The 57671-nt window shown below is 47.0% G+C and carries 51 protein-coding genes, 2 tRNA genes and 1 pseudogene (1 of these 54 running past the window's edge); 26 read left to right on the top strand and 28 right to left on the bottom strand.

Annotated features, from left to right (window positions below; translation table 11 throughout):
• Nucleotides 1-94 carry the end of an NAD(P)H-dependent glycerol-3-phosphate dehydrogenase gene (locus IKG78_RS01680; protein ID WP_290938489.1) on the top strand. Its footprint begins 938 nt before the window's first position, so 94 of the gene's 1032 nt are visible here — the last part of the coding sequence; its start codon lies off the left edge, out of view; its stop codon occupies nucleotides 92-94.
• 285 nt (nucleotides 95-379) lie between these two features.
• On the opposite strand, the gene IKG78_RS01675 is transcribed toward IKG78_RS01680, so the two are convergent.
• From IKG78_RS01675 to IKG78_RS01645, 7 genes are all read right to left on the bottom strand, one after another.
• Nucleotides 380-1780 carry a TldD/PmbA family protein gene (locus tag IKG78_RS01675; RefSeq protein WP_290938487.1) on the bottom strand — a complete coding sequence of 467 codons (1401 nt, stop codon included), beginning with the start codon at nucleotides 1778-1780 and terminating at the stop codon, nucleotides 380-382.
• 1 nt (nucleotide 1781) lies between these two features.
• Nucleotides 1782-2573 carry an imidazole glycerol phosphate synthase subunit HisF gene (hisF, locus tag IKG78_RS01670; protein ID WP_290938485.1) on the bottom strand — a complete coding sequence of 264 codons (792 nt, stop codon included), beginning with the start codon at nucleotides 2571-2573 and terminating at the stop codon, nucleotides 1782-1784.
• 45 nt (nucleotides 2574-2618) lie between these two features.
• Nucleotides 2619-2942, bottom strand: a complete 324-nt coding sequence (gene trxA, locus IKG78_RS01665) for a thioredoxin (protein ID WP_290938483.1) — start codon at nucleotides 2940-2942, stop codon at nucleotides 2619-2621.
• Between the two features lie 205 nt (nucleotides 2943-3147).
• Nucleotides 3148-3915 (bottom strand): RsmB/NOP family class I SAM-dependent RNA methyltransferase, encoded by a 768-nt coding sequence (locus IKG78_RS01660; protein ID WP_290938481.1) that lies wholly within the window; start codon nucleotides 3913-3915, stop codon nucleotides 3148-3150.
• A 176-nt stretch (nucleotides 3916-4091) separates the two neighbouring features.
• A tRNA-Gln gene (locus IKG78_RS01655) sits at nucleotides 4092-4162 on the bottom strand.
• A 57-nt stretch (nucleotides 4163-4219) separates the two neighbouring features.
• Nucleotides 4220-5623 (bottom strand): carboxypeptidase-like regulatory domain-containing protein, encoded by a 1404-nt coding sequence (locus IKG78_RS01650; RefSeq protein WP_290938479.1) that lies wholly within the window; start codon nucleotides 5621-5623, stop codon nucleotides 4220-4222.
• A complete protein-coding gene (locus IKG78_RS01645; RefSeq protein ID WP_290938477.1) occupies nucleotides 5610-6479 on the bottom strand; it encodes a TIGR02147 family protein in 870 nt (289 codons plus the stop codon). Before IKG78_RS01645 ends, IKG78_RS01650 begins: the two co-directional genes overlap by 14 nt.
• A 329-nt stretch (nucleotides 6480-6808) precedes the next feature.
• On the opposite strand from IKG78_RS01645, the gene IKG78_RS01640 reads away from it, so the two are divergent.
• The 5 genes from IKG78_RS01640 to rph all read left to right on the top strand — a co-directional run bounded on the left by IKG78_RS01640 (nucleotide 6809) and on the right by rph (nucleotide 11545).
• Nucleotides 6809-7504: a fibrobacter succinogenes major paralogous domain-containing protein gene (locus tag IKG78_RS01640; RefSeq protein WP_290938475.1), complete on the top strand. Its 696-nt coding sequence runs from the start codon at nucleotides 6809-6811 to the stop codon at nucleotides 7502-7504.
• Nucleotides 7505-7624: 120 nt separating this feature from the next.
• A complete protein-coding gene (gene bioB, locus IKG78_RS01635) occupies nucleotides 7625-8599 on the top strand; it encodes a biotin synthase BioB (RefSeq protein WP_290938473.1) in 975 nt (324 codons plus the stop codon).
• A 40-nt stretch (nucleotides 8600-8639) separates the two neighbouring features.
• Complete coding sequence (locus IKG78_RS01630) at nucleotides 8640-9506, top strand: C40 family peptidase (RefSeq protein WP_290938471.1); 867 nt, start codon at nucleotides 8640-8642, stop codon at nucleotides 9504-9506.
• Between the two features lie 270 nt (nucleotides 9507-9776).
• A complete protein-coding gene (locus IKG78_RS01625) occupies nucleotides 9777-10646 on the top strand; it encodes a prephenate dehydratase (RefSeq protein ID WP_290938469.1) in 870 nt (289 codons plus the stop codon).
• A 173-nt stretch (nucleotides 10647-10819) separates the two neighbouring features.
• Nucleotides 10820-11545: a ribonuclease PH gene (gene rph, locus IKG78_RS01620; RefSeq protein ID WP_290938468.1), complete on the top strand. Its 726-nt coding sequence runs from the start codon at nucleotides 10820-10822 to the stop codon at nucleotides 11543-11545.
• Nucleotides 11546-11592: 47 nt separating this feature from the next.
• Here the strand turns inward: rph and IKG78_RS01615 are convergent, their stop codons facing one another.
• From IKG78_RS01615 to IKG78_RS01605, 3 genes are all read right to left on the bottom strand, one after another.
• Nucleotides 11593-13812 carry a M6 family metalloprotease domain-containing protein gene (locus IKG78_RS01615; RefSeq protein WP_290938466.1) on the bottom strand — a complete coding sequence of 740 codons (2220 nt, stop codon included), beginning with the start codon at nucleotides 13810-13812 and terminating at the stop codon, nucleotides 11593-11595.
• 115 nt (nucleotides 13813-13927) lie between these two features.
• The gene (locus tag IKG78_RS01610; protein ID WP_290938464.1) at nucleotides 13928-14782 is read right to left on the bottom strand and encodes a GRP family sugar transporter; all 855 of its coding nucleotides are present in this window, start codon (nucleotides 14780-14782) and stop codon (nucleotides 13928-13930) included.
• Entirely contained in the window at nucleotides 14772-16292 is a 1521-nt protein-coding gene (locus IKG78_RS01605) for a tRNA modification GTPase (protein WP_290938462.1), read from the bottom strand. The genes IKG78_RS01610 and IKG78_RS01605 overlap by 11 nt, the downstream gene beginning before the upstream one ends.
• Before the next feature lie 214 nt (nucleotides 16293-16506).
• Between IKG78_RS01605 and IKG78_RS01600 the strand changes: the two genes are divergently transcribed.
• A complete protein-coding gene (locus IKG78_RS01600; RefSeq protein WP_290938460.1) occupies nucleotides 16507-17511 on the top strand; it encodes an aldose 1-epimerase in 1005 nt (334 codons plus the stop codon).
• Between the two features lie 108 nt (nucleotides 17512-17619).
• The gene (locus IKG78_RS01595) at nucleotides 17620-19932 is read left to right on the top strand and encodes a glycosyl hydrolase (RefSeq protein ID WP_290938458.1); all 2313 of its coding nucleotides are present in this window, start codon (nucleotides 17620-17622) and stop codon (nucleotides 19930-19932) included.
• Nucleotides 19933-19995: 63 nt separating this feature from the next.
• On the opposite strand, the gene IKG78_RS01590 is transcribed toward IKG78_RS01595, so the two are convergent.
• The 7 genes from IKG78_RS01590 to IKG78_RS01560 form a co-directional block, all read right to left on the bottom strand.
• Nucleotides 19996-21141 (bottom strand): hypothetical protein, encoded by a 1146-nt coding sequence (locus IKG78_RS01590; RefSeq protein WP_290938457.1) that lies wholly within the window; start codon nucleotides 21139-21141, stop codon nucleotides 19996-19998.
• Between the two features lie 15 nt (nucleotides 21142-21156).
• Entirely contained in the window at nucleotides 21157-21711 is a 555-nt protein-coding gene (locus IKG78_RS01585) for a hypothetical protein (protein ID WP_290938455.1), read from the bottom strand.
• 44 nt (nucleotides 21712-21755) lie between these two features.
• Nucleotides 21756-23210: a sigma-54 dependent transcriptional regulator gene (locus IKG78_RS01580; protein WP_290938453.1), complete on the bottom strand. Its 1455-nt coding sequence runs from the start codon at nucleotides 23208-23210 to the stop codon at nucleotides 21756-21758.
• Nucleotides 23211-23234: 24 nt separating this feature from the next.
• Nucleotides 23235-24452 (bottom strand): serine/threonine protein kinase, encoded by a 1218-nt coding sequence (locus IKG78_RS01575; protein WP_290938451.1) that lies wholly within the window; start codon nucleotides 24450-24452, stop codon nucleotides 23235-23237.
• 175 nt (nucleotides 24453-24627) lie between these two features.
• A complete protein-coding gene (locus IKG78_RS01570; protein WP_290938449.1) occupies nucleotides 24628-25350 on the bottom strand; it encodes a tetratricopeptide repeat protein in 723 nt (240 codons plus the stop codon).
• 766 nt (nucleotides 25351-26116) lie between these two features.
• A complete protein-coding gene (locus IKG78_RS01565; RefSeq protein ID WP_290938447.1) occupies nucleotides 26117-26554 on the bottom strand; it encodes a DUF3332 family protein in 438 nt (145 codons plus the stop codon).
• A gap of 109 nt (nucleotides 26555-26663) precedes the next feature.
• Nucleotides 26664-27050 carry an NUDIX domain-containing protein gene (locus tag IKG78_RS01560; protein ID WP_290938446.1) on the bottom strand — a complete coding sequence of 129 codons (387 nt, stop codon included), beginning with the start codon at nucleotides 27048-27050 and terminating at the stop codon, nucleotides 26664-26666.
• 122 nt (nucleotides 27051-27172) lie between these two features.
• Here IKG78_RS01560 and IKG78_RS01555 point away from each other — a divergent pair, with 122 nt between their 5' ends.
• The 7 genes from IKG78_RS01555 to IKG78_RS01525 all read left to right on the top strand — a co-directional run bounded on the left by IKG78_RS01555 (nucleotide 27173) and on the right by IKG78_RS01525 (nucleotide 35974).
• The gene (locus tag IKG78_RS01555) at nucleotides 27173-28732 is read left to right on the top strand and encodes a sugar ABC transporter substrate-binding protein (protein WP_290938444.1); all 1560 of its coding nucleotides are present in this window, start codon (nucleotides 27173-27175) and stop codon (nucleotides 28730-28732) included.
• A gap of 32 nt (nucleotides 28733-28764) precedes the next feature.
• Entirely contained in the window at nucleotides 28765-30468 is a 1704-nt protein-coding gene (locus IKG78_RS01550) for a diguanylate cyclase (protein ID WP_290938442.1), read from the top strand.
• A gap of 18 nt (nucleotides 30469-30486) precedes the next feature.
• Nucleotides 30487-31515: a tRNA dihydrouridine(20/20a) synthase DusA gene (dusA, locus tag IKG78_RS01545; protein WP_290938440.1), complete on the top strand. Its 1029-nt coding sequence runs from the start codon at nucleotides 30487-30489 to the stop codon at nucleotides 31513-31515.
• Nucleotides 31516-32708: 1193 nt separating this feature from the next.
• Entirely contained in the window at nucleotides 32709-33668 is a 960-nt protein-coding gene (gene argF / locus IKG78_RS01540; protein ID WP_290938438.1) for an ornithine carbamoyltransferase, read from the top strand.
• A 219-nt stretch (nucleotides 33669-33887) separates the two neighbouring features.
• Nucleotides 33888-34583 (top strand): alpha/beta hydrolase, encoded by a 696-nt coding sequence (locus IKG78_RS01535; protein WP_290938436.1) that lies wholly within the window; start codon nucleotides 33888-33890, stop codon nucleotides 34581-34583.
• Nucleotides 34584-34764: 181 nt separating this feature from the next.
• Nucleotides 34765-35502, top strand: coding sequence for a hypothetical protein (locus tag IKG78_RS01530; protein ID WP_290938434.1), 738 nt, complete (start codon nucleotides 34765-34767; stop codon nucleotides 35500-35502).
• Nucleotides 35503-35665: 163 nt separating this feature from the next.
• Nucleotides 35666-35974, top strand: coding sequence for a hypothetical protein (locus IKG78_RS01525; RefSeq protein WP_290938432.1), 309 nt, complete (start codon nucleotides 35666-35668; stop codon nucleotides 35972-35974).
• Between the two features lie 17 nt (nucleotides 35975-35991).
• Here IKG78_RS01525 and IKG78_RS01520 read toward each other — a convergent pair whose 3' ends face one another.
• Nucleotides 35992-36711: a UDP-2,3-diacylglucosamine diphosphatase gene (locus IKG78_RS01520; protein WP_290938430.1), complete on the bottom strand. Its 720-nt coding sequence runs from the start codon at nucleotides 36709-36711 to the stop codon at nucleotides 35992-35994.
• 118 nt (nucleotides 36712-36829) lie between these two features.
• Here IKG78_RS01520 and IKG78_RS01515 point away from each other — a divergent pair, with 118 nt between their 5' ends.
• From IKG78_RS01515 to lnt, 3 genes are all read left to right on the top strand, one after another.
• Nucleotides 36830-37330, top strand: a complete 501-nt coding sequence (locus IKG78_RS01515; RefSeq protein WP_290938428.1) for a hypothetical protein — start codon at nucleotides 36830-36832, stop codon at nucleotides 37328-37330.
• A gap of 128 nt (nucleotides 37331-37458) precedes the next feature.
• Nucleotides 37459-38145, top strand: a complete 687-nt coding sequence (gene rsmI / locus IKG78_RS01510) for a 16S rRNA (cytidine(1402)-2'-O)-methyltransferase (protein WP_290938426.1) — start codon at nucleotides 37459-37461, stop codon at nucleotides 38143-38145.
• A gap of 150 nt (nucleotides 38146-38295) precedes the next feature.
• Entirely contained in the window at nucleotides 38296-40260 is a 1965-nt protein-coding gene (gene lnt, locus IKG78_RS01505) for an apolipoprotein N-acyltransferase (protein ID WP_290938424.1), read from the top strand.
• Nucleotides 40261-40381: 121 nt separating this feature from the next.
• Here the strand turns inward: lnt and IKG78_RS01500 are convergent, their stop codons facing one another.
• Nucleotides 40382-41020: an alpha/beta hydrolase gene (locus IKG78_RS01500; RefSeq protein ID WP_290938422.1), complete on the bottom strand. Its 639-nt coding sequence runs from the start codon at nucleotides 41018-41020 to the stop codon at nucleotides 40382-40384.
• Nucleotides 41021-41262: 242 nt separating this feature from the next.
• Here IKG78_RS01500 and IKG78_RS01495 point away from each other — a divergent pair, with 242 nt between their 5' ends.
• The 4 genes from IKG78_RS01495 to IKG78_RS01480 all read left to right on the top strand — a co-directional run bounded on the left by IKG78_RS01495 (nucleotide 41263) and on the right by IKG78_RS01480 (nucleotide 45121).
• Complete coding sequence (locus IKG78_RS01495) at nucleotides 41263-42315, top strand: DUF6175 family protein (RefSeq protein ID WP_290938420.1); 1053 nt, start codon at nucleotides 41263-41265, stop codon at nucleotides 42313-42315.
• A 2-nt stretch (nucleotides 42316-42317) separates the two neighbouring features.
• A complete protein-coding gene (locus IKG78_RS01490) occupies nucleotides 42318-43538 on the top strand; it encodes a hypothetical protein (protein ID WP_290938418.1) in 1221 nt (406 codons plus the stop codon).
• A 95-nt stretch (nucleotides 43539-43633) separates the two neighbouring features.
• Nucleotides 43634-44419, top strand: coding sequence for a TPM domain-containing protein (locus tag IKG78_RS01485; protein ID WP_290938416.1), 786 nt, complete (start codon nucleotides 43634-43636; stop codon nucleotides 44417-44419).
• A gap of 15 nt (nucleotides 44420-44434) precedes the next feature.
• Entirely contained in the window at nucleotides 44435-45121 is a 687-nt protein-coding gene (locus IKG78_RS01480; RefSeq protein ID WP_290938414.1) for a hypothetical protein, read from the top strand.
• Between the two features lies 1 nt (nucleotide 45122).
• On the opposite strand, the gene IKG78_RS01475 is transcribed toward IKG78_RS01480, so the two are convergent.
• The 6 genes from IKG78_RS01475 to IKG78_RS01450 form a co-directional block, all read right to left on the bottom strand.
• Nucleotides 45123-46688, bottom strand: coding sequence for a hypothetical protein (locus tag IKG78_RS01475; RefSeq protein ID WP_290938412.1), 1566 nt, complete (start codon nucleotides 46686-46688; stop codon nucleotides 45123-45125).
• A 239-nt stretch (nucleotides 46689-46927) separates the two neighbouring features.
• A complete protein-coding gene (locus tag IKG78_RS01470; RefSeq protein WP_290938411.1) occupies nucleotides 46928-48781 on the bottom strand; it encodes a toxin-antitoxin system YwqK family antitoxin in 1854 nt (617 codons plus the stop codon).
• A gap of 113 nt (nucleotides 48782-48894) precedes the next feature.
• A complete protein-coding gene (locus IKG78_RS01465; protein ID WP_290938409.1) occupies nucleotides 48895-49908 on the bottom strand; it encodes a toxin-antitoxin system YwqK family antitoxin in 1014 nt (337 codons plus the stop codon).
• Nucleotides 49909-49918: 10 nt separating this feature from the next.
• Complete coding sequence (locus tag IKG78_RS01460) at nucleotides 49919-51097, bottom strand: toxin-antitoxin system YwqK family antitoxin (protein WP_290938407.1); 1179 nt, start codon at nucleotides 51095-51097, stop codon at nucleotides 49919-49921.
• Nucleotides 51098-51339: 242 nt separating this feature from the next.
• Entirely contained in the window at nucleotides 51340-51681 is a 342-nt protein-coding gene (locus IKG78_RS01455) for a hypothetical protein (protein ID WP_290938405.1), read from the bottom strand.
• Nucleotides 51682-52048: 367 nt separating this feature from the next.
• A tRNA-Thr gene (locus IKG78_RS01450) sits at nucleotides 52049-52121 on the bottom strand.
• Between the two features lie 110 nt (nucleotides 52122-52231).
• Between IKG78_RS01450 and IKG78_RS01445 the strand changes: the two genes are divergently transcribed.
• The 4 genes from IKG78_RS01445 (at nucleotide 52232) to IKG78_RS01430 (ending at nucleotide 54204) form a co-directional block, all read left to right on the top strand.
• Nucleotides 52232-52918: a tetratricopeptide repeat protein gene (locus IKG78_RS01445; protein ID WP_290938403.1), complete on the top strand. Its 687-nt coding sequence runs from the start codon at nucleotides 52232-52234 to the stop codon at nucleotides 52916-52918.
• Nucleotides 52919-53082: 164 nt separating this feature from the next.
• Nucleotides 53083-53388 carry a hypothetical protein gene (locus IKG78_RS01440; protein ID WP_290938400.1) on the top strand — a complete coding sequence of 102 codons (306 nt, stop codon included), beginning with the start codon at nucleotides 53083-53085 and terminating at the stop codon, nucleotides 53386-53388.
• The gene (locus tag IKG78_RS01435) at nucleotides 53312-53620 is read left to right on the top strand and encodes a hypothetical protein (RefSeq protein WP_290938398.1); all 309 of its coding nucleotides are present in this window, start codon (nucleotides 53312-53314) and stop codon (nucleotides 53618-53620) included. Before IKG78_RS01440 ends, IKG78_RS01435 begins: the two co-directional genes overlap by 77 nt.
• Before the next feature lie 65 nt (nucleotides 53621-53685).
• Nucleotides 53686-54204 (top strand): hypothetical protein, encoded by a 519-nt coding sequence (locus tag IKG78_RS01430; protein ID WP_290938396.1) that lies wholly within the window; start codon nucleotides 53686-53688, stop codon nucleotides 54202-54204.
• Between the two features lie 10 nt (nucleotides 54205-54214).
• Here the strand turns inward: IKG78_RS01430 and IKG78_RS01425 are convergent, their stop codons facing one another.
• From IKG78_RS01425 to IKG78_RS01415, 3 genes and pseudogenes are all read right to left on the bottom strand, one after another.
• The gene (locus IKG78_RS01425; RefSeq protein ID WP_290938394.1) at nucleotides 54215-55174 is read right to left on the bottom strand and encodes a rhomboid family intramembrane serine protease; all 960 of its coding nucleotides are present in this window, start codon (nucleotides 55172-55174) and stop codon (nucleotides 54215-54217) included.
• 240 nt (nucleotides 55175-55414) lie between these two features.
• Nucleotides 55415-57229 (bottom strand): hypothetical protein, encoded by a 1815-nt coding sequence (locus tag IKG78_RS01420; protein ID WP_290938392.1) that lies wholly within the window; start codon nucleotides 57227-57229, stop codon nucleotides 55415-55417.
• Nucleotides 57229-57671: pseudogene (locus tag IKG78_RS01415) on the bottom strand (hypothetical protein); the annotation flags it as partial. The pseudogene IKG78_RS01415 and the gene IKG78_RS01420, both read right to left, overlap by 1 nt.

The following is a 57671-nucleotide window of genomic DNA, read 5'->3' as shown; positions in this document are numbered from 1 at the left end:
AGCCGTCTATCAGATGCTCTTTGAGAACCGCAAGGTCGAAGACGTGGTCAAGGAAATCTGGGGCCGCGAACTCAAGGCCGAAAACTGGGCATAAAACCTATTTTAAAGTTGTAAATCTCGGCTAATTAGCCGAGCTATTTTTTTTGAGTGCAAAAACTTGTTTTATTCGAAATAGTTTTGTACTTTATTTAAACGACAACCCATAATACACCAAAGCCCTCCTCTTAGAAGGGCTTTTCCATTTTTTTCATTATGAGCACTGTCATTCCGAACGAAGTGAGGACAACTCAGAAGGCGAGTGTTGCAAAAATGAGCTGGCTCATTTTTATAACCGAGCCAAAGAGTTGGGGGCTTTAGCCCAACCCAGTTAAGTCTTGTATTATCGTCCTCCGACGAGAATTTGATCGACCTTAATGGATGGTTGTCCGACGGTTACCGGTACGTGTCCAGACGAGGCTCCGCAAACGCCTGCGGCCTGTTCAAAATCCGTCCCGACCATGCTGATGCGCGGCATGATTTCATGACCTTTACCGATAAGCGTTGCGCCGCGAACGGGTTCGCAAATCTTGCCGTTGCGGATAACATAACCTTCATCGACCGCAAAGTTGAACTCGCCCGTCGCCGGGTTCACAGAACCGCCGGCCATGCGCGCAGCATAAAGTCCGTTATCGACGCTTGCAATCATGGAATCGAGCGAATCCTTGCCCGGAGCGATAAACGTATTGCGCATGCGGCTCACAGGTGCATACTTGTAGCTTTCGCGGCGAGCGCTTCCCGTGCGGGCAATACCGACTTCAGCAGCCCCCACGCGATCGCTCATGTACGTTTTCAAAATGCCGTTTTCAATCAGCGTCGTACGCTGCGTCAGTGTTCCCTCGTCATCGTACTTGAGACTCCCCCACACGCCGTCCATCGTGCCGTCGTCAATAGCGGTAAGGCACGGCTGCCCGATAGCTTCGCCAATCTTTCCGCAGAACGGACTTGCATGGCGACGAACCGATTCCGTCTCCAGCGGATGGCCGCAAGCTTCGTGGAAAATCACGCCGCCAAAGCCGTTGCCCATCACCACCGGCATCTGGCCGCCAGCGATGTAGCCTGCATCTAGCATGCGCAAAACGCGGTCGCCACAAACTGTCGCTAAAGCTTCTGGAGAGTAATTTGCCAAAAGTTCATAACCGCCTAAAGCGCCCGGCGCTTCGTGCGTCGTCAGGCGTTCCGTTCCGTCAGTCGCTGTCACGTTCACGTTCACACGCAAGCGACCGCGAGTCATTTCAAGATGCAAACCTTCGCTGTTCAAAAGCGAAATGGAAGTGCAACTGTCCGTAACGCTAGCCCCCACCTGCGCAATTTTCGGAGAAAGTTCACGAGCCGCCTTATCCGCACGGAACAAGAAATCCTGTTTCATCGACTGACCCAGCACACGCGGGTCTTGGTAAGCGGCTTGATTGAAATCGCAAACGCGTTTTTCGGGAGCAAATTCAAAAGGTTTCGAAGCAGACCCCACGCCACCGGCAGCAGATGCAATTCGCCCGAACGCAAGCGTTTTAACGAGCTTCAACAAAGCTTCTTCGCTATCGTCACTCGTAAAGCCGTACAGCACTTCCGTTCCGTACAAAAGACGAACGCCAATGCCGTATTCCGTGCCCGCTGTTGCCGTTTCTATCTGACGGTCTTTCAAGCCAAGACTTGAACTGCGAGTTTCTTCTTCAAAAATTTCAACAAAGTCAGCGCCGGCATTTTTGCCAGCTTCAAAAATCTTTACGGCAACTTCTGGATTCACTCTAAACCTCGCCGTTCATTTTCTTGCGAACAGGAATCCCCGCCGCAAGCATTTCGCCTTTAATTCCTGGCACCGTGTAATCACCAAAGTGCACCATAGAAGCAACCAGAGCCGCATCGGCACTCGTCTTGCGGAACAAATCGACTATGTGAGCCGGAGTTCCCGCACCGCCACTAGCAATCACGGGCACCTGCACCGCTTTTGCAATCATATCCGTAATCGTGAGTTCGTAACCATTTTTCACGCCATCGGTATCAATGGAGTTCAAACAAATTTCGCCCACACCAAGCTCTTCGGCCCGCTTAGCCCATTCAAGAGCGTCAATGCCCATCGCCTGACGGCCACCGCGAATGAACACTTCGTAACCGCTCGGAATCTTGTCCGAAACGCCCACAAATTTCGCATCCATGCCGAGCACAATGCATTGGCGTCCAAAAGCCTTCGCACCTTCGGCAATAATTTCCGGGTGCAACACAGCAAGGCTGTTCACGCTCACCTTCTCGGCGCCAGCGAGGAGAGCCTCATGCATGTCGTCCAAGTTGCGGATACCGCCGCCAACGGCAAACGGAATAAACACACGCTTCGCAATCTGGCGAATCATTTCCATATCACACGGACGATTCTCGGCACTCGCCGTAATATCGTAAAAGACAAGTTCATCGACACCGTCATCGCTGTAACGGGCTCCCATTTCAACCGGATCGCCAATGTCGATATTTCCCTTAAACTTTACACCCTTCGTGACCTTGCGGTTACGGACATCCAAACAGACAATTAAACGTTTCGTGAGCATATTACAGAGGTTAGAGGTTAGACGTGACTCACTACTCAAAACCTATTACAGATTTTTTTCAATCAAGTTCTTCAATGTAGCCTTCGGCACGGCGCCGACAACGTTACCCACTTCGACACCGTTCTTGAACAGTTTCATATTCGGGATATTCGTGATGCCAAAACGTGCACAGATATTCGAAACCCCTTCGTCATCGACATTGATTTTCGCGACAACAGCACGACCGTCAAATTCCTGCGCAAGATCTTCAACGACCGGTCCCATCATCATGCACGGACGGCACCAAGTCGCCCAAAAGTCAACAAATACAAGCTGACCACAAGAAATAACTTCATCAAAAGATTTAGCTGTAAGATTCAAGGCTGCCATAAAACATTCTCCTATTTACAATGGGAAATATAGCATTTTAAGTGGTTAGTGATTAGTGGGTGGTGATTAGGGAGGTAAATTAAAAGTGGTTGGTGGTTAGAGGTTAAGATTTATAATCGCGGCAAAGCCGCCCTGTTTACGGCCTAATGGCCTAACCACTGCATACTAATCACTAAATTCATTCCTGCCTACTAACCACTGTTTACTAACCACTTACTTTTTTTCTCATCTTCGCGCAGTAAATGGGGCCGCAACCATGAGCTTTGTCCGGCAGAATATGAACGCCGAGCTCCGTACGGTCAGCACCCTCCGGCAATTCTTCGATACGAACAAATTCCATCATCTTGCGTTTTTTCAAAATTTTCGCCACCACGGCATCATTTTCAAGCGGCGAAAGCGCGCAAGTCCCGTAAATCAACTCGCCCCCTGGGCGCAGAGCATCTACCGCCGACGCCAAAAGCGACCCCTGTTCCACAGAAAGCCGCTTCACGCGCTTGACCGACCATACTTCAAGATGCGACGGAGAATTGAGCACATGCCTATCCGACGAGCATGGAGCATCGAGCAAAATGCGATCGTAACATTCTTTCTTGTGCATCCCGAACTTCACGCCGTCGTAACCCGTCACGTTGATAATCGAACGCCAGGACTCCGGCAAGGAATTTTCGAGCACATGCTGCAAACGGAGTCTTCTATCCGGGGAACGGTCATTGCACTGGAGCGTCCCCTCCCCTTTGAGCATCGAAGCTATCACAAGCGACTTTCCGCCCGGAGCAGCGCACATGTCGAGCACATCCATCCCAGACTCCACGCCAAGAGCTTTTGCAGCAAATACAGACGCTTCATCCAAAAAATATGGCTCGAGCGATTCCGCAAACTGGAGCTTTGTCGCACAGCCTTCACCCTTCAACGATTCCAAAAGCGACGGCCAGCGCTCCGCGTAAATCTCTTCAAAATAATCGAAAAATTCCATGATGTAAATATAGGTATTAGGTTGTAGGTTACAGGATATAGGAATATTATCTCGTGCTCCGCACGACTATAACAAACGGCGTAGCCGCAAATTCCAACCTAACACCTAATCCCTAACGCCTATTGACCTAAAAATAAAAAACTCTCTGCTCAGGAGTAAGAGCAAAGAGTCTTTAGTTGAGCTACCAGGATTCGAACCTAGACAAACAGAGTCAGAATCTGTTGTGCTACCGTTACACCATAGCTCATCAGTGCGCACCAATTTTAGAAAATAATTTCAATTCCTGCAAGGGGTATTTTGAAAATTATTTTATGGATTGCAAAGTTGGCGGTTCATAAGTTAGCCATTGTTGGGCAAGCGTATCGTTTTTGGGCAATTGCACATGCGTAATGGTCACATAATCATCCATGTCAACACCAGCATCCTGAATCGATTTCACCACCTTCGGGTCGCCAGAATAGAGAACAATGTCGTGCCCACCCGCCGGAAGGTTTTCAATTTTCAGCAAGTTGCAAACCATTTCTCTTACGAAATGGCTAGTGCCCTTCAAGCCAACAACCACGCTGTTCGCCATACAGTTACTGGATTGCGTTGAATCTCGTCCGTCAATGACTACCAGAACTCCGCTCACCAGAACAGACGGTTTGGCAAGCTCGGTCATGCCCACCGAAAGCGTATCCTTGACTTTTTTGAGTTCTGTCGCAAGCACATAGCGGCTGACTCCCGCCAACGTCACCTTTCCGTTCTTGTCCAACATCCGGTATTCCATGCGAAGACTATCATACGGAATCGAATCCGGCACCGGCAAGAACCAACGACCATCACTATCCGTCACCGTCTGTACCACAAACCTGATGGAATCACCATCGATAAAGTTAAAGCCGTACAAGTCCGTAATCATTTCCACCTGTACATTCGAACAAAGTTTTTCATTGCACTTCACAGTGCCAGACAAATACGCAGGCTTTTTCTCTTTCTTTTTGCGTTCCTCTTCCTTAATCAAGGAATCGACTTCCATCGTCGTACTCCAGATAAACGGCCCCTTCGAAAGCGTATCGCCCGATTTTACCTTGCCGTCCATATTCCATGTACGATAAATTAACGAATCCGCAATGCCGGAATCCGTAAGACGAGCCACAATCTGCGGATCGCCCGGACAGAACCCGAACCACCAAGAACCGGCAGGAATCAGCATCGAGAAAGAATCCCCGGCAAACACGCTCTGCGAGAACGGAGTGCCCGGCATAAACACCTCGAAATGAGACCCGACCGCCACAGAAGGTTCGGTCACGTTCTCATAGTAAAGGACACTGCTGAACACCGCAGCCTTCTCCAGCTTGATGCTATCCATCGCACCGGAATTCCTTATAGCACGCGGCTTGTACGATACTTCCTTATGTTCGGCATCAATCACCGCCAGCTGGAACGTATCCACCAGCACAGAATCGAACGAATACACGCCCTGCGAGTCCGTCTTCGTCTGGATATAATCAATCTTCGCGAGAGAATCCCCGGCAACAGGCTCACGAGCAATGCGAACCAAAGCAGAAACAGCAGGCGAACCATCGCTACGAGTTACAATACCCGTAGCAATCGTATTGCCCGTATCCGTAACAGTACCCGCCACGCCTCCATTCTCGCCAGTACAAGCGAGCATGCAAGCACACAGCGCTGAAAACAGCCCTATATAAATCTTATCCAATCTCATCAACACCCTCCTCTGCATCCGTTTCCGGAGGAAGAGCAAGCTTCTCCTTACTCAGCGGGAAGAATTGGATATTCAATTCGCAAACCATGGATTCACCCTCATCAGAACGGACAATATCCACGATTTCCTTGCGGAAGAGGTCAATCTTGCTGATGATGCGTTCCAATCCCTGCGCCGAGACACTCATCGTCATACAAGATACATTTCTGCGTTCGGTGCTGTAGTGATCTAACGCATCTTTGCCCAAGTCAATCATCTGTTTTTGGAACTGATGAACGAAAAGCGGGGCGATTTCACTGCCATTCGTAATTGCCTTGTTTACGGAATGGTAGAATCCATCTTCGCCGAGCTCTATAAGTCCCAAATCGAGGAGGAGCTGGATCGTCTGCTTTGCCTGCGGAAGAGATATTTTCGGATTCAAGAAGAGCGCAAGTTCCTGAATGTTCTTGTCGTTAATCTTCAAGACGGCAAGAGCTTCGCGGGCGACAACGTAATACCACTTGCTGTAATATTCCTGCTGGTTCTTGGTCAAGTTCTTGATAGTACGCGGGAGCAGCGCCGACATCTGGTCGAAAATCTGCTGTTTGGAAGAAGCCGTCGTCGCATGCGTAAAATCGACCATCAAAGCGAAATAGCGGCCTTCCCTTTCGTTAAGACCTAGGGCGGCAATAAACTTCGGGATCATCTGCTGCGTGAGCGACTTGCGACCACGAATCAGGTCCAAATAAAGACCAGACGAGGAATACCCAGCCTTCTTTGCAAAAGACCGGTACGAGAAATACCTCTGCACGGACTTACGATACTCGTAGTAGTCCTGAAGGTACTTTCGATAATTGTAGTAGGCATATACGTTCATCAACAGTAAATCTAATTTTTTTTGAGTTTTTTGGGAACACTTATTTTTTGAAAAATACAGTGTAACGCGGCCTGTTCCTTTTAGAATGTGTGAAAAAGAACACCTTGGGAACACTTTTTATTTTTCAAGTGATACGCTTTCAAAAAAATTTGCTTAATTTAAAGGAACACCCAATCCCATCCCTCGGACTCTCGGTCATGTCCAAGCAAGCTTGGCCGCGACTCTCAACCTACGCATTTGTGCTATTATAGGCCCATCGGGCCATAACGCCAAACACATTTCTGCAACAATGTCCCCCCGGACTTGTTCCGAGGTCGGCTTACACATTTGTGTATTCTCGCAAAAGTTCAAAAGCATCCAGCAGCAGTGTTTATTCAGGCCCTATAAATCTTTCATCTGTGACATTCCGTATAGACCCATCGACTGTGGTTACGGACTCCATGACGGATTCACGCGATGGACAAACTTACAGAACCGTCACCATCGGCACGCAGACCTGGATGGCCCAAAATCTGAACTATGAATCCACTAATAGTTATTGTTATAACGATTCCTCTAAATATTGCGATCAGTACGGTCGTCTTTACACATGGGCAGCAGCAATGGATAGTGCAGGCTCAAGGGACGTGAACGGAAAAGGATGCGGTTTCGAATCGGCTTGTTCACCCAAACACCCTGTACGCGGAGTGTGCCCTGAGGGCTGGCACCTACCAGACTCAACCGAATGGATGACGTTTATCAACTCAGTCGGAAGTGTTGCTTTTGCAGGGAAGTTCATTAAAGCTGGAAATTGGTACATGCAAGGTAGCGACAAGAACTCTTATCACTTTACAGCCCTTCCAAGCGGCAATAGAACCTGTGAAGAAAGAAGCATAAACGAAGGCACTAATGCGTTTATCTGGAGTTCCACCGAGAAAGACAGCAAAATAGATTACAACTTATCATTGTTCTACAGAAGCGATCGGGCGGACTTATCCTCAAGCTACAAGTGTATAGGCATCTCAGTTCGTTGCCTTAAAGACTAGTTTTTCAGCATCATCCTAAGCACGAAGCCCTATGGATCCAGCCACTCAACGTTTCTCAAAATAGGCTTCGCCTTTGGGAATTTTTTATATTTGCACCAAAAATCCAACATGGAGCTAAAAATGTCTTTCGTTCGAGAATTGAAAAACAAGATTTTAAATGAAAGTTACGAAACGACACGAGAGGATGCTATTCAACTTTTGAGCGAAGACCTCGACGAACTCACGCAAGCCGCCGACGAAATCCGCGAAAAGTTCCACGGCGACGACTTTGACTTCTGTTCCATCGTGAACGCCCGCAGCGGTCGCTGTTCCGAAAACTGCAAGTACTGCGCCCAAAGCAGCTACTACCACACCGGCGCTCCCGAATACAAGTTGCTCAGCGCCGACGAAATCGTCGAAGACGCCAAGAAGAAAGAAGCGGCAGGCATTCCGCGTTACTCCATCGTGACCTCGGGCCGCACGCTTTCGAACCGCGATGTAGAACAAATTAGCGAAGCCATCCGCCGTCTGAAAAAAGAAACGAAGCTTTCGGTTTGCCTTTCGGCAGGGCTTTTGAATCGCGAACAGTTCGACAAGCTCAAAGAAGCTGGCCTCACCCGCTTCCACAACAACTTGGAAACCTACCGCCGCCATTTTCCGGACGTTTGCACGACACACACTTACGACGATAAGATTGGCGCACTCCAGAACGCTCTTGCGGCTGGTCTCGAAATCTGCAGCGGCGGCATCATGGGCCTTGGCGAAACAATGGAAGACCGCATCGACATGTGCCTCGACCTTCGCAAGCTTGGCGTCAAATCGACCCCGGTGAACGTGCTGAACGCGATTCCCGGAACGCCCTACGAAAACTTGCCGAAGCTTACGAACGACGAATTCTGCCGCATCGTGGCGATTTACCGATTCATCAACCCGAAGGCGTTCATCCGTCTTGCGGGCGGTCGCGGTGTACTCGGCGACGACGGCAAGCGGGCATTCAAGAGTGGCGCGAATGCCGCCATCACAGACGACATGCTCACCACCGCAGGAGTCAACAGCTGCAAGGATTTCGAACTCGTGAAAGGTCTCGGATTCAAGCCGCACGGATTTTTAGGCTAAAAATTATTCTCCAAAGCCATAATTAATTAAATTATGTCTGATGGCTTTTGGTAATCGCCTTATTATGGGAATTGTTATTGCATGCAGCTTGGGAATGCTCTCAAGCTGTGCTTTTCCTGTACGCCCCGGCTACGACAGAAAGAGCGGCACTTACAAACGATACAGAGTCGCCAAAAAGGCCCCCGCAAAAGTCGATACCACCGCAGTCAATCCGCAAGAAGAATTAGTGATAGAAGAAAAACTTGCAGCCGCCTCGAAGACAGTAAGTTCGAAGGCTACAGATGCAGACTCCATCAATGTCGCAAGCACTAAAAAGACGAACGCCAAAGACACCACATCGCAAGTTTCAAAAAAGCAAACAGCCGTAGCGGCAAGCGATTCGACCGGAAACAAGGAACAGAAAACTTCTGTTGAACAAATCCAAAAGCAAGACAGCACAAAATCCGCGGCCAAAATTGCCGACAGCACAATCACAAAACAACCTGCAAAGAAAGTTGAAGTTGCAACCAAAGTCAAAAAAGAAACGAAGCCCGCAGCAAGGCCTACGAATCTTGAGAAATACGCCAAGGAATGGCTTGGGGCAAAATACGTCTATGGAGCCGCCAGCAAAAAGAAAACAGACTGTTCTGGATACGTGATGCAAGTCTATAAGGGCTTTTACGGAATTTCGCTGGACCATAACGCACAACGTATTTACGATGACGGACGCGGTTATTCCATCAGGCGCACAAAATTGCAAGAAGGCGACCTTGTCTTTTTCGGGAACTTCTGGAAAATCAGCCACGTCGGAATTTACCTGAAAGGCAACCGGTTCATCCATGCAAGTACAAGCGATGGAGTTGTCATCACTTCCATGGACGATAAATACTGGTCTTCCAAATACAAGGGCGCAAGGCGGTTTAAGTAGAAGTTAGGTGTTAGGTTTTAGGGATTAGGGATTAGGTGTTAGGAAAATGTCATGGGTATCGTATCTGCGATAATTACCGTGTATGAAGACTAACAACCAATAACTAATGACTAATGACCATTGACTAATAACCAATGACTATCGACTAATGACCAACCACTAAATTTCATATTCATTTTCCTTCCTACTTCCAAACCATTCCATTCAAATCCACCATCATTCTCTTTCGTCTTTCGACTTTCGTCTCTCATCTTATTTATATTTCTTCTCATGAAAAAGATTGCATTTCAAGGGCGTCGCGGAGCCTACAGTGAAAGTGCCGCATACCATCTCTTCGGGAACAACATCGAAGTGATTCCGATGGATACTTTCGAACAAATTTTTCAGGGCATCGAGACGGGAGCCATTGACGGTGGCGCCATCCCTATCGAAAATTCTACGGCAGGTTCCATTTACGACAACTACGACCTGCTTTTCAAGTGGCGGCACCCGATTGTCGCCGAAGTCAAGTTGCAGATTGAGCATACGCTCTGCGCTTTGCCGGGCGCAAAGCTCGAAGACCTCCGCGAAGTGCTGAGCCACCCGCAGGGGCTTGCGCAGTGCAGCCGCTTTTTCGGGCAGCACCCGGACATCAAAAGCGTCGCGTTCTACGATACCGCAGGAAGTGCCGAAGAAGTCGCAAAACGCGGCGACAAGAAAGTCGGTGCAATAGCAAGCGCTTACGCCGCAAAATTCTACGGTCTCGACATTTTGAAGCAAGGGCTGGAAAACTTTCCAGGCGTGAACTTCACTCGCTTTTACGCCATCCAGAAAACGGCTATCGAGCTGCCGGACTTTACAGACAAAGAGCAAGCATCGGATATCAAGACCACGCTGCTCTTTATGCTGAACGATTCTTCGAGAGCGGGGGCTTTGTACGCAGCACTCGGATGTTTCGCCAAACGCAACTTGAACCTCACGCGAATTGAAAGCCGTCCGCATCCCGACCGTCCGTGGGAATACATTTTCCACCTTTCGTTCGAAGGAAACCCGAAAGACCCGAACGTTGTGGAAGCACTCATGGAACTGCAAGAATATACGGACTTTATTTATAGACTAGGAAGTTTCCACAAAGGCAAAACGGAGAAGCTATCTTATTAGACGAAAGAACGGCTCTGCGAGCCTATAGACGAAAGACAGATTCTGTTCAATAGTTTCTTATTAGGTGGCGAAGCCACGATTTTTCCACTCTCGTCTTTCGTCTATCAGCAAAGCGTTCTTTCGTCTTAACCACCAACCACTAACCACTGTTTACTAACCACTATTTTATCACTATGACCTACACACGTACTGACAGAAAACCTGAAGAATATCGCAACCTCAAGATGACCACGGGCTTTATCTCTAGCGCCGACGGTTCCGTCCTTATTGAAATGGGACGCACCCGCGTCATCTGCAATGCAACGCTCCTCCCGAAAGTCCCGGACTGGCTCGCCGGTCGCGGCACGGGCTGGATTACCGCCGAATACAGCTTGCTCCCGCAGAGCACGGGCAAGCGCGTGGAACGCGAACGCAAAGGCGCAAGCGGTCGCACGCAAGAAATCCAACGCTTGGTGGGCCGTTCGCTGCGCGGTGCAGCCGATCTCGCCGCGCTCGGCGAGAACGCCATCGTCGTCGATTGCGATGTGATCGAAGCCGATGGCGGTACACGAACGGCAAGCATCATCGGCGGCTTTGTCGCCCTCGCCATTGCCGTGAAGAAGATCAAGGAACGCCTCGGCATCACGCAACAGATTTTAAAGCACGGCATCACCGCGATTTCTGTGGGCGTCGTGAGCGGCAACCCGCTTTGCGACCTCTGCTACGTAGAAGATTCCGCCGCCGATGTCGATATGAACGTCGTAATGCAAGACGCGAAGAACTTTATCGAAGTGCAGGGCACCGGCGAACACGCAAGCTTCGACCGCAACATGCTCAACACGCTCCTCGACCTCGGCGAAAATGCCTGCAAGGACATCTACAAGAAGCAAATGGAATTGATTGGCGGCGAACTGCCGTAGAATCAAGACAAATAATCTTATAAAAAAAGGGGCTTTTGCCCCCTTTTCTATTTGACTCTAATTTTTTGCGTTTTTAGGATGCGACCATTCATGTTGAGCGTCGCAACAACAAATGATTTTCCACGCAATTTATTCAATTGAATTACGCAAATTTCATCTTTAAACGATCGAGTCATTAAAAGAGTACCATTTGCATCGAACAGATTCAAAGTCTTACGGCCTTCAATGTTTGCTGAGACCTTCAAGATTCCATCCTCAACCAAGAACCGAGTCGCAGTAGCAACGTTCGTATTCATTAAATTCTGGAAAGCTTCGCTTGAAGAACTCATTCCCGGATTAATGAACGAAGAATTGCTCGAAGAAATCTTGTGATGCGACGAACTGGAGAACGGCGGCCATGCAATTGAAGATGATGACCTTGCCGTAGAACTACTAAGAACGATCATCGAAGATGACGAGACTATTACGCTTGACGACGAAGCAACGCTAGACGACGAAGCCTTTCTACTTGACGAAGATGCAACGCTAGATGATGATTTTACGCTAGAAGACGAAACGACAGCCCTACTTGAAGAAGACGGCAAATCCGGAGCGACACGGCTTCCGCGAGTCTTGAATGTCATGCTGTCGCCAACAATTTGCATGTCATAAAGTTCGATTCCAAGGCTGTCACCATTCCATGTCACAAACCCATTGAAACTGTTGACAATTCTTGTCTGGAAAGCACCGTCCCTGACGGTTGCCGGGAACGCATCGTTTGCAATGGAATAACCATCCGCTTTGCCGTCAGCTTCGATCAAATCCACTCGCATAGGGTCTGCGACATTGACTTCGTTGTATGCCCACGCTCTTTTATCATAATTTATATGCCAAATAAGCATCCCTTTATTCGGTAGGCCGACATCAAAATCTTCTTTCAAGCGAAAATCGATAAAGTAATATTCATTATCATTTGTCGAAGTCAGCACAAGTCCATCATTTTCTTGAACAGGCCTTAGAACAAATGTGGTGTCCGAAATTTCCAAACGTCTCGGTTCAAGCCAGCCTAAACTGAAACGCTCAAATGCAGACAAGTTTGCAGGCGAGCAAGAAGTGGATAGATATTTGTTCTGCGGACAGTTGTAAGAACCTGCATCCATCAAATCCCATTGGCCCGGCGTAAAACGGACTTTCGTACGCGAGTCATTGACATTCACGTCATAATGGTCCTGAAGCCCTAGCACATGGCAAAATTCATGACAGAAAGTACCTATACCATTCAATGCATCCGTTGTTTTGCGGTACATATAAGCTTGACCGTCAAGTTCTGGAGAACATGCATAACGGCTCATGGACATGTTTCGGGTCAGACGCTTCGGAATGTTGTATGAATGAGGCCAAATGGCCGTTTGCACATCAGTGTCTGCCGAACCGACACCCGCATAAATCATATAGACAAAGTCAACTATTCTGTCATTGTCGCTGTCGTAGGGAGTAAAATCCATACCCTGAGCGACCAACGAATCCATAGCTTCGCTGACGGCATTGACCGCTCCTGCCGCAATGTTGTTCGGATCAATTGCGGAACCATATTCATCACGAGTCTTTTTTAACGTTATCGGACCTGCAACGTCAAAGGTGGGGCGATACTTTCCCATGGAATTGCTGATAAAGAAATCCCTAACACTTCCGCTCATAAAATAATTGGAATAGCCTTCTTTATTGAGGTAATCCGAATATTCTTCTGTGGCGTTATCTCGCTTAAATTTTACATCGCTAAACTGCACTAGGATGACAAGCCCGCGGACGTCTCCTTCTTTTTTCACGGAATTCAATGCCGGACGGGTTGGCGTATTGGTATTTTTAGTTTGCGTCGTTCCACCGCCCCAAGCATTTGCCTTCATGGGTTGCGAAGAGGTTTCTTGTTCCCGTTGTTCTTGGAGCCTTTTTAGGCCTTTTTCGCGAAATTTTTCAAGAATTTGGCGGGAATCGCGATTTCGCAAGAATTTTCTCTCTTTTTCGCTACGCTTGGACTTGTTGTGAACTCTTATACCGGTTTTCTTGCCATGTTCATCGGCATAGTTCCAGTATCCGCTCGAATCGCGAACAACAAGAATACTATCTTCACCTGTAATTGTATAGTTGAAGTGTTCGTTTCCTATCTTTCGAATTTGCACCACGGAACCATCGGGTTGCGTAGAATTAATTGGAAAGGGTGTTGCAGGAATGGCCCACGCCGAAACGGAACCGATTAGTGAACTGGTTATGAAGAATTTCCACAAACTCATGTTATAAACATATATTTCTATATGGAAATTCCCCATAAAAAAAGATTTTTTTTACAAGTTTTTGTTGACAGAACGCCAACATAAAGTAATAACGGCGTAAAATGTACCTGAAAATTTACATTTTAGACAAGGCGAGGAGCACCGCACCCGCTAAAATGACCGAAGTCGCAATGGCGAGCTTGATCCGTTCGGGTTTAGTCGGGTATTCGTGGAATACGACAACGCCCCAAAGCAGGTTCACGAGCAAATTGAGCTGCGTAAGCGGGTAGCCCACAGCGTATCCCAAGGCGCCTTTTGTGTCTATGGCCCAAAAACAGCCATGCTGCCCAATTACCCATAGGACCCCCATAAACATGGACGCCAGCGAGGGGGCAAGGCCATATTCGAAAAATGCGCGGCGTTTGATGCTCAAAATGGCAACTAAAAGTTCTGCAGCAACGAAAATGCCTAGCGTAAAGGAACTCATAAATTCGAGTATAGGGACTTCGGCAAACTTATACGGAATGAGGAAAAGGCCGAAAATAAGACCGCCCAAAAGGGAACGCCAGTTTCTAAAGATGTTGCCCTGAGGAGGCGCGAGGCGACTCAGTCCGAAAAGCAAAAGGAAAATTGCCGGAATCGAAAAGTAAAGTACAGTCGATTCCGAAAAAATGAGCACGCCCGTTACAAAAGAAGCGAGGATGCTTACGCCCATCGAGCGGACCCCGGCCCCCGTCAAGTCCTGTTCGACCTTGACCGCCCAAAAGCAGAACGCTCCTGCGCAAACCCAAAGGAACCCGCAAAGGATGCCGACCGGCAAAACGCAGAAAGTGTCCGTCGCAAACGAAATGCAAAGTTGCCCGAGGAACATGCCCAAGGCCATGCAGGAGAGGTATGCCCACGATGTAAATTTGGACCACGCCTTGAGCGGAACCATGTACGTGCCAAATGCGAAAATGGCGAGAATGACGCCGATGTAGCTATTTCCCAATGCAGAACCCCGCAAAAATCTTTTGTAAAACATCTTCGGACGAAATTTCGCCCGTTATACTTTGGAGTGCCCGCCGCACCAGCTGCATTTCGAACGCTATCAGTTCTACCGCCGGATTCGTGCGGATGAGCGAAAGCGTGCGGTCGATGCCAGCAAGCGCCTCTTCGAGGCAAGTCTTTTCGCGTTCGCTCGTAATCCAAATGTCTTCGGAATCGTCGCGGTTCGCGAACAGGCGGGCGTTCATCACTTCCATGAGCGCGTCCAGCCCTTCGCCCGTCTTCGAGGACACACGAAGACCCCCGCCCTGCCAAGACACGCCCAAATCCGACTTCGAAATGACGACAAAGTCTGGCGTATAGCCACCCTGGAACGCAGTGATAGGGTCCATGCTCTTAGATTCCATCGGTCGGTCTGCGCCTCCCTCCAAAATGACATTGCGGTCGCAACTCTCGTCTCTCGTCTTTGGATTATCGCTTCGCTCTAATCCCAAATGCTGAGCTCGGTCATATCCATGCAAGCATGGCTGCGACGCTCGCTCTTCGCATTTGTCGTCTACCCCCCCATCCACGACGAGGATTTTCATGTCGGCTTCGGCGAGGATTTCGCGGCTTTTTTCCATGCTGAGCGCATCAAGAGCGTCGGTTGCCTTGTCCGCAATGCCTGCGGTATCGACGAGGCGAATTTCGCCCCCTGCGAGGAACAAGCGGACTTCGACAAAATCGCGAGTCGTCCCAGGAATATTGCTCACGAGAATCCGGTCTTCGCCGAGGAGCGCGTTTACGAGACTGGACTTGCCCGCGTTCGGGGCGCCATACAGAACCACGAGCGGCAAGCGACGCACGGCGGCACTCCCCTTGAAACTCTTCAAAATGGATTCTACACTTTCGCGGATCGCTCCAATCTTCGTGCCCCAAGTCGCGTAATCCGGATCGGCTTCTTCTTCGGCGAAATCGACATCGAGTTCGAGGCGCGCCGAAATGTCCATGACTTGCTCCGTGAGCGTCTTGACCTTTTTGGAAAGGGCTCCGCCCAAAAGACGGTGGGCGTTCTTGAGTTCCGCGCGGTTCGCGCTGTGAATCACGTCGGCGACCGATTCCGCTTGCACCAAGTCCATGCGTCCGTTCAGAAACGCACGGCGCGTGTATTCGCCGGGTTCGGCCAAACGAACACCTTCCACGCTTTTGATGACTTGCAAAAGTTCGCGGACGATAATCGGGTTTCCGTGCGGGTAAAGCTCCAGAACGTCTTCGCCCGTGTATGAATTCGGAGCTTCAAAGAAAATGTACAGGAGGCTGTCGATGACTTGGGCTGTCGCACGGTCACTGCCCACCATCGTGCGGTAATCTCTTGCGGTCGCAAGCTTTGCTTCGCGAGCCTTCAAGTTCTTGAAAGCAGATTCTCCAAACAGCAGGCGTATGACTTCACGCACTTTAGAACCGCTTACGCGGAGAGCTGCAACGGCACTCACGCCGGCAGGCGTCATCGGGGCTACAATCGTTTGGGAATCCATGAGCAGAAAGATAGTAATTAGCGGTTAGTCATTGGTCATTATTCATTGGTCATTAGAGAATAATCGCAGTTGGCTGCAGTAACATTGGCCATAGTTCACAGTCCATCGCATAAGGCTCAGTGTGCGGTTAATTACAGACAGAAAATAATAACATTGTGCTAAGGAGATGTTTTTCTAAATTCCTTAGAACTAACCATTACACCCTGAAGAAAAAATGAGCAAATTTAAAATCATCTCCCGACCCATTGGCACTGTCGAGTGTCATGTTTTGCAGCGCGATGACGGCGCTGAGTTCGAAATTTTAAGCGGATACGGTGCAGGCCTTAACGCTTGGCGTGTTCCCGACAGCAAAACAGGCGAGCTTGCCGACCTTCTTTTTGGCTACCGCGAAGGCGATGACATCTTCAAAATCGGGCCCGATACAAACGCCGGTTGCCGCCTCGCCCCGTTCCCGGGTCGCGTGGCCTATGCCAAATTCAACTGGAACGGCAACGATTACCAGCTCGTGAATAACGTGAGCTGGGCACCGCACGCTCTCCACGGCTTTTTGCAGAACAAGGAATGGAAACTCCTCAGCTTCGAAAGTGACCGCGACGAGTGCACCGCGACTTTCGGCATTGATTGGCCGGGCGCCTTTGTCGGGTTCCCGTTCCCTTTCCGCGCCGTGACGAAAATCACGTTCACAGGCGAAAGCTACAGCGTCGAATCAACGGTCACGAACATCGGCAATAGCGACCTTCCGTACTCCGAAGGTTGGCACCCTTACTATACACTGGGCGAAAAAATCAACAATCTCACCATGACACTCCCCGAAACGAACCTCGCGCTTCTCGACAAGGCGGACATCCCGACGGGTGAATTCAAGCCGGATACACGTTTTGTAGAAGGCCGCCTCATCGGTGACGAATTCATCAACGATTGCTTTTGCTTGAACCAGGGCGAATCGTCTCTCGTCTTTAAAAATGCGGATAATTTTGAGAACATTGTAGCTATCGCGAAACTCCAGAACAGCGCTAAAAAACTCCTCATTTGGCAGACGGCTGGCAAAGAACAATATAACGCCATCCAGATTTACACGCCGCCTAACCGCATGAGCATCGCCATCGAGCCGATGACCGCAGAACCCGATGCTTTAAACCATCATCGCGATTTGATTGTCATTAAGCCGAGCGAATCCAGAACGTTCTATTTTGGTGCGGTCGTTCGCAAAAACGTGTAAATTTAGTCCAAAATCACCCTTAAACATATTTTTTTCTCTCAAGCAAAAATGTTGTTGCATTTTTGCTTTTTTCAATATATTTTTGAGAACACAGAATAAGGAGTGAACATGGATTTCAAAAAATTTTTCTTAGCTTGTGGCTTGTCCGCTGCATGTTCCGCTTTTGCGGTTCAGTACGAAGCCGAAGCCGCATCCCTTTCGGGCGATGCCGCTTTAGGCACAAGTGATGCCGCTTCTGGCGGCAAGTACGTCAAGATGAACGGCGGAAACATCACATTTTCGAAGGTTTCCGTTGAAAAAGCGGGAAAATATACCGTTGTCATCCATTACATGAACAATTACGGTGGCTCTAAAATCAACAACGTCGAAGTCGGCGGAGCCTCCTCTGCTGTTACCTTTGACGTGACAGACAAGGGCAAATTCGTCGATGTCGAAACCGTTCTCAATTTCGCCGCTGGTGAGAACACGGTCGCTATTACCAATAGCTGGGGCTGGATTGATGTTGATTACATCGAAATCAAGGGTTACGAAGCCAAATCGTTCAATCTCTGCAACGCTCCGGTGACAAAGACCGCCACTCCGTCCGCCATCAAGCTCTACAACTTCCTCGTCAACAACTTCGGCAAAAAGACTGTTTCCGGCGTGATGACCGGCAACATGGACGCATACACTAAGGGCGATTTCACCAAGCACGAAGATGTTCAAGCTGTGTTCCAAAAATCGGGCAAGTACCCGGCACTCGTCGGTGTTGATTTGATGAACGCCACCGGCGGCAACAAGAACGACGGCTGGTTCCAAGAATATACGGAAAAAGTCATCGACATTGCCAAAACGACATGGAAAAAAGGCGGCATTCCTGCAATTACATGGCACTGGCGCCCCGGTGAAGAAGAAGAATTTTACGTGAAGGGCGAACGCGAAAAATACACCGAATTCGACTTTACCGAAGCTTTTGTCACCGGCACGACCACTTGGGATACTTTATCCACAGCTTATAAAGCGATTGTCGGCGATATCGACATCGTTTCAAAAATCTTCCTTGATTTGCAAAAAGAAGGCATTGCAGCAATCTTCCGTCCGTTGCATGAATCCGGCGGAAAATGGTTCTGGTGGAGCACGCACACCGGCAAGCAATTCGCCGCCCTCTACCAGTTGCTCTACGAACGCATGGTATTCACAAACGGTGTGAACAATCTCATTTGGGACTTCAACCCGAAGGATGCCGCCACGATGTCTTGGACTCCGGGCGAAACGTATTATGATGTTGTGAGCGTTGACATTTATAATAACGCAAATGACAACCAGAGCAACAGCGCCGCATTCATCGACCTCACGAACAAAGCCGGCACAAACAAGATTATTTCGCTCAGTGAAAACGGCCCAATTCCTGACGTCGAGAAGATGTACGAAGATGGAGCCACGTGGAGCTGGTGGATGCCGTGGTACGAATCATGGTCCGGGGGTTACGTGAGCCAGACTGCGGCTGGCGTATGGCAAAAGAACCTCGCTGACGAACGCATTGTCACGCTCGACAAGATGCCCGGCTGGGATAGCTACAACGAGGCTGCCGCAGCGACAAACGTGTGCCCGACATCGACCGCAAACGCGAAGTTCGGTGCCGACACCGCCAAGGCAAATTCCGAAAACGTGGACCTCCTCATGGGCGTGACATTCAAGGCGTTTAACGACAGCGGCGCCAACATCGAATACAGAAAAATTCCAGATTTGACGGGTGCAAAAAGCATCGCCGTTACCATCGAAAACAAAGGCTCCGGCGGAGTCAATGACGGCATCTGGGTGGGTCTTGCCTTTGTACGCGACGGTTCCAAGGACAAGGCTTGGACCTGGGAACAGTCGGCTTCGGATGGTTGCTGGCTCAATGACGGGACTAAGGCCACCTGCGAATTCGACATCACGACATACACGGATGCTGACGGTAACGAAAAGCCAATGGATTTGAATAACATGTTCTCTGTGACGTTGGTTGTAGGCGGAGCCGCAGGGTTCAACGGCCTTGTGCTCTTCGACAACATGGTTACGGACAACGGTATTGTCATTAACGGATTCAACAAGAAAACAGAACTCTTTACCGCAGCCGAACAAAGCGTCGGTCATGTCACGAGTATTGAGCTTTATAACAAAGATGGCACGCCAGTAAATACATCTGCAATCAAGTCGGTCGCAGCAAAGAAGGCTGGCATGAGCGTCAAGAACGGCAACGTTTCGCTCACGGCAAACACCTCCGGCTTTGCAAGCGTCGATGTATTTAACATGAACGGCAAGCGAGTCGCAACGCTCTACCGTGGCAACCTCAGCGCAGGCGAACATTCGTTCAGCCTCCAGAACGTCGCCAAGGGTCAGTACATTGTCCGAGTGAAGGGAGTCGGAATCACTGCGTCTAAGCAAATTTTTAACAAGTAGATCATAACACAAAAAGCAAAACACATTTCCCGGCTCAATTAGAGTCGGGAATTTCCGTATCTACTAAAAGTCCCACTTAACGCCAAGTTTTAGCCAATTCAGCGAAGTGCTTTCGTTATTCACTCTCTTATAAATGCCATACCAATAATAGCGCGTATAACTGCGTTCCAGTCCCAGATAATAACTCATCTTCCAATGTTTCCACGAAACGGTCGCACCCAACAACCCATAAAATTTCTTGCTTTTTTCGTAATCTGGATCCGTTGTGCCGACGGCAAAGCCGTAAGACAAGTTCATCTTTGCTTCAACTGTAATGCGGTTTTTAAACTTGTACGAAATTCTGGAACGCAATACAGGGCCGAACCATTTCGCTACAGAACCAAGCCATTCCACACTTTTTTCGTCGGTCAAAGAATCATTAACAGGTTTTTCTTGCCAAAGCGTAACAGAATCGCCATCGAGCTTTGCCCCCACATAAACCGTTCCGTTCAAGCCTTCGGGTACAGTCCTATGCCACGAAGCGTACAACGCATACGACATAGGGCCTGAGGTCTGGTAGTACGCCCACCCCACAACGCCCACGCGCTGTTTTTCAAAACGGTACAAGTCCTTTTCAAACCATGCAAAAAAATCCGACGAAAGAGCCTCTCCTTCAATATTGAAGTCATAGCCCACATCCAAAAGCAAGCCGCGTCCAAACAACGTATATTCAAGCCCAAGAGCGGCATTCCAGTCGTTCGTATCGAGCATTGTCATTTTATCGTTGTTCAAGAAATAATCCGCCTGAGCATACGCAGAGAACGTGTGCAGCCAATTTCCGTATTCATAATCCACATACGGATTCACGTTCAGGAAAAGATCTCCGCCAACCTCGCCTTCATCCATGCCGGTCGCTTTGTAGTGCATGCCGTAAAAACCAAGTTCCCCGGCAACATGGAATTCCCACGGTTTTTCTTCGGACAAAACATCCGTCGAGTCCGTCGATTCTTCGCCGCCATTTCCCAACGCCGCCTTGTATTCGCGGATAATTTCCTGAATTTCCTCAGTATATTCGCCCGGCAAGGCCGCAGCTTCTTCAAATGCTTGAATAGCCGCAGGAATATCACCCGATTCCTCGAATTTCATCGCACGGTAATACGCTTCCTCCTGCGTCTCGGCAAAAAGCGCAGTTGCAAATAGCAAAAAGATAAAACCAAACAAACGATACATTTATATTCTCAGAAATTAACCCTTATTCCAGCCCTTGGGGAACACAGGCATAATAGGTTTTACCACCGGTTTATCTTTCGGATTTTTTTCGCGCAAACGCGGATCGCCCGGATGCAAAGGCTCCATTATTTTTTTGTCTCCAGGGCGACCCATCGGGCCAAACGGAGGGTTCCACAGAGGTCCTTTCTGGGCTTGCTTTTCTTCCAGTTTCTTTTCACGGACAAGGTCTTTCTTGAGTTTATCTTCATTTCTTTCGATAGGAGCTTCAGGCACATGCTTTTCGACCGCAGGGAGGCCCGCAACAGGAGCTTTCGCAGAAGCATCCCGCATTTCGCCCTTCTCGGCGGCGGTTTTATTCCTCAAGTCCTGAAGAATTTGTTCACGAGCGGCTCGCCGTTCTTCACGCAACTTTTGCCAGTCGCCTTTTTCTTTTTCCGACATGTTCGGAACATTGTGTAACGCCTCGCGGGCTTCAACAGGCGTCGGGACGCTTGCCGCCGGACGAGAATCCAAATCGCCTGCCATAGCGGTCGCCGCCATCACCGCAGACGCCATTACGATTTTTTTCATGACCACACTCCTTAAGTTAAGCATCGACAATTTACCCCACATCGCTACACCTTAAAGTCTTCTTTTTTCAAGTTCAAACGTTCCATGATTTCACGCAGCACCTTACGGTCAATGCCAAGGATGGTCGCCGCAAGCGTCAAATTCGCACGGGAATCCTTGAGAGCATGGGAAATCACTTCGCGTTCGACCGCTTCGCGGGCTTCCTTGAGCGTGCGCGGGGATTCCTTCGCCTGCACCTGCATGTCGTCAAGTCCCAAATCTTTGGGCTGGATGACACCATGAACAGCCTGCACAAGGCCCTTCTGCACGCGGTTTTCGAGTTCACGCACATTGCCCGGCCAGTGGTAACCGAGCAGAGCCTTTTCGGCATTGCGGCTCAGATGGAATTTCCCGCGTCCGTATTCCGCGCCGTAACGTTGTATAAAGTTTTCCGCCAAAAGCACCACGTCCTGACCGCGGTCACGGAGCGGCGGGAGTTCGAGCGGCAACACTTGTATGCGGAAATACAAATCTTCGCGGAATCGCTTTTCGCGAACATCTTGTTCCAAATCCACGTGCGTTGCACTGATCACGCGCACGTTCACCGGAATTTCGCGGTTGTCGCCCACACGCGTGATATGCTTTTCTTGCAGCACGCGCAAAAGCTTCACTTGCATATTGAGCGGGAGTTCGCCGATTTCGTCGAGGAAAATCGTACCGCCGTCGGCTTCTTCGAAAAAGCCTTTCTTGTTTTCAATCGCCCCCGTGAACGAACCCTTCGCATGCCCGAACATGAGCGATTCCATCAAATGTTCCGGGATGGCACCGCAGTTCACCGCGATGAACGGCTTCTCGGCACGTGGGCTATGCTTGTGGATGTAACGCGCCATCACTTCCTTGCCCGTTCCCGTCTCGCCACGGATAATCACCGGGAGCGGGAGCGGCGAAAGCTTATCCGCCATGGCAATCACATCAATCATCGATTTGGACGAATAAACAATCCCGTCTTTGCGGACGACATTTTTCAGCGTATCGAGCGATTCCTTGTCGCGCAAGCGGTCGTAGGCCGCAAAAGCGAACTTTTCGCAGACCGCCACAAACGAATCAAACAGTGCGCTATCTTCTTCGGTAAACGGCTCTTTGCGGGCGGCACGTTGCAAATAAAGGTACCCTGCCTCGGAATCTGGCGTGCGGAAAGGCGACACCATGATACTCGTAAGCTGGTTCTGCACAATCGACTTGGACAAATCCGCTGATTCATCATCGAGCTGGTTCCACACAACGGCACGCTTTTCGTTTTTCGCAAGCTTCACCGCCGAAATGGAAATAGAAACTTTTTCAGGGTTCGAAAAATGGAGCGGATCTTCACCGCCGATGTCCAAGACAGCGGCATCCGCATGCAAAACATCCTTGGCCACATCCAGAATTTTCGGGAATAGAGCCTCGGGCTGTTCCTCGTCTAAAAGAGTCTTGACCACATCAAGCATCTTTTCTGTGGCGAGCATTGATTCCGATTTCATAACAAAACCCTGTAATTTACGCTGTTATTCGGCAGCAGGCACAGGGAGTTCCAAAAGCAAACTATCGACCTTTAAATTAGGCGAAACTTCGCTTTCAGCCGAAGATTCCATGTTCCTTGACCGCTTTAACAGCTTGTCCCCTGTAGCATCGATTCCGAAACGCATCGTTCCGCTCGAAAGCAACAGAACTATCAAAGCTAATATAAGAATCAAAACGCCCAAAACGCCCCATTTTAGCCCATTTTTTTTCTTACGAACCACAAACGGGAGGTCCTTTTCCAAACGGTTTGGAACTTTTAGTACCGCATTCCCGGACAAGCCAGCCCCCGTCGATCCAAAGCCCATCCGTGCAGAAAATATCGAGCCTGTAAACTGAGTGACAAGCGTCACAAGAGCCACTTCGCCATGAACAATCTTGTCCAGCGCAATCTCCAAAAGCTCATCCAGTTCGTCCAAGTCCTCGACACGTTCCGCGACATCAGAACGGAGCAGCCCTGCCCACAAAGGCTCCAGTGCCGAAAGCAGCAGCTCCCCTTCCGGCGTATTGAAATCGCCTGATGCGTAAAGCTTTTCCGTAACGTTCACGTTATCAATGTTCGCCATCTGCTCGGCAAACTGCTCATAGCCATCCGCACAGACAAGGTCTTCGCCCGCAATCCAGCGGTACAGCAAAAGGCCGAGGCTGAACAAATCGCTTTTTTCGTCAGCAATCTTGCCTTGGAAACGTTCCGGAGCCGCATACGCCAACACCCCCGGACCGACGATTCCGCAATCGATAAGGACGGCCTGCAAATTCGCAGAATCCGCATTGTTCGCACCAGTTTTGCGATCCGCGGTTGCATTCGACACAGAAAAAATCACATTCGCAGGACTCAAGTCCCCATGCGAAACACCCTGCTTTTGCAAAGCGACAAGCGTCGATGTTACCTGACGGAGTGCAAATAACGCCACCGCCACAGGCACTTTGCCTAACTTGTCCGAAACAACGCCCTCGACAAAATCGTAAATCAAGTATGGCGTTCCGTCGCGTTCGCCCCATTCTTCTATGCGGTACAAACCCGGAACATGCACTTTGTACGTTTTTTCAACAACGTTTTCGTCAAACGAGAATCCGTCGTTATACCACTTGAGTACAAAAGGCCTCCCGCCGATATTCAAGAGGTAAATAGACGCTTCGCCGCCTCGATGCAGCAATACAGCACCCGCCACGGAGTCCAAGAGCGACTTTTCGGACTTTTTCATAAGGGAACCTCTAAAAATTGCTTTGATCAAAAAAATTTGAGCGAAACCAAGTGCAGGCAGGAACGAAAAGAGGTGAATACTGGAGGTATTTGCCTCTTTGAGTGACGAAACTGCACGAAGTGTTGCAGCCAAATTTTTAAAAATGAATTTTTAGAGGTGACCATAGCTTACCCGCTTATAATTTACCCGAATAAACCATCGCCTTGAGCGAATCTTCTGCAATGAGCGTCCATTTGGCTAGTACCGCATCTTGCGGCAGAGCTTCGTGGCCCATCGACCAGATATCCCATGCAGATTCATAATCGCGAGCGTTCCAGTAAAGGTTTCCGAGGTTCACGTATGCCGATGCAAATTTCGGTTCACGCGTCACGATGTACGCATAAATTTTTTTCGCTTCTTCAACATCACCCTGACCGCTAAGAATCAAGGCCTTGAGGTTGTAACTAAAGTAATTTTCCGGGTCGAGCTGGATGGACTTGTCCAAAAGCGATAGCACTTTGGCATGGTCGTTAGCCGAAAGCATGGCGCGAGCAAGGTAAAACAACGAAGTCGAGTACATGGGCTTTATTTTTTCACTGCTATCGACCGCAGACAAAATCTTAAATTCGCGGACAGTGCGCTCCCACAAAGGAAGCGTATTTTCCTTTATGCGTTCCTTGTCCTCGGCTATGGCGTAATACGCAATCGCAAGTCCGTAGCGGGCATCCCTGTTCGCCGGTTGAGCGTCCAGAACTTTCGAGAAATTCTTCGCCGCCCGCTTGTAATCGCCGATACGGAGAGCCTCGTCCCCACGGTTCATGTCATTTCCATTGCATGCAACAAAAACCGTCGCGACAAGCATCGCGAACAAAAGTTTCAACCCGCCGATAAAGCGTCCATGAACAACCCAGCACAGCATGTTATAAGTATATATAAATTTTAGACGAGAGACTATAAATGCGTAAGGCGAATATCGCGTAAAAACTTGTTTTTACATGATTGAGCCTAGCATTTAGCACATGTGCAAAGACGAGAGAGTGTTGAATTTGAGACGAGTAGGTTGCAAGTTGAGCGTCGCGACGATGAGTTTACTCATCGGCATGACCGAAACGCAGCACCTGACGCCGAAGGCGTCTAAGATTATAGACTATAGACGAGAGATTGTTGTAAATTGGTCAATGGTTGTTGGTCAGTAGTCATTAGTCATTGGTTATTGGTTGTTAGCATTGGTTATTTGTCTGTAGATGGTAAAGATTCGAAGTTGTCATCCTAGAGACGTCAGCCGATAGGATCCAGTTACAGTGAACAATAAACAGTGGTTAGTGGTATGGGGTATGGGGTCGCCCGCTACAGCGGGCTTTGAGGTATGAGCAATCGCAATAGGTTCCGTATCTGTAATAAGTTCCGTGTAAGCCGGCCCCGGCCCTTCGACATGGTTCGGCAGGCTCACCAACCGAGCTCAGGGACCTAAGAGGCCGGGGTGACAATGTGATTAGTACTGTGTAAGCAGACTCCAGCTCTAGCCAAGGCAGACAAACTTAATGTTTTGAGCAATCTAATTACAATAACCTCACACCCCATAGCCCATACCAACCTAATCCCTACAACCTAAAACCTATAACCTAACACATAACAAAAAAGCCCCGCGAATGCGGGGCAAAAGAATTTGTCGTAAGAAAAATATCTTACTTGTCGATTTCGTACTGGGCTACGAGGTTGCCTTCGGCATCGAGTGCACGGACAACGTTTTCGTCACGCTGGAGGGTGAGGTTCGTGGTTTCGCCCTTAGAAGTCGTGTATTGCACAGAGAGAGAACCGTCTTCGTTCTTCACTGCAGCAACGGAGTTGCCCTTTTCGTCCTTCTGGTAGTAGGAGTCGTCAGAAGCAAGCGGATTGGAACCCGTCCAGAATTCAACCGTATTGAGGACCAGCCAATCGACAAGGCCGATACTGATTTCATAAATAGGAACAACCCACAAGAGGAAGTGGACGCAAGAGTTGAGCCACTTGTTGCCCAAAGAGCCGTTCCAGCGGAGCAACTTCTTGGTAAGGCCATAGCTACCATGGCATCCAGAGAGAACGAGGGTACCTGCACAGATAAGAGCGAGGATTGCTTTTTTCATGTTTACAAACTCCTTATATTTTAGTGTTTTGATTTTGAGCGAAATATAAGAAACATTAACTCTCTTTGCTAGTAACACAACAAATTGTAACCGGCAAATTTACAATAGCTCACAGCTTTTTCGTGAGCATCGTCACACATGGTTCCAAAACTCTCATTTTTTTCAAATTCGAAACTTTCACCCAGCGAAAATCGTCGTATCCATATATATGGAAGAAATTTTTTTCAAGCTCAACTTCATAGCCCAACAGTCGAACGTTATCATCATTCACATCGCCTTTAAACAAGCCACAATCCACGGCGCCCAAAGGCTGCACTTGCCAGAGATTGACCGTCAACCGTTCAAAAAAAACTCTTTCTAAAGCATCTTCAAGCGTTTCATCACCTTCCAAACTTTCCGTCGGAAGTTCCCAATAGCCCGGAAAAGGCCCCCCGGCAGGCCTTTTACACATCAAAACCCGTCCATTTTTCTTTACAATTCCGCAAACTGCAAGCATTTATCCCCCATTTTGGAATTTCCCTCACAACTTTTTATTTTGATTTCTTTTATCTTTTTATTAAATCTACAAATATCATACATGATAGATACATTTTGTCGATTTGGAAAAGGAGTAAACCAATGAAGGTGGCAACCAAGCTTATCAGCATTATAACAATGATTGCTGTTTCAACCATTTTTGCAGCAAAGGCACCACAAGCAAAACAGGCTGCCAAACCAGATAGCTTGACAGTTTGGATTATGCCGAACGGGGCATCGCCACAAGAAAAACTCGAACAGAGACTGCACCTTTATACCAAGAAAACGGGCATCAAGACGAAAGTCGTCGTTTTGGACTGGGGCGAAGCTTGGAACCGCATCACGACAGCCCTTTCCTCCGGCATTGACGCACCGGACGTATTGCAGCTCGGCACCACTTGGGTTCCGTACTTCGCCTCCCGTGGCGAAATCAAGCCTTTGAACGAATGGCTCCCGCAGATTGACCCCTCCCGGTTCGTCCCTGTAAGTTGGAACACAACGCATATCGATTCCGACACAACCATTTATTCCGTTCCGTGGTTTATCGACATCCGCCCGATTTTGGCGAACAAGCGCATCCTAAAGAAAAACAATATCAAGCCTGAAGATATCGCAACATTCGATGGTTTTGTAAAGGCCATCCGCAAAGTAAACGACAGCCACGAAACACTTGACGACGGCACCAAGGTACGTGCATTTGCGTTCCCAAGCAAGATCGACTGGAACATTCCGCACAACTTCGCCCCGTGGATGTGGAGCAATGGCGGTGACTTTATCGCCAAAGACCAGGAAGGCAAGTGGAAAGCAAATGTCCTTTCTCCAAAGACCATTTACGGCATTGCCAAGTATTTGAGCTTCGTTCTAGACACCCTAGTCAGCACCGATGCTTTGCAGATGAACACGGCTCAAATCGTCCAGCACTTTAATGCAGGCGAACTCGCATTTATCGTGAACACCTCCGAAGTTATCATGCAGACGAGAATCGAAGGAGAAAAGGGAGGTCTTTTAAACACGAGAATCGGTAACGACAGTGTCATGGCGCTCCCCATACCGAAAGGCACGGAAGGTTCCATCTGCTTCATCGGCGGAAGCAACCTCGCCATCCCGACGGGCAACAAAAAGCCGGAAGCTCTAGATCTTTTACTTTATCTCACCAACGACGAAAACCTTGATGCCTACACCAAGCAGATCGGCATGCTCCCCGCTTCAAAGAAGGTGCTCGCCAACTGGTCCAAGGATGACGACTACAAGACGCTCGTTCCCATGCTCGGCACAGGACGCGCCTACACCGCTATTCCTGAATGGGGCGATATCGAACAGATTCTTGTCGCGATGTTCAGCGCCATCTGGGACCATCTCGAAATTCCAGCGCTTTATTCCGAAGAAAAGATTTACGAAATCCTCACGAAATATTCGAATGACATAAACAAGCGCCTGAACAACAGGACTCCTGACGGCTTGACTTTTGCAGAGTTCCGCGAAACGTGGCACAAAGCGCTCAACATAAAGGAAACCAAGAAAAACACGCCTCACATAACGAAACAGCCGGCTCCCACTCCAGAAGAACTGGAAGACTCCGGCTTTAATCCTACCCCTTGGATTTTCGCTATAGCCGTGCTTGTCGGATTCATCTTTGCCGTCACCCGCAAAAAGAAGCGCTAATCCGATAGCAACACTTCAAAAAAGATTCCGCTATGAGTAGTTTAAGATTTTCAAACATTACGAACAGCATTATCATCAAGAGCTTAATACTTTTGATTATTTCAATGCTCATGATCGTAACGATCGGAACCTACATCTTTACGCAAAAACAGATGAAGACCACGCTGAAGCTGAGTTATGATACCAATGATACCCAGTTGCAGCTGCTTGCAAACACGGTCAACAACGAAATGGAACAGTTTGCAAGCCGTCTGTCTTTGTTGGCAAAGACTTCCGAAATCCAAAGCATGGACAAACTCATAGCGGCCGGATATCTTAAAAGCTACAACATATCGTCTCTATTCATTTCTGGCGAATCCATCTCGCTTTTCGACCGGAGTTACAACCTTGTCTGCAATAATGCCATGCTGGGTTCGACAAAAATCAGCTATCCTATCGAATTCAACCGCATTTCGCCGCACAAGACCACCGCTTCACCATGGTACCGTGATACAGACGGAACACCCAAGCGCGCATTCGGCGTTGTTATCAACGACCGAGCACACGGCGACGGACGACTGGTATCCAATTTTTCAATCCGCCGTTTATGGAAATACTTCTCAGAATACAAAGTAGGGCAGAACGGAATTCTCATTGCTTGCAACGGTCAAGGAGAAATCCTCTACCACCCTGATATGCGCACTTGGCTAGACGGAGTCCACAAGATGTCCGAACTCGGCCTTGGAGAAATGAATATCAAACAAGATATCAAGAACAACATTCAATTCGTGACACTTGAAGACGGAAAAACCTACCTCATCAACAGGACGTTCAATTCGAGCAACGATCTTGGACTCATTTCTCTCCAGCCCAAAAGCGAAATTGACGCCATGGTTTCATCGGTCAAGCATATCAGCCGCATTATTTTGTACAGTTCGATTATAGCCATCTTGCTCGTGTCTCTTTGGCAGATTTTGATTGTCTGCAAGCCGTTGAACAACTTGATTGACCACATTTCGCAAATCACGGAAGGAAACCTTGACATCGAAGAATTCAAGTCAAAAAGAAGCCAAGACGAAATTGGACGGCTCGCCAAAGTGTTCAACCAGATGCACGCGACTATCAAGCGACAAATTAAGGAATTGAACGAACATAGGGACTTGCTTGAAAAAGAAGTCAAGGAACGCACTTACGAGCTTGAACAAGCAAACAAGAAATTGGATATCATTTCGAGAACAGACGAACTCACGCAACTGCCGAACCGTCGCGACATGCACAAGACTATCGAAAAAGAAGTGGAACGCGCCAACCGTACAGGGAAGCCGTTCAGCATCATCTTTATCGACATCGACCATTTCAAGAATGTCAACGATACTTATGGCCATGCCACTGGCGATGCCGTGCTCAAGTCTGTTTCTAGCACTATCCGCAGTTTGCTGCGTAAGTACGATGTTCTCGCACGCTACGGAGGCGAAGAATTCTTGACGCTCCTGCCGGAAACAGAAGTGAACGACGCCGCTCTCGTCGCAGAACGTTTCCGCAAGCAAATCGAAAACCAGACGATTTTCTTTGGCGACCAAGAAATCAAGGCGACAATAACTCTTGGCGTTGCCCAGTATGATAGCAGTCTCGGTGCAGAACGCTGCATCCAGCTTGCAGACAAGGCTCTTTACGACGGAAAGGAAACCGGCAGAAACAAAGTTGTCATCTGGACTGAAGACCTCGAGAAAAAAACTGAAAACGCCAAGCAGTCGTAAAATTCTATTTTTACGTGCATGAACATCGACTTTAACCGAAGACTGTCTATCGCTCCGATGCTCGACTGCACGGACCGCCACGAACGTTACTTTTTGCGTTTGCTCTCCAAGCATGTTTTGCTGTACAGCGAAATGGTTGTCGCTACAGGGCTTCTGCATTGCGACAACACCGACATGTTCCTCGGTCACGAGCCGATTGAACACCCCGCCGTATTGCAGCTAGGCGGAAGCAACCCGACATTACTCGCCCAAGCATCAAAGCTTGTTGAAGCCGCAGGCTTTAGCGAAGTCAACTTGAATTGCGGCTGCCCCTCCGACCGCGTGCAGAACGGAAAATTCGGCGCATGCCTCATGAAGGAAAAGCAAATTGTCGCGGATTGCTTCAAAGCCATGCAAGATGCCGTATCAATCCCGGTCTCCATCAAGTGCCGTATCGGCGTTGACGACCTCGATAGCTGGGAATTTTTCACAGACTTTATCCAAACCGTACGCGATGCCGGTTGCCGCATCTTTATAGTGCACGCCCGCAAGGCATGGCTCAAAGGCCTTTCTCCCAAGGAAAACCGCGAAGTGCCGCCGCTCCATTATGAGTTTGTGCACCGTCTCAAAGCAGAAATACCGGACTTGAACATCAGCATCAACGGCGGCATCAAGACACTCGACCAAATCGAAGAACAACTCCAAGACCTCGACGGCGTGATGGTTGGTCGCGAAGCCTACGAAAATCCGTGGTTCCTGCGCGATGCCGACGCACGCATCTTTAACGATGTTCGCCCCGAAAGCACAGACCCCGCAGAAATCATCGCAGGGAATGCCCGCCCCGCCACACGCAAGGCACTCCTCGAAGCTTACCTCCCCTACGTCGAAAAGCAGACCGCCGAAGGCTGCCCCGCAACCATTCTCGTGAAGCATCTCTACGGGCTGTTTACCGGGCTCCCCGGAGCGCGCAAGTACCGCGCCATGCTCAGCAACGAAAGTCCCCGAGCCAAGGAATACGGCGGCGCGGTCGCATTAATTAGGAAAGCGATGGACATGGTAAGTGAGTAGGAAGTAGGAAGTAGACAGTGATTAGTGGTTAGTAGGCAGTAGGATGTAGGAAGAAAGCTGTCATCCCGGACACCGTTCCGGGATCCGTTATTTAAAAAGAAAGCCGCCCCCGGCACACTTCGACGTAGCACAAAGCATCGCTTATTAGGCCGAGTAGACAATGTAATAGGAACCATATCTGCACAAAGCTCAGTTTTCAATGAGGTCATCCTGGAGGCGAAGCCGATAGGATCCATGCGTGAAGTTGGCGGTGAAATGCGATTGGTGCAGTATCTGTAATGGGAGCCGTGTAAGCGAGGGGTGCCGTGTCTGCGGTTAGTGCCGTGTAAGCATATAGAACTGCATAAAGAGGCCACACGGATTGTGAAAAAACTAACGTTTTTTCTTTCTGGTGGATTAATGCTATCCGGGTGGCAAATAATGAAAATAGAGGTATGCAATTGGTGCCGTACAATCTGACCCCGGCCCTTCGACGTAGCTCAGGGACCTTAGGCCGGGGTGACAACGCGAGGGGTGCCGTGTCTGCGGTTAGTGCCGTATCTGTGATTAGAACGGTCCCGAAGCAGTCATCCCCAAAGCGTAGCGTGCCCATAGCCCAGAGCGGAGCGACCCCAAAGCGAGTTCACGAGCATGCCCATTGCTAATCCCTAACCCCTACAACCTATTACCTAATACCTCTTCAATCTCTCGTCTTTGTATATTCGCCTTCGGCTCATATACCAAATGCTGGGCTCGGTCATGGGTGTGCGAGCACCCCCGCGAACGCTCGCCCTCCGCATTTGTCGTCTTTCGTCTCTCGTCTTTCGTCTGTAGCCCCGAAGCGAGCGTTCTTTCGTCTAAAAATCCCCACTCGACCCCTTGACAAATCAAAATTTTTTTTCTCTATTTGGATGCGTATTTTTAAGTTTAACCTTTAACGGAGATACAACATGCCTTGCGGAAAGAAAAGAAAGCGCAGGAAGATTGCGACTCACAAGCGTAAGAAACGCCGTCGTCGTGACCGTCACAAAAAGAAACTTCGCTAATATCCGTTAGCATTTTCTTGTGATTTCCTGTAAAAGACGGAGTGTAAAAGCTCCGTTTTTTCGTTTTTCATTTAGGAAAGTGACAGGAAACACTCGAAAAAAACGTTTTTATACAAAAAAAATTGTAAAATAACTTGGTAAAAAAGGGTTTCGCCCAAAGGAAAAGAAATGATAGATCGCAACAAACACTTCCTCCGCCTCATGGACTGGAGTGAAGAACGCATTCTCGAAACCGTCGCCATTGCCTCGCAGCTCAAGAAAGAAGTCCACGCGGGCAAGGTCTCCGACCGTCTCCACGGTCAGAACATCGGCATGTTCTTCGAAAAACCGTCTTTGCGAACTATTACAACTTTCCAGGTGGGCATGAACCAGCTCGGCGGCCACGCCGTATTGCTCTCCCCAGATTCGATCGGTCTTGGCAAGCGCGAAAGCGTCAAGGACGTCGCCCGCTGCCTTAGCCGCTGGGTGAACGCCATCGTGGTCCGTTGCTTCAAGCAGCAGCTCGTCGAAGAACTTGCTGAATATGGTTCCATCCCAGTCGTGAACGCATTGACCGACGATTGCCACCCGTGCCAAGCTATCGCTTTTGCCCAAATGATTAACGAAAACCTCGGCGGATTCAAGAACGCTGATGGCAAGCCGAAGACGGTCGCTTTCATTGGTGACGGCAACAACGTCGCAAATTCGTTCCTCGCTCTTGCCGCAAAGGTCGGCATGAACTTCACACTCGCTTGTCCGAAGGGATTCGAACAGCCCAAAAACGTTGTCGAAGAAGCTTTGCCGCTTTTGAAGAATCACGGCTGTGAGTACCGCATATTCAACGACCCGAAGGAAGCTGTCAAGGACGCCGACATTCTCTATAGCGACGTTTGGGTTTCCATGGGTCAAGAAGGCGAAAAGGCTACAAAGCAGTCTCACTTCTTGCCGTTCCAGATCAACGACGAACTTTTAAAGCTCGCTCCAGCACACTGCAAGGTCAGCCACTGCTTGCCCGCTCACCGCGGCGAAGAAATCACGGACTCCGTGATGGACAACCTCGACGTGAACATGAGTTTCGAAGAAGCCGAAAACCGCCTGCACGCCCACAAGGCCGTGCTCTGGCAGGTGATGGAACCGTTCGCAAAGTAAGAATAAGCGAAAAGAAGCTATATTCAATCACACGAACAAGCGCATTTCATAGACTATATATAAAGACCGTAGCACCTCGCTGCGGTCTTTATATATAATAGCGATACTCATCCATCTAACTTTACTATCTTATCTATTATGAAAATAAAAGATGTATTCATGGGAACAGTCAGTCGAATCCTACGTTTTACAGGGATTCTCCTTATTATATATGTAAGCATGGTATTTTATCTGGCTTTGACCGAACGCCGCAACGCCTTCCCGCGAGCCATTACGCACAACGAAGCCAGGGCCGCTATCGCGGAAAATGCAAAAAACATAAACTGCACACTCGACGACGGTACAGTTCTTGAAGGTTTTGTTATCGGAAACGAACATAATAACGTTTTACTCTACTACCCCGACGCCGACGAAGATGCCGCCCAATTCTTGGCCGAACTTGATTCCTTGCCCGGTTACGCCGCAGCCACATTCAACTACCGCGGAAGCGGAAACAACAAAGGAACGCCCTCTCAAGAAACTTTTGAATCCGACGCCCAAATGATTTATGAATGCGCCTCGCAAATAAACGGCAAAGAACCCGAAATCGTCGCTGGGCGCGGTACAGGCGCCATTTTAGCCACAAAAAAGGTAAAAACGGACAATTTAGTCATTTTAATAGACCCTGTTTTAAGTATTGCAGACGTAATTTCCGAAAAATACCGGATTCTATACCCCAAATTCCTTGTCCGAGCCGACATAAAAATCGAAAAAACAGACATTTCTACCACAAAAAACATCGTGATTCTGTCAGATCGGGCTCGATTCCGTGATAGAAATCACAAAATCGGACTGGCACTTAAGGACGTTAATTTATCAACGCGGGGTGAAAAATCCTTATCAGAGGCCATTTTTGACGTAAAAAAACGCAAATAAAAAAATTTTTTTTCATTTGTTGCAACATTTTACTTTTTTATTATTATTTTTTATACAACAAATGTTATTGGTTACGAAAAAATTATTTTTTTCTTTGTACTTGTTTTTTGGAAAAAAAACATTGACATTTGTAGAAAAAGTTTTTATTTTATCAACAATACAACAAACAAAAGAGGTGTAAATGGAAAACGTAATTGTAAAAATGGATGTCCGTGGTTTCATCAGATTCCCGGAAGAAGCTGTCAAGACGCTCAAGCTCGACAAGCTCGCCACTCAAACTAAGACAGAAGATGGCAGAACCGTCGATGTCGGTCCGTATGTTGACGTCGAAGTCGATGTTGCAGGCAAGCGCATCGCTATCACGCCGATCAAGACCCCGAAGGCTACTTCTTTCCGCTTCATCAACGGAATCATCGGCTCCAAGTCCAAGTTCCTTTACTTCAAGGGTGCATTCAACGCCATCGGTCTCGAAGTTGCAACCGGTGCATACACTTTGGTCAAGGAAGGTAACAAGTATGTCTTCACCGCCAAGGGTTCCAAGAAGAAAGGCGAATGGACGACTCTTGCCTGCCGTAACGCAGTTGGCAACAAGACCATGCTCTCCATTGATACCCGTGGTACCATCATTTTTGACCACAACACCAAGAATGCTCTGAATACCAAGGAAAACAAGACTATGGTTGCCGAATACGATGCAGCCAAGAAGACCTTCAAGCTGACGTTCAGCAAGAACAAGGGCTTCATCAACGTCCGTACCATTGCAAGCCATGCAAACGCTTCGTTCATGGGCACGCTTTCTTCTCACGGCATCGCTCTTCCGCTCAAGAGCTTCCGTACCGAAAGCCAGGTTGATAAGAACGTCCTCACGTTCAGCGTCGCACCGCTCGTTGCTCAGCAGAAAGCAGCCAAGAAAAAGTAATCGAAGAATCCAATAAAGTTCAAAAGGGAGAACAGATAAAATGATTGATGTATTCAAAGTATTTTATCCAACTCACTACAACTTCGCAGCACTCGCTATATTATTACTTCTGTTATTTATATACCTGCTGACGAAGAAGAACTTTAAGTGGGGCATCATTACTATGGTTTTGTTTTTGGCATTGAATATCGCTATATACAAGCGTACCGAAGGCAAAGCCTGGACAATCACCATTGAGCCGGAAAAAACGTCCGATCCTTACTATACACCGCAGGTCAAGAAGATGACCTTCTCTGTAAAGAAGAATTGGAGCATTACCGACGAAAAGGGTGAAGTCCACCATTGGTGCTGGGTAGAAGATTATTGGCAAGAATTTTCAAGCATGGACCTAGTCTCTGCACTTTGGGGTTCAAAATCCTCCAAGAAGATGGTTAAAGCATCAGAAGGTCGAGCTGAAGATATCGGTGAATAATTTCTACTAAATCCGCTTTAAAGCGACAGTAAGTTTAGTTCGCCATTCTCCATCCGGAGGATGGCGGGCTTTTTTATAAACTCTCCGGGAGATGCAATCACACCATTGGGCCTGTTCCAAATGCCAGAAATATGGTGATGACCGTGAATGCAGAAATCGCATTTCTCTTTTTCCAAAATGCGGTCGCCCCATTCCAAATATTCATCTATTTTAATCGTTTTGTTTTCGCCATATTTACGGCTGTTCCGCCCAACAAAACGCGCGAGCCCCATCCCCCAATCCGGATGAATTTGCCTAAAAAGGAACCGATTGAACGGAAAATCGAGCACTCGACGTAAAAAACGGTAGCCGCGATCGGACGCAGCAACGCCATCGCCATGAGTCAAATAGACTCGTTTGCCTTGAATTTCAAGAATAACGGATTTATGGACAGCCACGCCTAACGTTTTCGGGAAAAAATCCCCGTATGCAAAGTCATGATTACCTTGCAAAAGATGAACTTCAACACCCGATTCTACCAGTTCGGCAAAAACTCGGTACAAATTAAGATGTGCTGCGGCCACATAATAGCTGTACTCGTACCAAAATTCAAAAAGGTCACCGATCACAACAACATGACTCGCCTTACCTTTCCACGAAGAAAGCAACTGGATTAATTTTCGTTCCCTATCAGGAACCGCGCCCGGCGGCTCGATACCCAAATGTGCGTCACTAATAAAATAAGCAGGCAATTCCATACCATCAATCTTAATAAAATTTATAACGTTCGTTTTTTTATATCTTTGACACATGCGCTTCAACATCTATTTTTTTTGCTTCGCCCTTGCTTTAGCATCCGTTCTGTCGGGATGCTCTATGAAGCTCACGCAAGGCGACCTCGAAGGGATTCCCCTGACCGATGAAAATTACAGTTTTTTCGGTAACATCCCCTTCATTTACGGGAGAGACTCGTTAGAACTCTCGCAAGACTTGCTAAAAGCCTATACGAAAGCCGCAAGCGAGCAGGACTTTCCGCGTGAAGCTTGCCGCGGCGAAGCGACTATCAAGGCAACAGTCCAGCAAAATGAACCCCATTCCGCTTGGAACCTCGCCGTTTTGATTCCGTTTTGGCCCATCCTCCCCGTCAACGAATCTTGGACTTACGCACTTTCTGCACGTATTTTCTGCAACGGGACTCTTGCGCGGCATGTAGAATTCATTGAGCAACAAGACGTAAAGGCGACTTTTTATGGATGGTTCCGTACAGACCTCGTCAATAAAGCCTCCAAAGAAATGCACCGCAAACTCGTGCAACGCCTCACCTTTGAACTCAATGCAAACAGACAAACGGACATGAACAGCGTAAGCGATTATTAGGTTAGTTAGGCGCCTACGGCGCGATTATAAAACTAACAACTAATGACTAACGACCATTGACAAATTTTAATTACTATCTTTCGTCTATAGTCTATAGGGCAAAGCCCGTTCTTTCGTCTAAATCGAATATGCCATACACTTTATACATTGTTGCGACTCCTATCGGGAACATGGAAGACATCACGTACCGTGCGGTTCGCATTCTCAAGGAAGTTCCGCTCGTCCTTGCCGAAGACACCCGTCATTCGAGGATTCTCTTTGACAATTACGGCATCACGACGCCCATGGAAGCCTATCACGACTTCAACAAAGAAAAAGTCACGCCGAAGTACGTTGAATTTCTCAAGAACACAGGCGACATTGCATTGGTGAGCGATGCTGGCACTCCCGGCGTTGCCGACCCCGCATTCAATCTCGTGCGTGAATGCGTCCGCGAAGGGATTGACGTACGTGCCATCCCGGGCCCGTGTGCAATGATTACGGCACTTGTCTCATGCGGCATGCCGACCGACCATTTTACGTTCCAATACTTTTCGCCCAAGAAGAGCGCCCAGCGTATCCACTTGCTCGAAAAGCTGAAGGACGAAGAAGCGACTCAAATCTTTTACGCAAGTCCACACAACATCGACAAGTTCGTCGAAGAAATCAAGCAAGTCTTTGGCGACATCAAGATTGCTCTGATGCGAGAACTCACCAAGAAATTCGAAGAACACCTGATCGGAACGCCGACAGAAATCTCCGCACACTTCAAGGCGCACCCGCCCAAAGGTGAATTCGTGCTCGTGTTCAACCCCCAAGATAAAAGCGGACTGTGAGATAGGTTATAGGTTGTAGGTTTTAGGGATTAGGAAACAACACTCGCACTCCGTACGTCTTTATTAAACGGGTTCGCCGCGATTATATATCCTAACCACTAACCACCAACCACTAACCACTTCCTACTGCCTACTTCCTACTAATAACCAATGACCATTGACCAACTTCTAAACAAGCTTAAATCTCTTCCGAAGGCATACAAGGTTTACGTTTCTGTTCTTGTTGCAATTGAACTGGTACTGTTCCTATTGCGACCGGACACGCCAGGGCTTTACATGCAACGTCCGCAGTTGTTGCCGCTTATTGCCGCACTGCCGTTTTTATTCCTAAAGAACGTTCGCAGCCCGTTTTCGCGTTTCATGAACACTTACGGCATCATCGTCTTTGCGTTCCTTGCTTTAGACTATACCATCGGAGATAAAAGCGGAAACGGACATGCCGGACTCTTCCAGATTGTCGTGACATTTATCCCGATGGCACTATACTGGTTTTCGAAGTTCATCCGCTGGAACATAAAGCTATTCAGGCAAAAAGAACCTCTTATCGCACTCGCTCTCGCAACGATTTCTTGGGGGTTCGTCGCTTTCGCATTCCCGCCGCTCCCGCTTGGCCCTGCGATGTTCGTCTTGCTTGTACCGTGGTTCATCGTCTTGAACAGATTCAACCGCGAAACAGCCATCTTTGCGACATTTTGGGCAAGCATGGTCTATAACTCCGTCAACTATTACTGGATTAGGAACGTGATGAACGTGGAGACTGCCCCATCAGAGCTCATCTTCCTTGGCCTCCTCCTCCTGATAGCATACCTTAGCTTGTTCAATGTTCTCGCCGCATTCGCTTATACTACCATAAAAAATTTCAAGTTCAAATCCAAAAAGTACTTACTCGCATTATTTCCGCTCTTCTTTGCATCCATCGAAATGTTCCGCACCCACGGCGACTTCGCATTCCCGTGGAACCATCTCGGCTATACACTGGGCAACCACATTGAACTCATTCAGGCGCTTTCCATTATCGGCGTATTCGGCTACACTATTTTAATCATGGCCTCGAACCAGATTGTCGCATACGCCTTTATACAAAAAGGGAGAAAAAAACTCATACTCTTTACAGTACCCTTCATCGTTTTCCTCGCACTTCTGATTCATGGTTGCTATGTTCTTTCGGCCCCTGAAGCAGCTCCATTCTATAACACCAAAGCACAAGAGAATCCCACAATAGCCATGGTACAGCCCAGCATCGCCCAAGGCGCCAAATGGAGCAAGGAACGATTCGATGCCATCATAAACAAAACTTTCGGCATGGCCATGGACAGCACAAAGCCAGGTACAAGCATCATCTTGCTTGCAGAAACCGCTGTCCCGGCACACATCCGCACTCAACCAGAGGTTATCGACCGTTTGCATCAAATGGCCGACGAAAAAAACGTAAATATCCTTACCGGAGCCCTGGACTACAAGCAAGTTTCCAAAGACCTCAACAATCCGCGCCGTTTCGAAATCTACAACGCCTCGTTCCTCTTTACTCCGGGCGACCACCGTTTCCCAAAGCGTTACATCAAAAAGCACCTCGTTCCTTTTAGCGAACGCATCCCCTTCGACGAGGTGTTCCCCATCCTGAACTACGTGGATCTTGGCGAAGGCGACTTTGTTCCCGGCAAAGAAACGCCCGTCTATGGACCTTACAACTGGACTCCCTACATCTGCTACGACGCCATCTTCGGAGACCTCGTCCGCGACGCCATCCAAGCAGGATCTCGCCTCATGGTGAACATCACGAATGACGGCTGGTTCGGTCGAAGCACCGCCCCCTACCAGCACCTGAACATCGTCCGCCACTTGGCGGTCTCTTACGGTTACCCCGTTGCACGCCTGGCAAACAGCGGCGTCTCCGCATTCATCGACCAGTACGGCCACTACGACCAGAATACAGAAATCTTTGAAACCCGCGTCATACAAAGAAAAATGCCCCTCAAGACAAGGAGCACGTTCTATACAATCATAGGAGAGCTTTTCGAAGAATTTCTCTTATGGTTCCTAGCGATTTATCTCGTAGCCGTATTCGCAGTAGCAAAGCTGGAAAAAAGGTTACAGGAGCAAGCGATTAGGAATTAGTAGGAAGTAGGCGGTAGGAAGTAGGAAGTTTTTATAATCGCGGCATGGTTCGGCAAGCTCACCAACCTAGTCAGGTCCCTGAGCCTGTCGAAGGGCTGCCTACTAACCACTGTCTACTTGATCAAAGCAACAGCATCGGGGGCCAGTGTCCTGCTTTGGGGCGTTCCTTGAATTCTGCCTTGGGCAGGAATTCCTTGAGCTTTAAGGTCCATTCTGGTTGAACGGCTGTGTCCAGTCGCCCGTAAAGCACTTGAATCTTTTCGCTATTCGGGATAACAGATTCTACACGATGTTCAGCCAGATACATAAGTCCTTTCGAAAGCGACTCCGCATCGTACTTCTTGGCCTCGTCGAACCAGTCGTCTTGCCAGTCGCCAAAATCTTCTTCGAACAGTTCCATGAACGATTTGAGCGCAGGTTCCGTGGTCGTTAAAAGCTGGTGCGCCATGAAATGAAGGTTCGGCACGGTCCAGTTCCCGATTTCGTCACAAAAATCGGCATAAGGCGAAAGCAGAATCCACTTTTGCCCCTTTTGGGGCCCAGACCCGGAACACAGGAGCGACAAAGCCCCCAGTCCCCATGCCACGACAGTCGATGATTTCTTGAGTTCTGGAATATCCATCGGATGTTCCAAAAATTCAGCCAACTGGCTGTACTGCACATAGATATGGTTTGCTGAAGGAGCTACGTCCATCAGATCATCTTCCCAAATCCCGAGATTTGAGGCCCAATCGGGCAGCCAGATCCATTTTTCGCTCATATTCAACCTCACACATGTGAAGAATCTACCTAAACACCGGTATATCATTGCCGAAAAAATTTCTTTTCACAGCATTTTTGATATTCGTACCCTTATGGATATATATATCCATTTTTTTCTTTGATAGCAAGTTCTAAAAAAAGTATTTTACATTTCGTATTATTTGTTTACTTCTGAAGACAAAACATTGTATATTATCTGTATAAAATTATTCTAGGAAACCTTTAAAGAGATATTGTAATATGAGACACTTGATTCCATCTCTCTGCTTAGCTCTTCTCCTGGCCGAAACAGCCTGTTCCGCGCCGCAAGCCGCAAAACGCAGCGATGCCGACGCACGCAGCAAAAAAGCCGCCATCACGCGCCAACATGCCGCAAGCGCCTATGACGAACTCGATGACAATACGGCTCCGGTCAGCAAGAAATCTACAGCTACGGCATCGACGGCCTCTACGAACGCAAGTGCAGCTGCAGCTTCGATCAACATCGACCAAAGCCCGAAAACGAACCTCGACGAAGCGAGGGAAGTGATTCAGGACTACACGCAGCCTATGATTGTGGTAACGCCTGCAATGAGTTCCAAGGGTGAAGCTCAGGAAATTGCTGTCGATAACAACTCGCACTCCGTGCAAGAAGCTATCCACAGCTACCTCACCAAGAAGAACTACGAGGTCAAGTCCGTCGAAGGCCAGGAAACGCTGAACGAAATTCTTCAAATGCAAAACGATATTGCGAACACGGAAGACGACCTCTCCTACCTCGCTGGTATCGCCTTGGACGCAGATGTCTATATCAAGTTCAAGCAAGAAGTGACGAACGACGAAGTCTCTGTAGAGCTTTCCGCATACGAAGCCTCGACCGCCCGTTTGCTCGGCTCCCAGACCTCGACCGTCCGTAACAACGGTCACACGTCCAAAATCAATATCGCGTCTAATCTCGGTGCCGCAGTCCGCAAGGCCATGCCCGGCCTCGAAACCAAGATTCTCAGCTATTGGAAGAACGACCTCTCCAAGGGCAACCAGTACAAGGTTGTCATAAACATCAAAGGCGAATACTCCGACAGCCAGACCGAAGACTTGCACGACGCTATTATGAAGGGACTCAAGAGCAACTTCAGTTCTGTAAAGGTGAACGTGATGACCGCAAAGACTTTGGACTTTGTCATTTACGCAAGCGCAGTTAAGTACAAAGACGCACAAGAAGTTTATTCTAAAATCAGGCAGATTCTCAAGCCTCTCGCCGATACAAAGAAAAACAATATTACTCGTAAGTTGATTTTGATGGAGCTGTACTAGTAATGAATATCAAAGCCATTATCCTTTGTGCGTGCATCGCGGTAATCCCTGCAATGGCGGGGAAAATCGTGACATACACGGCGACCTCAAAGATTTCGCAAGAAGAAGCGAACAACTCGGCTATTGCAGGTGTTGCAAAACAGGTCAAGTCCAAGATTTCTGCAACACAGAAACAGACCAAATACGAAGACATCTACAACGGGGAAAGCACGCTCGGTGAAACTTACAGGGCGAACAATACTGTTAAAAGCAATGTTGTCCTGAAGGGCGTCAAGGTCGTTCCTGTCAAGATGGAAAAAGGAAAAGGGTACAAAGCAACAGCGACTCTCGACATGGACGAATTCACAGCGGACCTCCGTTTCCGCTTGAACACGCTCAAGCAAGAAATTGCGGATCTCGAAAAATCTTCCAAACAAGCGTTTAGCGACCGCATTTATATCAATTCCATAAACGATCTCGATGCCGCCAAAGAAAAAGTCAACGAATACAACTTCTATTTGGCACAGCTCGCAGATGTTTATCCCATTGACGACAGCTACCGTTTGCAGCACGGGCTTGCCGACTTCGAAAAGATTCTCGTCGAAAGGCTTTCTCGCCTGACCTTTGAAACGACGGCAAAAGCGGACCTTGAAATCGGACGCCCCGAAATGCCTGCCTGGGATGTTATCGTCAAGGATTCCTTGGGACCGGTCCCCAGTTTCCCGCTGATCGCTCGCCAAAGCAAGACTCTCGCGGAACGCCGCACGCAAGACGACGGCACCGTCACGTTTAGCTTGCGTAACGTGAACTTTGAAAAAGGTCCTTACGTCATTATCGTGGAACCGAACTTCCCCTACGAACTCTTGAAAAAGACTGGCATGATGAATGCGTTGGAAGTTCCTTACCGCGTCATCCGTTCCCGTTGCGAAGTGAGCGTCCAGTGCAACTTGCCTTCGAATATCTGCAAGGCTATTGACAACGCACTTTCAAAGAAGTCCATCTATACGACAAACGACGATACGGTTTCTCCTCCGTTGAATGTGGAAGTCAGTTCCGATATCAGAAACAAGCTCGGTTCACTGAAATCCTATGATGTATCCATTTCCATCAAGGGTGCCGGAGTTGACTTTTTCTCGATGTCAAAAGGTGCAGGCAAAAACGAAACCGACGCGACTTTGAGTGCTATCAAGAAAACAGACTTTTCACCGCTCCAAAAGCAACTCGAACCCTATTGCGGGAAATAACATTCAACAATAAAGCCTAGCATTGTCACCCCGGATTTATTCCGGGGTCTGTTGTTTTTTATCTTTACGAAGCCGCAGCAAAGCGGCTTTTTTATATGCAAAGAAAAATTTTAACATTGCTGTTCGTCTTGCTGCTCGCCATCCCTGTTGCGGCAGGTTTTAGCGTGAACAAAAAGGGACTCCCCAAACGTCCGCAAAACAGCTACGTCTATGACGAAGACCGCTTACTCACCAAGCAAGAAGTGCAGTTTGTAAACGAACTCGCCGAACAGCTTTACAAAAAGGCTGGAGTCGGGCTTGCTGTTGCTCTCATTCACGATATCGGCTATGCGGACTTTAGGGATTACGCCTTGAAGATTGCAGAAAGCTGGGGCGTTGGCGGAAAATCAAACGAAGGCATCCTCATTTTTGCAGCAATGAAGCAACGCAGGCGAAGCGTCGAAGTCGGTTACGGTGCAGAAGGCTACCTGCCTGACGTGCTCGTGGAACGGCTCCAGCAAAAGACAATTGTCCCAGCGTTCAAGGTTGAAAAATACGGCCAAGGCGTGATGCAGCTCGCATGGGAAATCGCGCAAGTCGTCGCCAAGGAAAAAGGTATCACGCTTGACGTCAACACCGACCAGCTCCCGCAAGAAGACGACGATTCGTCCGGACTCGGACTCATTATTTTTGTGATTCTGTTCCTGCTCGTTGCGAAGAACGGCGGCGGACGCGGAAACGGTTGCCTTTGGTTCTTGCTCGGAAATGCACTCAGCAACAGCAGTCGCGGCCACCACCGCGGTGGATTCGGCGGAGGGTTCGGTGGTTTTGGCGGAGGCGGATTCGGCGGTGGATTCGGCGGAGGCAGCTTTGGCGGTGGCGGCTCCGGCGGAAGCTGGTAATTGAGAGGTTCCTTTATGAGAAAGATTTTAAGCGTTGCAGAATTTCAAAATTCAGAATGGCCGAAGCTCTTTGAAGAAGCACTCGGCGACAATCTCGTTTCGGCTTTCGTTCACGGCGATTGCCTTATGGAAGGGTTTTCTGCGCTGGAATCCCCGTGGACCGTCAGCTTCATCTTGAAGTCCAATTCCGCACAGGACTTGCTCCCGTTGCAAAAGCTCACATCAAAGGCGAAGCACGATAACATCATGTTCAATCATGCATTCAGCCGTTTTGAAATCAAGACTTCGCAAGACGTGTTCCCGCTGGAATTTTTGCACATCAAGAGCAAGAACGTGACGCTTTGCGGCGAAACTCCGCTTGCAGATTTCAGCCCGAACCTCGCGGAACTGCGTATGGAATGTGAACGCGAACTGCGCGGACTGCTCGTGCATTTACGCCGAGCCTTCCTCTACCTCAAGGAAGAACGCAATCCGCACGGGATTTACGTGCGTTCCGCAACGACACTCCTCCCCCTGCTTTATGGCGTCTATTACCTTTCGACCGGCAATTATCCCGAGAGTCACGATCAAGTTTACGAGATGTTCCCGGGCGTGCGCATCCCTAATATGACTAGGGACAACGATGTGATCGTATCAAACATCAACAAGTACATCGAAGCCGTTACTACAATCGTGAATCAAGTCGATGCGATGAAAGTTTAGATCATATATATTTTGCTTTTGGGTCTGGTTTTAAAGAACATTCATATCCGCCAATTCTATTCCACTTTGTCCAAGTACGGTCTTCTCCAATGTAACGATCACCATCATATCCATCGAATTTATACGTACCCTCATTTTTCAACATTCCGTTTTCATCCCATTCTTTCCAAATTCCATCTGGTTCGCCATTTTTATATGAGCCTTCAAATGCCAATCGTCCATTTTCATGATAGACTTTCCATACGCCAACTTTCTTGCTTGATTTATAGGCACCTTCATACATTAATTGTCCATTTTCATAATACCACGATTTCACATAACCATCACCTTCAAACCCATCAATAGAGTGACACATTCCTTTTTTAAATAGGAGGAAAAATGGAGAACTACTTTTACCTTCAGGAAATTTTTCTTGTTTTTCCAGACGACCGTTTCCATACCAGATTTTAAGTTCATACATTTTTCCATTCTTATAAATTCCTTTTTCCTTCAATCGACCATTCTCATACCAAATTTTAGAAACACCCTCTTTTTCACCATTTGCATAGGGTTTTTCTGATTTTAATCTTCCATTCTCAAACCACGTTTTTTCAAAGCCCACTCCTACGGAAGGGATTTTTTCAAACTTTTCTAGACGACCGTTTTCATACCAGACTTTATGTTCATACACATCCCCATTCTTATAAACTCCATATTCCTTCAATCGACCATTCTCATACCAAACTTTAGAAGCGCCCTCTTTTTCACCATTTGCATAGGATTCTTCTGATTCTAACTTTCCATTCTCAAACCACGTTTTACGAACACCCTCTAGTTTGTCGTCTTTATAAATTTCTTTCGATCGCTGTTGTCCATTTTTATACCATGCTTCCCAAACGCTATCTTTCTTACCGGCTTTGTAATATTCCACTGATTCTAACAGCCCACTTTCATACCATGTTTTCCAAGCACCATCTCTTTTTCCATCCTTAAAATACTCTTCATATTCCAAACGACCATTGTTATGCCACCTTTTTTCAAAGCCATCGCCTACAGAATGATTTGAACAATCTTTATATGCATAAGAATGACCTCGATAGCCAATTTTTGTTGGGCACTCGCCATTAGAAAAAGTTTTATCAAATCTAAGATTTCCATTCTCAAGCCACACTCTAAACACATACAAAGTTCCATCTTTATATTTTCTATACACGTTCATTTTTCCATCAGCATACCATTCAATCCAATCACCATCTCGTTTACCTGCTTTATAATATTCTTTTAGCCTTATTTGTCCGTTTTCATGCCATTCCCTCCTAATACCATCCAGTAGCCCATCTTTATATTGACCCTTCGCCCACACTTTTCCATTTTCATAAAAAGAAATGACCTCTTGGACATCATTACAATATGTCGTGATGGATCGTAACGCACCATTATCGTAATATTCCTTATGTCCTTCTTTTTCGCAAGCGTCGTAATATTCCTTGCGATTATCTTTGTCGGAATGTTCTTCTTTGTCGCAAGCGACAAATAGCAAAACAGAGGCAAAAAGCAGCGTGAATAAGATAAGTTTTCGAAATTTCATAATCGAACTCGTTTGTTGCAAAATACCATTTATTTAGAATAAACATTACTTGAAGGAATATGATATTCCATAAAAAACTCTCCATTTTGTACACCATTACAATATGTCGTGATGGGTTTTAGCGCACCATCATTTTGATCCATGGACGCTTTGGAAACAAGTCTTTTTTAAATTGATGTTTTTCAAGCAACTTTCCATTTTCATGCCATCTATTCCAAGCACCATGCAGTTCACCATTTTTATAAAATCCTTTTTAAGACATTTTTACGAAGTTCCTTCAGCAGTTTTTTCATTTCCTTTTTCATCTTTTCCTTATCATTCTTATATTGTTCTTTTATCAATTTTCCGTTTTCATCCCATTCTTTCCAAACACCTTTTTTGTAATCCTCCTCATACGCTCCCATTTCTTTCAATCGTCCTGATTTATGCCAAATTTTCCAAATACCTATTCTTTCACCATTTTCACAGACGCCCGTTTTTTCCATTTGTCCGTTATCATACCAATATTTGACAACACCTTCTAGCTTACCGGATATATAATTTTTTTCAGTTGCTAATCGGCCATTTTCATGCCATCTATTCCAAGCACCATGCAGTTCACCATTTTTATAAAATCCTTTTTCTTTCAACTTTCCATTTGAATACCATTCTTTATAAATTCCTTCTTGCTTACCAAATATGTAATTTCCATCAACAGCTAACCGACCATTTTCATGATATTCTTTCCAAATTCCATACGGTTCATCATTTTTATATTGTACTAGCAATTTCAATTTGCCATTTTCATGCCACACCTTCTGAATGCCGTGTAACTCACCAGATTTATAATTTTCCAATTTTTTTAACTTGCCATTTTCATGCCACACCTTCTGTGTGCCATGAAACTCACCAGATTTATAATTTCCCAATTCTTTTAATTTGCCATCTTCAAACCACACCTTCCGTGTGCCATGAAACTCACCAGATTTATAATTTTCCAATTTTTTTAACTTGCCATTTTCAAGCCATTCTTTCCACGTTCCTTCAGGCTTGCCAAATTTATAAGAGCGAGCCGATGATAATTGTCCATTTGAGAACCACTCTCTCCAAGTGCTATCTTCTTTACCCTCTCTATAAAATTCTTCTTTTTTCAAATTTCCATTTTCGTACCATATATTCCAAACGCTATCACGCTTGCCAGATTTGTAATATCTTTCAAATTTCAATTGGCCATTTCGATACCATACTTTTTCAAAACCATTTCCATTAAAATAATTTTCACAATCATTTCTAAACCCACCCCAAGGACGCTTCTTTTTGCAACGTTTTTCCCATCCTTCCGACGCCACTACTTCTTGTAGCGGAAGTCCATCTTTAGAAAATTTCTTATAAGCTAATAATTTACCATTCTTATAATTTATTTCCGTTTTTAATTGTCCATTTTTATAATTTTTTTTCGTTTTTATTTGTCCGTTTTCATACCATTCCTTCCATTCTCCATCTAGTTGACCCGATTTATAATTTACTTCTTCTTGCAACGATCCATTTTCATGCCACGTTTTCACAATGCATTTTTCATTATCTTCAGTTTTATAACGCCATTCCTTCAATTGTCCATTTTCATACCATTCTTTTTCAAAACAAACTTTATCATAATCGGCTTTATATTTGCAAAAACATGCGTCACAAACACCAGCTTCGTATTTCACCTCAGTTTTCTGTTGACCGTTTTCAAACCATTCTTTCCAAGAGCCATCTTCCAAATTCTCTTTGTAATATTTTACACTACGTAATTTTCCTTTTTCATACCAAGTTTTCCATTCTCCATCTACTTGACCCGATTTATAATTTACTTCTTCTGCGATTTTCCCATTTTCGCGATATGTATTCCAAGCCCCATCTTTCTCGTCATTTTTATATTGGCCCTTTGCCCAAACTTTTCCATTCTCGTAATACGAGATGTACTGACCATTTTTTACACTATCACGATATGTCGTGATGGATTTTAACGCACCGTTACCGTAATATTCCTTACGTTCTTCTTCGCCACAAGCGACAAAGAGCAAAACGGAAGCAAAAAGCAACGTAAATAAGACATGTTTTCGGAATTTCATAACAGGACTTGTTTGTTGTAAATTAATAATTTTTAGAAAATTTCACTGGATCCTTCGACTTCCCCTATCGCGCTTTGCGCTCCAGGGTTCGCTCAGGATGACACGTTTGAAGATTAAGGATTCCCGACTTCATCCCATTTTTGCCAAACTTGTTTATTTGATTCGTAATATCCTTCTCTTTTCAATTTTCCGTTTTCATCCCATTCCTTCCAGATGCCGTCCGGCTTGCCTAATTTATACGATCCTTCGAACGCCAATTGACCATTTTCATGATATACCTTCCATACACCATCCTTCAAATCAAAAGCATAAGAGCCTTCATACCATAACTGTCCATTTTCATTCCATTCTTTCCAAACACCATCTCGCTTATCGTTTTTATAATTTCCTTCCTTTTTCAAGTTGCCATTTTCATACCATTCCTTCCAAGCTCCGTATCGCATACCATCTAGGTTATAATTTCCCTTCTCTTTCAAGTTGCCATTTTCGTACCATTCTTTCCAAACACCTTCTCGTGAACGATCCTTATAATTTTCTTCCTTTTTCAAGTTGCCATTTTCGTACCATTCTTTCCAAACACCTTCTCGCGAATGATCCTTATAATTTTCTTCCTTTTTCAAGTTGCCATTTTCGTACCATTCTTTCCAAAATCCGTCTCGCTTATCGTCTTTATAATTTCCTTCCTCTTTCAATTTACCATTCTCGTACCATTCTTTCCAAACGCCGTGTTTCTCGGCAATTCCACAATAAAGATGATGATCCACTACTCGCTTGATACATTTTTTACGATAAAGACGCAAAGCAACTAGCCCCTCTTTATATGAGCCTTCTTTTTTCAATCGTCCATTTCGATACCACTCCTTACTCAATCCATTTTTCACGTTTTTTTCATAACGTTCTTCACCTTCCAATTGTCCATTATCATACCAAAATTTCCATACATCATATTTCTGACCATCTTTATATTTTCCTTCACTAGCCAATTGCCCATTTTCATGCCAATATTTCCACAAGTCATATTGCAGACCATCTTTATATTTTCCTTTACTAGCTAATTGTCCATTTTCATGCCATTCTTTCCAAATTCCAATTTTTTCATCTGATTTGAAAATTCCTTTACGAGCCAATTTTCCATTTTCATGCCATTCTTTCCAAATTCCAATTTTTTTCCCCTGATTTGAGAATTCCTTCGCTTCTTAAAACTCCTTTTTCATACCACGTTTTCACAGCACATTTATCAGCATTACAGTTTTCTATAGTGCTTAATTTGCCATTTTCATCCCATTCTCTCCAACTACTAACAGACTTACCTGCTTTGTATTTTCCTTTCCTTTTCAACAGACCATTTTCATGCCACTCTCTCCAAATTCCAACAGGCTTACCTGCTTTGTATTTTTCATCTCTTATTAACCAACCCCATCCACTCCATTCTCTCCAAACTCCATCTCGCATTCCATTTTTATAGCTTTCCATTTTTATCAACTTTTTTTCATCGAATTCCCACTCTTTCCAAATTCCATTTTTACGGCCATTTTTGTAATATCTTTCAAATTCCATTTTTCCTTCTGGATACCACCTTTTCCAGAAACGGTCATGCACTCCGGCTTTATAATAAGCCAATTCTTCCAATTGTCCATCACCATACCACTTTTTCCAAATTCCATTCTCCCGGCCATTTTTGTAATATCCTTCTAATGCTTTTTTGCCATCTGGATACCACTTTTTCCAAAAACGGTCATGCTCTCCGGCTTCATAATAAGCCAATTCTTCTAATTGTCCATCATCATACCATTTTTTCCAAATTCCGTTTTTCTTACCATTTTTGTAAGATCGTTCAAATTCCAGTTGTCCATTTTCTTTCCAAGATCTCCATAGGCTATCTTTACCATTTTTATAATATTTTTCCTCCTTCATTTGTCCATTTTCATACCCCCATTTTTCATAACCGTCACCTAAAGAATCATTTTCGCATTCTCGATGAGGGAACAATCTGATACCATCACAAAAATCAAACCACCCATTAGAAGCATTTTTGTCATATTTTTGATTTCCATTCAAATACCAACTCTTATATGAAAAAATTCTATTGCCTTGGTAAATTTTTTCCTCTATCAATTGATCGTTTTCGTACTCGCGCTCTCTATTGAAGCAACGTATTTCACAATCGCCAACAAAATCACTGCTATATGTTGTTTTAGATTTTGGTTTTCCGCAATCATAAGATTCTTTATGTTCTTCAACACGTTCGCCACAAGCGACAAATAGCAAAATGGAAGCAAAAAGCAGCGTGAATAAGATATGTTTTCGGAATTTCATAACAGGACTCATTTGTTGCAAATTAGAAAAAAATCACTGGATCCTTCGACTTCCCCTATCGCGCTTTGCGCTCCAGGGTTCGCTCAGGATGACACATCCAAAGCAGACTACTTCACCCTTGCTCAGGATGACCAAATCCATTGCCATTGTTTCAACAATTTACAACATGCACTCGCGATTGATTATTGTCAATCTGTTAAATTATCGTAAATATTGTGGATTCAATGAAAGTGTAATTTTTACTAGAAATCAAAAACTCCAAGCCCTACATGGAATCTGAAGCCTTGTTTCAAGTCATAGACATCGCTGACCAAATAACCAACAGATGCTGATATTCTTAAAAATTTAATTTCAGCATTTAAATCGGCATGTGGTTCAAAGAAAAACGCAGGGTGTTTGCAGAACCAAAAGAAATCGAAGTGGTACCCTAAAGAAAACGACAACGGAACATATTGCGGAAAAGGAAATAATTCAACGCTTGGATTAAACAACAACGTAGTCGCATATAACACCGTCAAACCCCAATAATGGTAGCTGACAAGAACTCCTAAAGATGCTGCAAGTGCATATATAGGTTCAGTCATTGAAAACTGGTAAGAATCCCTATCTTTAACAAGTCGAAAAGATAAAGCCTCGCTTTTAACGGACAGCTTAAAATTTTCAGAAGTGGCATAATCCCATATAAAATAATTATAAAATGGGATTCGCTTTTTGAAACAGCAACATTTATGTTAAACAAAGACCGATGTGTATCGGAATACCAATTATCGCAACAAGGTTCATCTGGCAAAGATACAGCATGAACAAAACCGACAAAGCAGAACAATAATGCAAAAAAAAATTTCATTTTTACAATCTCAAGCACATTTCGTTATAAAATATATAACTCAGCAAAACAATGGCCTATAAAAAAAAAAAAACTCCCCGGATTTACGTCCGAGGAGTCTTTCGAGCCACCCAGCAGATTTGAACTGCCGACCTGCTGATTACGAATCAGCTGCTCTACCAGCTGAGCTAGAGTGGCGAACGCGGACAAATATAGTAAAACAATGAAATCCTGTCAAGATTTACTGACAACTTTTATTTTTTTTTCTAAAATTGTCTTACGAAAAATTTTAACATGGAAGCTCAATAATGGCTAACGAATCTAATAACAATAATTCTGAACTTAAGGCGTTCTTTGTCAAGCACGGTACAACAATTGTTGTGGCGTTCGTCGTTCTCGTTGCAATCATTGCGGGAATCATCCAGTTCAAGGAGGCTCGCAAGGCTGCAGCCGCTGAACAGAGCGAACTCATTGGCGTGGGCTTGACTTATCTCTATGCGGGCGAAAAGGACAGCGCCTTGGTCGAATTCGAATCCAAGATTGCATCTGGCAAGCTTGAAGGCCTTGCTCTTGCAAAGGCTTCTCTCCTCGCTGGTAACATCAAGTTCGAAAAGAAGGATTTGGTCGGTGCAGCGATTCTCTTCCAGACGACGCTTGACAATGCGGGTTCTGTCGCTCTCGTGCGTTCGGCTGCCATGCATGGTCTTGCCGCAGTGAAGATGGAAAAGGGCGATTTCTCTGCTGCAGCAAACTTCCTCGAAAAGTACATTGCTGAGTTTGGCAAGCGTACAGGCGACAAGGAAGACCGCTACCAGAAGGACGAACCGGCAGACGAGGTCCCGATGGTTGCCGATGCCATGTGGAAGCTCACGCTCGTGTATCAGCAGCTTGGCGCAAGCGACAAGGCCAAGGCTACCGCCGAACGTCTTCTCAAGGTCTATGGCGACAACCGCGCTTTTGCGGACAAGGCTAAAAAGTTTATCGCCGCTCTTTAATTTTAGTTATTAGCTAATGGTCATTAGTCAATGGTCATTAGTATTTTCCATTTGTCACCTCGGTCTCTGTTCCGAGGTCGATTTTTTTTAGGAATCTTTTCAAGCTCGACTTGGTCGGGCTTTTTTTATATTTTTATTATAGAACAACGTAATTGGAAGGGTTGATGAAAATATTTTTGTTTTGCATTATTGCTGCAATGTCGTTTACTATTGCTGCTAACGATGAATTGTTGGACGAATTAGCAGACGAAAAACTGCATAATCTTCTTGCTTGTCCTCAAGTGGGGAATGTTGATGAAAACTGTAAAAAACAGAAAGCTTTATTGTCTGAAAGTATGGCTAAATTAAGCGAGGATGATCAGGAAAAGGTTCTCAATCTTACTGCAGCAAAGTTTGTTTTGGAGATGGGAAAGAATAAAAATTTGGAAAAATTATCGGAAGCATTGCAGAATCTTTTTAAAGATAGATGAGGAGCGTGTAAAACTCCGAGAAGAACGTGCTTCACTTGCAAATCCAGGTGATACGGTAAAAAAATTTGCTGAAGAATCCTTTGAGTTGTTTGCTAAATGTAAGAATCAGCAGTTGGATGAAGGTGAGTGCAAAAAAAGAGAAAAATTGCTGTCGGAACGCGAAAAAAAATTGAGTGTGTCTGATCAGGAAAAGCTTCAAGCATTCGTGATGCAAAAACTTATAGAAAAGTAAGAAATCACAAAAATAACCTTATAGCGGATTTTGTATCTTTCCGTACAATATAAAGGAGTAGGAAGATGAAAAAACTATTGTTTTGCGTTATCGCCTCAATGTTTTTTGCCTGTGCCGGCAACAGTGATTCAACGAAAAAAATTGCGGATGATGCACTCTATTTGAGTATTTTGTGTGAGCGAAGAGTCAATGAAGCCTGTGAAGAAGAAAGGGCTCTGTCGCAAAAAGTGGGTGAGGAAAAATATGATGAAGCTCGAGTGCTTGCGGCTGAGAAATTCTTTATGTTTATGGAAAAAATGGAAGCATTGGAAGCTCGTAGAAAGGAAAATGACAAAACTGTTGGGGAAATGTTGCCTCCTATTTTACCATCCGATTGTGGTGAATGTAGCGATTCGCTGAAAAAGTTTGTTGAGGACCGCAATGATTCGACGTGTGGTAAAAAGCAGTTGCTAGAAAACCCGTCGATTGAAAGCGAATGCCTTAAGCGGTCTAAGCAAATGATGGAACGTTATGAGAAAATGAATTTGGAAGACAAAAAAATGCTTGAAAAAATTTTTTATAAAAAAATTATGGAATTGGAATAGATTAGTAATACTAAATCGCTAATGTCCAGCCGATGACGAACAATGCGTAGTAGGCGATGACCCAGAAAATATCGGTCATTGCAGTTGGCGCTCCCCAGCGGAGCGTTTTCTTTTTGGGGATGAAACCGCAGAAAATGCCTGCGATGAATCCGTAAAGATGCCCAAGGATGTCTGCGTTTTCGCCGAGGCCTAAGAACACGGCGAGCGAGGCTGCACCGCAGAGTGGTGCGAATCGGCGGAGCATGCCGTGCGTTTCGCGAGGCATGAGGCGGAACTCGATAACGGCGAGGCAGCCAATGACTGCAAATACGAATCCTGAAAAGCCGAGCGAACGGAAGTTTGTCTGTACCGTAAGTGCGACGAAGAAATTAGCAACCGCAGCTCCAACGGCGAGGAACGGCACTAGCTTTGCTAGCGAAATGCGATAATGCAGAAGACTCAAGGCGAGGTATCCCGAAACGAGATTCCCGGCGAGATGGCGAGCGTCTCCGTGGAGCGTCATGGCGGTGATGGTTCGCCACCATTCTCCGCGTAGGATTTTAGAGGCATCGGCGATGCCTGCGTTGTGCATTTGAATGAATGCGTCTGAAAAGTCTAATAACGTACAAACGATAGGAATGAGGAGGACCCACAGCGGCTGAAAACTGAATTTTAGCGGTAGAGCTGGAGGCTCGCTGCGAGGCGGATTTTCGTAATGGTAAAGGCGGATTTGGAATTGCGCGGTACGTCGCTTGTCCGGCTCGACGAAAATTTGGAACGGTCCTTCTTCGGAGCGTTCGATGCGATGCGAGATTCCTTGCGATAGAAGGACGAGGCTTTCGTCGCGGATTTGTTTGAATGCGCCCTCGCTGATGCGGATGTCTGGCGGCGGCTGAGGTTCTTCGAATGTCGCTGTCGTTGCCTGATTTGGCGGTGCGGATTCTTGAGATGGCGTGGGGGCGGCTGCTTCTGGATTTGCAGACGGTGACACACGCGAATCCTCAGTGGATGGCCTGCGGCGAATCATTGGCGACATAAAGTGTGGCATGGCGACTTTCCTGATGTGGGTTTTCTAGTTAAAAGCAAACCGCGTGCCAAAAAAGGAAATCTGCTTCAAGCTTTCCCAAAGAATCAAAATCAAATTCAAAAAAACAAATTTCACTAAAAACCAAAAACAATAGCCTCCTCACTTGTTCAAAAAATAACATGCAAGCGTTTCAAAAGCAATGGTTCAAAGCGTTTTTTTGAAACGCTGGTCAAGCAATTGTGCGGCGGATGTGAGCGCGAATTTGCCTGTCGCAGTTTCGCATTCAGCACGGACGTATGCGAAGTCGAACGTAGCCACCGGAATGTCGGCGTGGTCGGGGGCGGCGACGAGGCTCCCTATCAATACTTCTTCGTCGGGAGCGAGTTTTCCGTTGGAGAGCATGCGGCGACCGTAAATGCGGATGTAGCGGAATCCGCCGCCGGTATCCCTGTTGCTGCGGGCGTGGAACGTGATTCCGTTGCGGTCGCGTTCCCACCACAGGGCTGGGCCGTCGGTGATGTAGCAATTGTCGGCGGCGAAGGCTGCGTTAATGACATCGAGAGAGAGTGAATGCGTAAGGTGACCCAGCCCTTCGGCAAGCTCAGGGACCTGGGGTGGGGTGACAGAATCGTTATGTGGATCCCCTCCCGTTGGTCGAGGATGACGCATTAACGGAGATTCTTGCTTTGCGTCACTTCCTACTTCCAACTTCCAACTTCCTACTCTAATCACTGTGCGGACGTTTCCGAAAATGTGCGCTCTCGTGTGCTTGAGCGAGAGTAGCGGCAAGTCAACGGCGGTCATGTCGTTCAAATCACCATGGGCGTCGTTTCCGCCGATGGGCAGCAAGTAATTGCCTTTACCTAACTCGTTTATCCAAAATTCTCGACCGAGCTTGAACCCTTCGTCGCGGCTACCGTTCCAAAACTGGAGTCCGCGAATCGCGTGATTCTTTTTTGTGCTTTTGTTCGCAATATTTAAATCTTCGGGCTTCCAGTAGCCTCTGCGGAAAACGAACTTTTCCAAAAGCCCCATTTGCTGGAAGGGGTGGGCGGCAAAGCAGTGGGCGTCGGTGTCATTCAGAATCTGCTTGATGCTCCGCGTGGGCCTGTTTTCGAGCCAGTAGCGTCCGCAGTCGCCAAGCCCCGGCAGGTAACCGTCGGGTGCAAGGACCGTCACGTGAACGTTTTCGCCTTTGCTGTTCCCTGCAGAGACTTCTTCGCCAGCGAGCAGGAGTGGCATCGGTTTTCCGCTTTCGTCTTTACTTGGAAGCGCCGCAATCTCTTCACGCAACTTTTGAAATCTTGGAACGGGAGATTCCGCTTCTTTGGTGTAGTCTTCTTGCGTGAATGCGAAATCGTAAGCGTGGTCGGTGCAGCTCACAAAATCGAGGCCGACCGCTTTTGCCGCTTGCTGCAAGACTTCGGGCGTGGCACCGTATTCCACATGGTCTGCGGAGTAGTGCGTGTGGCAATGCATTTCGCCTGCAACGTAGCCGGGAGCGATGGGCGGAAATTCGTTCAAAACTTTGAAGCGGAGCGGTGCTTGCTTTAAACGCGGCAAGTTCCAACGTTCAAAAGTTTGCATTTTGCCGTCACGTTCTACGGTCAGCTTGCAATAAGCTTCGTACGTGCCTGCCGGAATTTCGCCGAGCGGGAATGGGATGAACTGCATTTGTTCGTGAACGTCGAGACTCAAGTCCTTGCTAATGACGATGTCCGATTGCGACGCATTGTCTAAATCTTGTTGTTTCGCACTGTTTAAATCTTGCGCATTTTCAAAATACATCCCGTCACGTTCAGCGGTGCGTTTCAGAACAATCTCTGCTGTCTTGAGCGTTGTCGGGAATCGGTCTGCATCGCGTACGACTATCCACAGCGTGGGTTCGACTCCCGGCACAAACTGGAAGGGCGAATCGAAAATGATTTCGGGCCATGGCTTGTAAAGGAGCGACCAGGGTAGCTTAAATTTAAAATGCGTTTCGGCGTAACGCAGTTTTTCCCCTGGCAAAAAAATCATCAGTCCCCTTTAGATTTGACATTTGTTGCAGGTGCGGCAGGCGTGTCTTTTTCTGCCGCGGCTTCAACAGTCGTTTCAACAGTTTTCTCTTCGGGCTGCTTTGCTGGCGTAGCTGGGGCGGCAGGCGCGAGCTTCATTACAGGCGCTTTTGCGGTATCTGCCGCGACGTTCTTAGTTAACGAATCTGCGACATTCTTGTTCAGCGAATCTGCCGCGACTCCTGCTGTATCTTTGGCACTGCCTAACGAATCTGCGACGTTAGCTTTTGTTGAATCGGCGACATTTGCGCTATCGGCGGCAACTTTTGCAGAATCTACCTTTGCAGAATCCACTTTTGCGGTATCTTGTACAGCGCTTGTATCCGCGACAGCATTTAAAGAATCCGCACTTAAAGAATCCGCGAGAATCCCGACAGATTTTTTCTTGCGCTTTTTGGGCTTGT

It is taken from the genome of Fibrobacter sp., assembly GCF_017545445.1.
In the GTDB taxonomy this organism is placed as follows: Bacteria; Fibrobacterota; Fibrobacteria; order Fibrobacterales; family Fibrobacteraceae; genus Fibrobacter.
Note: the sequence above shows the minus strand (reverse complement) of the source record. Positions and strands in the feature narration are given on the sequence as shown.

Coding starts and splice junctions, on each gene's coding strand:
- hisF (WP_290938485.1), bottom strand. CDS start 2,573: ATGCTCACGAAACGTTTAATTGTCTGTTTGGATGTCCGTAACCGCAAG.
- trxA (WP_290938483.1), bottom strand. CDS start 2,942: ATGGCAGCCTTGAATCTTACAGCTAAATCTTTTGATGAAGTTATTTCT.
- IKG78_RS01660 (WP_290938481.1), bottom strand. CDS start 3,915: ATGGAATTTTTCGATTATTTTGAAGAGATTTACGCGGAGCGCTGGCCG.
- IKG78_RS01650 (WP_290938479.1), bottom strand. CDS start 5,623: ATGAGATTGGATAAGATTTATATAGGGCTGTTTTCAGCGCTGTGTGCT.
- IKG78_RS01645 (WP_290938477.1), bottom strand. CDS start 6,479: ATGAACGTATATGCCTACTACAATTATCGAAAGTACCTTCAGGACTAC.
- bioB (WP_290938473.1), top strand. CDS start 7,625: ATGTCTTTCGTTCGAGAATTGAAAAACAAGATTTTAAATGAAAGTTAC.
- IKG78_RS01630 (WP_290938471.1), top strand. CDS start 8,640: ATGGCTTTTGGTAATCGCCTTATTATGGGAATTGTTATTGCATGCAGC.
- IKG78_RS01625 (WP_290938469.1), top strand. CDS start 9,777: ATGAAAAAGATTGCATTTCAAGGGCGTCGCGGAGCCTACAGTGAAAGT.
- rph (WP_290938468.1), top strand. CDS start 10,820: ATGACCTACACACGTACTGACAGAAAACCTGAAGAATATCGCAACCTC.
- IKG78_RS01615 (WP_290938466.1), bottom strand. CDS start 13,812: ATGAGTTTGTGGAAATTCTTCATAACCAGTTCACTAATCGGTTCCGTT.
- IKG78_RS01605 (WP_290938462.1), bottom strand. CDS start 16,292: ATGGATTCCCAAACGATTGTAGCCCCGATGACGCCTGCCGGCGTGAGT.
- IKG78_RS01600 (WP_290938460.1), top strand. CDS start 16,507: ATGAGCAAATTTAAAATCATCTCCCGACCCATTGGCACTGTCGAGTGT.
- IKG78_RS01595 (WP_290938458.1), top strand. CDS start 17,620: ATGGATTTCAAAAAATTTTTCTTAGCTTGTGGCTTGTCCGCTGCATGT.
- IKG78_RS01590 (WP_290938457.1), bottom strand. CDS start 21,141: ATGTATCGTTTGTTTGGTTTTATCTTTTTGCTATTTGCAACTGCGCTT.
- IKG78_RS01585 (WP_290938455.1), bottom strand. CDS start 21,711: ATGAAAAAAATCGTAATGGCGTCTGCGGTGATGGCGGCGACCGCTATG.
- IKG78_RS01580 (WP_290938453.1), bottom strand. CDS start 23,210: ATGAAATCGGAATCAATGCTCGCCACAGAAAAGATGCTTGATGTGGTC.
- IKG78_RS01575 (WP_290938451.1), bottom strand. CDS start 24,452: ATGAAAAAGTCCGAAAAGTCGCTCTTGGACTCCGTGGCGGGTGCTGTA.
- IKG78_RS01570 (WP_290938449.1), bottom strand. CDS start 25,350: ATGCTGTGCTGGGTTGTTCATGGACGCTTTATCGGCGGGTTGAAACTT.
- IKG78_RS01565 (WP_290938447.1), bottom strand. CDS start 26,554: ATGAAAAAAGCAATCCTCGCTCTTATCTGTGCAGGTACCCTCGTTCTC.
- IKG78_RS01560 (WP_290938446.1), bottom strand. CDS start 27,050: ATGCTTGCAGTTTGCGGAATTGTAAAGAAAAATGGACGGGTTTTGATG.
- IKG78_RS01555 (WP_290938444.1), top strand. CDS start 27,173: ATGAAGGTGGCAACCAAGCTTATCAGCATTATAACAATGATTGCTGTT.
- IKG78_RS01550 (WP_290938442.1), top strand. CDS start 28,765: ATGAGTAGTTTAAGATTTTCAAACATTACGAACAGCATTATCATCAAG.
- dusA (WP_290938440.1), top strand. CDS start 30,487: ATGAACATCGACTTTAACCGAAGACTGTCTATCGCTCCGATGCTCGAC.
- argF (WP_290938438.1), top strand. CDS start 32,709: ATGATAGATCGCAACAAACACTTCCTCCGCCTCATGGACTGGAGTGAA.
- IKG78_RS01535 (WP_290938436.1), top strand. CDS start 33,888: ATGGTATTTTATCTGGCTTTGACCGAACGCCGCAACGCCTTCCCGCGA.
- IKG78_RS01530 (WP_290938434.1), top strand. CDS start 34,765: ATGGAAAACGTAATTGTAAAAATGGATGTCCGTGGTTTCATCAGATTC.
- IKG78_RS01525 (WP_290938432.1), top strand. CDS start 35,666: ATGGTTTTGTTTTTGGCATTGAATATCGCTATATACAAGCGTACCGAA.
- IKG78_RS01520 (WP_290938430.1), bottom strand. CDS start 36,711: ATGGAATTGCCTGCTTATTTTATTAGTGACGCACATTTGGGTATCGAG.
- IKG78_RS01515 (WP_290938428.1), top strand. CDS start 36,830: ATGAAGCTCACGCAAGGCGACCTCGAAGGGATTCCCCTGACCGATGAA.
- rsmI (WP_290938426.1), top strand. CDS start 37,459: ATGCCATACACTTTATACATTGTTGCGACTCCTATCGGGAACATGGAA.
- lnt (WP_290938424.1), top strand. CDS start 38,296: ATGACCATTGACCAACTTCTAAACAAGCTTAAATCTCTTCCGAAGGCA.
- IKG78_RS01500 (WP_290938422.1), bottom strand. CDS start 41,020: ATGAGCGAAAAATGGATCTGGCTGCCCGATTGGGCCTCAAATCTCGGG.
- IKG78_RS01495 (WP_290938420.1), top strand. CDS start 41,263: ATGAGACACTTGATTCCATCTCTCTGCTTAGCTCTTCTCCTGGCCGAA.
- IKG78_RS01490 (WP_290938418.1), top strand. CDS start 42,318: ATGAATATCAAAGCCATTATCCTTTGTGCGTGCATCGCGGTAATCCCT.
- IKG78_RS01485 (WP_290938416.1), top strand. CDS start 43,634: ATGCAAAGAAAAATTTTAACATTGCTGTTCGTCTTGCTGCTCGCCATC.
- IKG78_RS01480 (WP_290938414.1), top strand. CDS start 44,435: ATGAGAAAGATTTTAAGCGTTGCAGAATTTCAAAATTCAGAATGGCCG.
- IKG78_RS01475 (WP_290938412.1), bottom strand. CDS start 46,688: ATGAAATTTCGAAAACTTATCTTATTCACGCTGCTTTTTGCCTCTGTT.
- IKG78_RS01470 (WP_290938411.1), bottom strand. CDS start 48,781: ATGAAATTCCGAAAACATGTCTTATTTACGTTGCTTTTTGCTTCCGTT.
- IKG78_RS01460 (WP_290938407.1), bottom strand. CDS start 51,097: ATGAAATTCCGAAAACATATCTTATTCACGCTGCTTTTTGCTTCCATT.
- IKG78_RS01455 (WP_290938405.1), bottom strand. CDS start 51,681: ATGACTGAACCTATATATGCACTTGCAGCATCTTTAGGAGTTCTTGTC.
- IKG78_RS01445 (WP_290938403.1), top strand. CDS start 52,232: ATGGCTAACGAATCTAATAACAATAATTCTGAACTTAAGGCGTTCTTT.
- IKG78_RS01440 (WP_290938400.1), top strand. CDS start 53,083: ATGAAAATATTTTTGTTTTGCATTATTGCTGCAATGTCGTTTACTATT.
- IKG78_RS01430 (WP_290938396.1), top strand. CDS start 53,686: ATGAAAAAACTATTGTTTTGCGTTATCGCCTCAATGTTTTTTGCCTGT.
- IKG78_RS01420 (WP_290938392.1), bottom strand. CDS start 57,229: ATGATTTTTTTGCCAGGGGAAAAACTGCGTTACGCCGAAACGCATTTT.